Origin of the sequence: Curtobacterium sp. Leaf261, assembly GCF_001422205.1 — a bacterium.
Taxonomy (GTDB): domain Bacteria; phylum Actinomycetota; class Actinomycetes; order Actinomycetales; family Microbacteriaceae; genus Curtobacterium.
Genome location: NZ_LMMJ01000004.1, coordinates 1 through 57,671, shown reverse-complemented (window position 1 = coordinate 57,671; position 57,671 = coordinate 1). Strand labels below are relative to the sequence as shown.

Below are 57,671 nucleotides of genomic sequence, written 5' to 3'. Positions count from 1 at the left end.
GATCACGAAGCAGGAGCATGCGGATATCCGCGCGATCATGCAGAAGCACGGCCAGACCGGTCCCGCATCGGCGCTGGTCGGCCTGCAGGGGCAGCCGGACAAGACGCGGGGGAGCGTCTACGCCACCGCGCAGCGGATGGCGTCCGCGATCGCCAACGACACGCTGCTGGCGTGGACGAGTGCGCCGGGGGTGCGGAAGTTCAACGCGGAAGCGTTCGTCCGCAGCACCGACACCGCGGTGCTGATCTCCCGGAACGGTCCCGGATCGGGCGGCGCGTTCGTCGCGGCGTTGGTGCGGTCGATTTCCCGCGCCGGAGAGCGGGCGGCGGCCGCAGACGGTGGCCGCATCACGACACCGGTGGTGTTCGAGCTCGACGAGGTCGCGAACATCGTCCGGTGGCCTGAGCTGCCCGACGTGGTCTCGTTCTACGGCTCGATGGGCCTTATCCTCGGCATGTACTTCCAGTCGTGGGGGCAGATCGTCCGGGTGTTCGGCAACGAGGGTGCCGACACCCTGTGGAGCGCATCGTCGATCCGTGTCTACGGAGGCGGGGAATCGACGCAGTCACCGTTCCTCAAGCGGTTCTCCGAGAGCATCGGCAACTACGACGAGTGGACCACCAACACCTCCTCAGGCCGCAACGGTTCGACTCGGTCACGGGTGTCGAAGTCGAAGCCGATCCTGCCGCCCGACGTGCTGGCGCACCTGCCGAAATGGCGGGCAGTGTTCGACGGGAGCGACGTCGGACCGGTGCTGATCCGTACCCGGCCGTGGTTCCTGGACACCGTGCTCACGGCCATGATCGAGGGCCGAGAAGTGCAGAACGGGAAGATCGTCAAGAAGAAGACGGCCGGAGAACGGCCGTTGACGACGGAGGGAACCGGCCGTGTCGAGCCCGTTTGATCCTGACCGCTGGCCCACCGGCTACGGCCCCGGGTCCAGTAGCGCCGGCGGAGCCGGCGGCGGAGGAGGGGACGAGCTCCCGCCGTTCGAGGACGAGGACGCTCCGCCGCCCGTCGACGACGAGGGCGCGCCGTCGGCGGATCCCAGCACCGGTGAGGTCCTTCCGTCGGGACCGGCGGCCGCACCGCGACGGAAGCCGAAGCAGGATCCCCGCGAGGCGTTCCTGCAGTGGGTGAGCGAGCAGATCGGGCAGGTCGAGGCGTACCAGCAGCCGATCCACCAGAAGCCGGCGTGGTGCCCGGAGTGGTGGAACCACCCGGAAGTCGTGCAGCGGCTCTACGTCGCATGGAAGGCATACCAACAGGCGGTCGAGCGGATGTCCGAAGACAAGGGTGCGAAGTCAGCGTGGTGGGTGCAGCACTGGGACCACCACGCCCGAATCCTCTTCGACAAACAGCACGGGCCGTTCCGCGCCTGCAACCAGGCCGGACACCTCGCCGACAACGACCGCAGGCCGCTGCCGATCGTGATGGAGCTACCTCCCGACGACGCGTGGCTGATCTGATCGCAGAACCTGCAAGGTGTTAACCGAACCGACAGCAGTCCCCGTCCTGTGACAGCGAAACGGTATGGCCGGCTGGGGCTGCGGCTGCGGCTGGGCGTGCCAACGATCGCGTGGTCTGCTCTCACCAGAATGTGTTCGACTGTGGCGGCCAGCGGGGTACCCGTCGCCGCCGTTCGACGGCCAGCTCGGTTGCTCGGGAGGGCCGGCCGCTCTACGCTCATCGTGAGATGAGGAGTGCAGACGCCGGGGACGAGCGAACGGCCGAAGAACCGCGTTTCCCTCGCAAGGCCCAGGAGCAGCTCGAGCAACTCGTCAGCCTCCGGACGCTCCCCGCCGAGTGGAGAAAGCGGGGCATGCGCGATCCGGCCACAATCCGTGCGCTTGTCCAACAGCGACTTGAGCAAAGCGACGCCTTGGAAGCAGAGGTTCGCTACGCAGACTTTCTGTGCGATCCCGAGTACGGGTGGTCCTGAGTGACTGCATCGTCTGACTCGGCGTTTGCGTCCTGGTGCGCGTCGTGTGGGTGCGAGGGTGCCGGGCGTGGATGGCCCGCCCGACACCCTCTATCGAAAGCTCGACCCGAACGAGCCCTCCGCACCACAGTGGCAGTCAAAATGCAGCGACGTAAGTCCGCTCTTCGACGGACCCAGGGACAGCGCCCGCCAACCTGCAGGGCGGGCGCTGCGCGGTGACGATCCGGATCAGGATCTACGTCACCACTTGAGCGGGAACCACCCCGCCCCGCACCCATTCTCCCGCAGATCTGATGGATACCCTCCCCGGCGTTGGTTCCGGCCCATGAAGGACCTACCCTAAGCCGCAGCTGCCCAGACCTTGGTCGCGGACGTGTCCTTATCTGAAACGACAGTTGAGGAGCAGCACCATTCAAGTACCTTAATCCTTCATCAGCGTGTCGTCCCTGGGCACCGACACGCCACCTCGGGATGCAAGCGAGCTGCTGACCACCCGCGCTGGGTGGCTCATTCGCTCCCGGCGCTGCTGATCGCGGCGAAGCACGTGTGGGAAGACTGACGTGAATGCCATTTTTCGGTCGGCCGTGAGTCGACCGTCCGCTGCGGCGGAACGTTGGTTTCGGACCCACACCCCGATCCGGACACCATCGTCGGAGACGTCCCGCGCTTTCGGAATGGCTCCGCCACGCGCAACAGACCATGCCTGTGCTTGCCTTAGCCGTTGCTGCCATCGGTCATCATCACGGCGATCGGCGATCATCCACCCTGGGGTCATTTGGTCTAATTCCGCCTTCCGCCGGGGAAGGAGTTTCCCGTTGCGCCACGCGGCCCGTTGATGGTTCACCCACGTCGCGAGGACACCGACTGTTGGGAAAGTGCCATCATGGGTCTCAAGCCATCGAATGATGTCGTCTCGATTTCGCACCCATTGCGTATCATCAGACCTGTCAATTGCATTCCACCCAGGAATCTGCTCATCGAGCATGTACCGCCGTAGGTTGGGTAGTTCGTTTCGCACTGCACGGCTGCGCTGTGTCGCGATCCATCGCCCGAGGGCACGTTCGCGGTCGGCGACGGCGTTTGTTGCCGGCCACTGTCCGTTATGCTGACGCCAGACCACGACGTCTTCGAGCCGCTGCGCCCACCGAACTTGAAGCGACTGATGCGGAGTCCGCTGATTACCATTGCTCACGGGTCTGATCTTCGCACTAGATGGCCTCGCCCCCACTGGGCGTCGTACGGACACGTTCCCCGCGCCTGAGACATCCATATGCAAGGTGATTGTGCGTTGCGGACGGCACAGAGTGGGCTGCGAGAGAACCGGGGCCATGTCTGGGTATGGGATGGTGTGCCGCAAATCGACCGTCTTGTCTGCATCTAAGCCAGAGCTGCGGTTGTTTCACGGGCACGAAGGCGACGACCGTGACAGTCGTATCGGCTTCGGGATGTCCGGTACGGCTGCCGATTCGGCTGGGTAGCACGGCTTCGCGACCGCGCCAGTCTGCGGCGCAGTGCTGGCGGTACGACGTTTCGCTCGCGTCGGCCGGGGACCGGTTTCGGGTTTCCCCTAGAACACTTTCGAGAAACAAACCGATGTCGGCCGAGTCTCGTAGTGGCCCCATGGAGCGATTCGACGGTATCCGTTCCGAAGAAAAAAGCCCACGGTGTCCGGCAGTAGCGAGGTAGTTTCAACGACTATAGCGCTGCCATCTCGCTGGATGGCAGCCTGTTCAAGCGCGCCAAGCAGGACACCGCCTGCGCCAATTCCGCGGGCGTCGAACCGGACATAAAAGCGATGAAGTTCGAATATTCCATCGTCAATGGCCACGAGCGCACCACAACCCACGGCAGTACCGTGGGTTCGAGCGATCACATGTGTGATCAAATCATCTGGAATGATTTGCGGATCGATTGGAATTCGTTCTGTCCCGAGTTGCGCGCGTTCCAGCCGGGCAAGTGCCCTCAGACGGACGGCGGCCTCGTCGTCAAAGTTTTCTTCCCGAACCGATAGAGGCCCGGTCAAACGAGTCGACATTTTCGGAGTCCAATCTTGAATTTTGACGTTCACGACACTCTCGTTCTCTACCGGATTTTGGTCGCGTCCATCTGACTGCAACCACCGAGGAGCTAGGTGTTCTAGCGAAGTCTTCGCCGATGTGGCGCCGTCGGTATTTTGGGGGACAGGCGCGGGGATCCTTGACCCCAGTCCGGGGGCACCACCTACGGCACGTTGCAACGAGTTCCTTGTTCGGTTTCGCAGCCCGCAGCTGTGATGCTGATACGTCGTTCGACACGCGCCGATGGCAGGCATACCCGCGTTCGATGTCTCTCCGCGACGGCGCGCGACGGACGTCGAGGGGGCGCCACAAGTGAGTGGCACCGTGCGACGGGTAGGTACCGTCACCTCCGACGAGCTGTTTGACCCCAGTTCTGGACCTGGACGCTGCGTTCGCAGTCCGATGAGCTATACAGCGTGACAACAACCCACCCTGCAGCTTCACATGAGGACACCGTCTTCCGGCGCACCACAATCGTCAAGGCCGCGATCGACATGTTCCGCGCATACGCCTTCCACGAGGCGTCCTACGCCCTGCTCGCAGCAACAGCCAACTTGTCCCTCAGCGACATCCAGCGGCATTTCCCCTCATGGGAAGGTCTGGTACTGGCGACGATCGACCGGTGGAACGAGCAGCGCATGGCGCCGATCGTTCCGGTCGCCGCCACCCACGGCACCGTGCGGTTCCTGCGTGGCATCGTCACCGCTAACATCGCTGACCCCGCCCTCATGCGCATGCTGGCCGCAACCGTCAACATCGCCGCGACACCCGGCCATCCGATGGCGCCGCATCTCCACGAACGGTGGCATCGCTTCCATCTCATGGTGCAGAACAGTCTCGAGCATGATGTCGAGACTGGCCGTGAGCCGGCCACGATGAATCCACCGCGTGGCGCCGAGCAGCTCATCGCCCTATATGAAGGGCTGCAGTTGCAGTCGATGGTCCGGCCGGACATGGATCTACTCGACGCCTACGACCGTGCGATCACCCGACTCCGCGAGGGGTGGAAGCAGGCCTACATCAAGCCCGTGTGGGAGATCGACATCGTCAACTGACCAAGCACATCGGGGCCGTGGGCCGCGGCACCACTCCGCGCGTGGCGACCTGGGGGAGGAAGTTCAACTCGCACGCCGCTGCGCCGGTTCTTCCTGTGGCGGCGGTCCTATCCCGGCAGTGGATGTGGGGGCGAGGGAAGTCGTACTGGTGGCACGACCATGCCGCCCTGGAACCGGTTGGCATTGCGAAGCTGACCGACCAGCTACCCAGAGTCTGCGAGGCCCCGGAGCAGTGACACCCGAATTTGGGAGGAAAAAAGGCGGGTCGCGCCAGTGCAGCGCCGTTGTCGACGTGCACCGAACGCGACCCTGGGTGTGATCAGACACCCGATGGGCGGAGTCGGGGAGAGTGATTCCGCCTGAGACCAGCGTATTGGCCGACAGCGGGTTCTGCCATATGACCGGGGCCTGAGGTGAGCGCCCTCCCGATTCGGGTTCGAGGAGGGCGCTCGTGTTCAGCTACACGAGATCGTGCTCGCTGCCGACAGCGGGGCGCCGGCCGGATTGGGTGGTCCGGAACGAGCGTGACGGTACGCGTTAAGCCTGCACGCGTCCACATTTCGGATGGGGCGAAGGACTCGAGTACTGCGAGTGGGATGGGCGCCGGGGGTACCCATACACCCGACACCCATCCCTGCATGCGGCCTGACCCGAACAGGCGACCATGACCCTCCCATCACCGTGACACCCGGCAGTCAGCGCGTCACCGGACCAGTCGGGGTACGCACAACGCTCGGAGTGGAGCCGAGCGCCTCGCTGATGAAACCGCAGCCCTGACCTCGTGGTGTGGCCCGAAGTGGGGCACGCTCCTAAGCGCTTTCTGCGAGAAGGTCGATCCATCAGGAGGTCTCCATGCTTTCACTCGTCTACGTCAGCAACGCATCGCATCCGTTCAACGACGACGAACTGGCTGTGCTGCTGCTCGGCAGTCGTGCCAATAACGCCCGCAGCGGCCTGTCGGGGCTCCTCCTACATAGCGACGGAAGGTTCCTGCAGGTGCTCGAAGGTCCGGACGGCACAGTGCGATCCAAATTCGCCGTGATCGCGAAAGATCCGCGCCATCGTGACGTGCAGATCCTCGCCAGTGAGCACATCCCCGCCGCTCGGTTTGCGCGCTGGACAATGAGTTACCAGCCCACCACTGACGACCTGGCTAGCGAACTCCCCGGATTCGACGACTTCCTCGCCCGAAGTGGAGTTGCGGGCGAGAGCGATCACACGTCGACCGTCGCGGTCCTTCTCGCATGGTTCCGCGAACAGGTGCGCGCTCGGCCCCGGCAACCTAGCCACCGTCTCGGGTCCGCGTAGATTGGATCACGACCGGGGTAGGACGTTGAGGAACCCGCCCCGGGCCCGACTTTCCGAACAAAGTTGCATTGATCTGCTGAGTGCATCCTTGCTGCAATTGAGGATGACAAACACCGGCCGCTCGGCGTGGAGAGACGCCAGGGCGAGGTTGATCCCGGTGTGGAGAGCCGCTGCGCGAACAGGGTTGACCTCGGCCAGCTCGGTGCAGCTGGAGGCGATGAGGGACAGGCGCAAGAGCCAGGGCGCTGCTCCTGACGGCAGCGGGTCAAGGAGCGCGAACGGTTCGATCAGGAGGAGGCCGACTTAGCTGAAGACGGGCACCCACAGGCCGGTCTCGACCGTTCGTTGGCGTCGGAGCAGCGCAACCGGTAGGCCAGCGACCAACACGCCCACCAGGACCAGAGGCAGAACGATGAGCGGAGGAGAATCTGACCGGTGGTCTGCCGGGAACTCCGGCCAGGTCAAGAGCGCGAACAGGACTGCTACGAGGGCGAGAGTCGCGGTCATGCCGCGCTCAACCCCGTACCGAAGTGAAGCCAGAGCAGTTTGCGCAGGAAAGTTCAGACTTGAGTGGTCCATCCCGGGTTCCGTCGGTGCTGGCGACGACTGACCCACTGGGTCGACAAGTCTTTCCGAAACGTCTTCACGGTAGATCGGGCTGAGCACGAAGCGACACCCCAGAATGAGCCGCGGTCCCTGCCAAAAGGGTAGCGCAGCACGATCAGCGTTGACGTGTTTCGAACGCGAGAGACGCGACCCGCTTCCGGAAGCGTCTCCGACAGATAACTCGACTTCCACTGGGAGTCGGTGGGTCAGTAACTCATGCGCCGAGCTCGAGGCGTTTCGCAAAACTCTACGTTTGCGAGACACCGGCGGGGGGCTACTGCTGCGGTGCGCAACGCTCGGAGTTTCGGGTTTGGTCGATGTTTTGGAAAGTTGTCTCTCGACGTAGGTCTTGTCTCGGACCGCGTTTAAATGGGTTGCTGAGACACTAGACGGGTGAGGTTTTTTGGATACACCCGGATCAGGACGTGCAGCCCCAAATTGACGCGCTCGTCGACGTCGGCGTTGATCGGCGGGATATTTGCGGCGATGTGACGTCGGGGCGGAAGGAAGTAGCGTCTCGTCCGGGAATGGGGAGCTTGCTCGGGTATGCGGAGGCGGGAGACACGGTGGTGGCGTGGCGGGTGGATCGGCTCGGCCGGCCGCTGATGGATGTGTTGACGACGGTGGCGATGCTGGGGGGAGCGGGGTATCGGAGTCCGGTCCACGTCAAACGGTATTGATCTGGCGACAACGACGGGATGGCTGATGGCGACCCTGGCGGTCCACGAGCGTGAGCTCATCGTGGAACGCGTGAATGCCGGCATGGCCGTATCGACACCAGGCGGCCGCTGAAGCCGCGGCTGGGAGCAGCTAGCCGAATGACGTGTGGATAGATCGGCGCGGCGGTGACGGCGAGTTTGGGTGGATGGCGGGCCGGCTCGCTCGCGACCGCAAACGCGGCGAGACCGGCTCCGCCGTCGCGGCACCCGAAGCCGCGTGTGTGGTGATCTAAGCCACGATGAACAGCCAAACACAGACGTCGCCGTGGCGCACCCGGCAACGGGACGCTCGNGCCGGCTCGCTCGCGACCGCAAACGCGGCGAGACCGGCTCCGCCGTCGCGGCACCCGAAGCCGCGTGTGTGGTGATCTAAGCCACGATGAACAGCCAAGCACATACGTCGCCGTGTAGAAGGCCCCAGAGGGTGGGCAGAATCGTGGTTCTCTTTGACGGCGATCGTCACCGCGGAAGGTGGCTGCCGTGTGGTGGGGTTGTGTCGTCGAGGTGGTCGTGGTGCGCTAACGCCATGAGCTGAATTTGCTCACGACCCTCCTACGTCGACGTCTCGCGAAGACCGCTGGTCGAGGTGGAACTTGGGCCGTGCCGCACGTTGCGCACTTCGTCGGCAAACATGTGCGGCCGTCGAGTTGCCCGCGGACGACAGAGCGACGGAACGGGCATACTCAGATCCGACATGAGACGGCGCGAAGATGACCACCGTTGTGAGGTCCGAACGTCGAGTGTCCCCACTGCTACGACATCGACGCGACGGCACCGGCTGAGTGTGCCGCTGATCGGACTCGTCGTGGCCGCCGTCATCGTGGGTGCTGCCGTCGTGGTCCCTGGACTCACCGGGTGGCGTGTCCATGTGATCGCCTTCGCGCCGCTGCACGCTCGGTGGGATCCGCGGATCGGGCCGGGAACACTCCCCGCGATCCTGCTGGCTGTCGTCGTGTTCTCGTTCGCACCCCACGCGGTCACGAGGCTTCCGTGGCGATCGTTGGTCATCGTCGCGTTCGTGACGACTGTGGCCTGGTTCGCGGCGTTGGCCCTCGTGGACGGTGCGGCGGGGATCGGGCACATCCTCGACACCGGCTACGAGTACCTGCGGACGGCCCGCGCAGTTGCTGATCGCCCCTTCGCTGCGACCCTCGACGGGTACATCCCGCGGATCGTCGGTGGTCCGGGCAAATGGCCGGTGCACATCGCTGGTCACCCGCCAGGGGCGCTGCTGTTCTACGTCACGCTCGTACGCCTCGGTTTCACCACCGGTCTCGCTGCGGGCTGGGTCACGCTGATCGTCGCGGCCACGGCACCCGTGGCGGTGATGCTGAGCATGCAGACACTCGGTGCCGAGTCCGCAGCACGACGGGCAGCACCGTTCCTGGTCGCCGGTCCTGCCGCGATCTGGTCAGCGGTCTCGGCCGACGCGGTCTTCGCTGCCTTCGGTGCCTGGGCGGTGTTCGTGCTGTCCGTCGCGGTGACGAGACGCACCCGGCGGGGGACCGCCGCGTTCGGTGTCGTGTCCGGAGTGCTGTTCGGCTGGTGTGTGATGCTCTCCTACGGGCTTCCGTTGCTCGCCGTGGTCGCGGTGGCGGTGATCTGTTCCCGTGGGTCCTGGCGGGTGATCTGGTGGGTGGCTGCCGGCGCGATGATCGTCGTCGTCGGGTTCGCCCTGTGGGGGTTCTCGTGGTGGGACGCCTACCCGGTGCTCCGTGAGCGGTACCGGAACGGCGTCGCGCACAAACGTCCCATCGCCTACTGGGCGTGGGGCAACCTGGCCGCGTTCTGCTGCAGCGCCGGACTGATCGTCGGTGCAGTCATCGCGCAGGTCATCGCCAGGGTCGTCGGTGCCGGATCGCGCGCCGGTGAGTCGCTTCGTGAGTTGTTCCGGTCACCGGAACGGTCGGTACCGCTGCTCTTCGGCGCAGCGGGCATCACGATGATCCTCCTCGCCGACCTGTCAGGAATGAGCAAAGCCGAGGTCGAGCGCATCTGGCTCCCGTTCGCGCCGTGGGTGCTGGTCGGCACCGCACTCCTGCCCGACCGTTGGCGCCGCGTGGGGATCGGTGTCCAACTCGTGTGGGCGCTTCTTGTCCAGCATCTGCTCGCCACGGGCTGGTGAGGTGACCGTGTGTGGCGCGGGGCGGCGATCCGAGGAAGGTCGAGATGTGATGGGATCCACGGTGCCGCCGGAGTACACCTTCGTGCAGGTCTGGCGAGACGGTGCTTCCAGTTGGCTCCGGCTGGACGGGGACGAGCTCCGGGGCGGGACGACTGACCCGACCGGCGGTGAGCAGGCGTTCCGACTGGACCGCAGCACGCGTTGGTCGCTTCGGCGATTCTGCGACGGGGCCGCGGTCCTCAGTTTCTGCCTGCCTGCTGACCACTTCGAGATCCAGCTCCCGACCCAGCATGTCCACGGAGCCCTCGCGCTGGTCGAACAGTTCCTCGGTGCACCCGCGGATGACGATGGGGAGGGGCCGGGTCCTGCCTGATCGTGGGTGTTTCACCGGCTTTCCGCCACGGCCATGATCCGCTGTCTCGGTCGTGCCCGCGTCGCCCGACCCTCCGTGGTGGAGGCCGTGCACCGAACGCCACTCATGCGGCCGGCGGCCACCCCTCACGTTGCTGCGTGCGGTCGCCGTCGGTGTCCTCGGTCTGGTTGTGCAGGAGGACCTGCTGCGTCGGGAACGGGAGGTCGAACCCCGAGTCCGTGAGGGTGTTCTTGATGGCCTCGAGGACCTGGTCCTGCGTCTCGACCGCTTCGCGGCGTGCCGGGGCTCATCAGGAGCGCACGGTACCATCGCGACGCGACGCGACGGTGACGAGGTCCGGAGCGGACGCGTTGGATGCAGTGGTGCGTCCTGGATCGATCACCCTCTCGATGGGTCAGTTCCCAGCCTGGTTCACCGTCCTGGCATGGGTGTCGATCGGGGTGGGTGTGGTGTGTGCGCTCTGGGTGGCGCGAGACGTGGGCCGGCGGCCGCAGCCGATGGCGGTGATGAACGTCGTCTGGCCGGTCACGATGCTCTTCGGCGGCGTCGTGTGGCTCGGGTTCTATCGACGCTTCAGCAGAGCCGCACCGCATGGACGCCGGAGCAGCGCGGCTGGCGACACGCCGATGCTGGTCGCCGTCGCCACCGGGACGAGTCACTGTGGCGCTGGATGTGCGATCGGCGACCTCGTCGCGGAGTTCGCGCTCGTCGCGTTCCCCGTCCTCGGGGTCCTCGTCGGGCGCGGCACGCTCTACCAGGATGAGATCTTCGCGGGGTGGATCCTGGACTTCGTGCTCGCGTTCGGCCTGGGGATCGTGTTCCAGTACTTCTCCATCGCACCGATGCGCGGACTCGGCGTCCGAGCGGGTCTGATCGCGGCCCTCAAAGCGGACACCCTCTCGATCTCGTCGTGGCAGGTGGGCATGTACGGGATGATGGCGCTGGCCCAGTTCCTGGTTCTTCCTGCACTCTTCGGTGGCCGCGCAGACGTGCTGTCTCCCGAGTTCTGGTTCGTGATGCAGATCGCGATGCTCGCCGGGTTCGCCACCGCCTATCCGGTGAACTGGGCACTCGTCCGGTCCGGGCTCAAAGAGAAGATGTGATTCGAGCTCCGGGCGATTCTGACGGTTGGGAGTGCTCGGAAGACCGTGCACCCCATGCAGCTGACCACGCTGCACTCCGCGTCCGCCGACGAGCCTCACGGTGGCCACGATGGCGGCCCAATCGGCGTGCACTACAAGTCCGTCGCGCGGGGCGCAGTCTCGCACGGGTGCGTCCGGATGGGCGGCGACGCGGTCGACGCGATCAACACGCTGCCGCTCGGCACGATGGTGGAGATCGTCGCCTGGCAGCTGAATCGGTATCCAGCTGTCGACACTGAGCATGTCCCCAGATCCCTCGCTGGATACGCGGCGCTTCGGTACGCCTACGAATGGCCCTCGGGTAGAGGCAGGCAACCTCACACTCCGCGATCGCAAGAACGACATGATCGTCACCGGCGGCGAGAACGTCCACTCCATCGAGGTCGAGAACGCCCTCGCGGAACACCCCGGCGTCGCCCAAGTCGTGGTGGTCGGTGTCCCCGACGACACCTGGGGGGAGCGGATCACGGCTGCGGTGGTGCGCCGGCCCGGGAATGAACTGGACGAGGCCGCACTCGTGCTCCACGCTCGAGATCGGATCGCCCGATACAAGGTGCCGAAGCAGATCGTGTTCATGGACGCGTTACCGACGACAGCGAGCGGGAAGGTCCGGAAGGACCTGATCCGGCGCGATCTGGCCCTTGAGGCGACTCGATGATCGCCGAAAGCGTCCTCTACGACAAGGTCGGACCCGTCGCGTGGATCACGTTGAACCGGCCGGAGGTGAAGAACGCAGTCGACGAGCAAATGCACGAACGGCTCGTCGAGGTTTTCACCGACTTCCACGGTGACGACACGCTACGAGTCGCAGTCCTGACGGGGGCCGGCGCGGACTTCACGTCCGGCGCGGACCTCCGGACACATGCTCCCCAGTGGCAGGAGGAAGGACCGATGGCGGGCCGCAACCGACTCGACGCCGGAGTCTCCGGAATCACACGCGGACCACTTGCCGACATCCGGAAACCGATCCTCGCGATGATCGACGGATGGTGCCTCGGCCACGGTGTCGAGCTCGCGATGGCGTGCGACATCCGGATCGCATCGGACCGATCCCGGTTCGGGACCTTTGAGGTACGTCGGGGCATGCACTCCGCCGACGGCGGCATCGTACGGCTACTGAACGCCACGGGGGTATGGTTCACCACCGAGATGCTCCTGACCGGCGAACCAGTCGACGCGCAACGGGCGCTGACGGCGAACATGGTGAACAGGGTGGTGCCCTCCGCAGAGCTCCGGGCTGAGACCGAGCGGGTCATCGCGTCCATCCTGCGGAACGATCAAGCGGCCATCGAGTCCGCGAAGGAAACCATCAAGGAAGTCATCGGCCGGACGCTCCACGATCAGCTCCGCGTCGAGGCAATGTGGGGCTACGCGCTCTGCGCCGGCAATCCGAGTGTCGCCGCTCGGAGCGCTGCGTTCTTCGACCAGAAGCGGCCGTGACGCCCGCCGGATAGTGCACGCAAGGGGGAGTGCTGGCATGCAGCGCTCGCTCTGAATTTCCGCGCCAACCGCGAGACTAGCGCAGTACAAGCTCCGCCTGAGCGCCCTCGGCGTCGAGCAGTAGCCGGAGCGCAAGCAGCCCGTCGCGAACGCGAGTCTTCGCGGTCGCAGCCTTAATGCCGAGCAATTGAGCGGTCTCAACGCCGCCAAGGTCACTGAGGTACCGCAGCATGACGGCTTCGCGTTGCAGCGGCGTCAGTTGCGCGAGTGCGCGCTGCAGGGCTGCGCGATCGTCGAGTGACTCGAACCACTCCTCGGTGGTGTTGTCCGTGCCCTGGTACTCGGAGATCCCGATCCGACGGTCGCGGTCGCTGGCAGCTTGCGCGGAACGGATCCGGTCGATGGCGCGTCCATGAGCGACGCGGTGCATCCACGTCGACACTCTGGCTCGTGCTGGGTCGAACTGCGCCGCGTTCTGCCAGACGTGGAGGAACACCTCCTGCAGCACCTCCTCGGCCTGAGCGTGGTCGACGAGGCGGCGCTGGACGTAGCCGAGGAGCTGATGTGACATCCGGCGGTAGAGCTCCCCGAATGCTGCGCGATCACCGTCTCGGATTGCGGCGAGCAGCGCTTCGTCAGACGCTGCTTCCCACGTTGGTCGTCGTGTTCGAAATGCAGTCATGTGGGCTCCAGGAACACGCATTGTCGGCGCGATCAGGCTGCGCCAGGTGGGGGGACACCACTGTAAGCAGCCGGTACGGGGACATGGTTGCCCCAGAAGTAGGCACATGGTCGTGAATCTCGATGACCGAGGCATAGGCTGGCCGCGTTCCGGACGGGGGTCCGGCCGGCCGCCCCCGGCGGCCGGCGACACGCATCTGATCGTGTGGTCGGACACGAGCGCCCTCAATGGACCCGAACCCGAGAGGGCGCTCGCCTCCGCGTCACGACCGCTGCAATCGGCCAGGCCCGTCCGAGCGTGTTCTGGCGATGCGATGACCTGTGCGCATCGGACACAGGACAACTGTTGCGGGGCAGGTAGGTTCCCGCTCACGTGGCGACGGAGATCATGATCCGGATCGTCGCCGCGGAGCCCTGGCACCCTGGCTCGCGCTGGTTTCGACGCGGATGGGCAGCAACTTGCCGGGGTCGGGGAGTCGGTATCATCTGCGTCGTGACTTTTTCAGGATGTGATGGTGAGCTGTTCGGCGTGCACTGCCAGTTGCCCGTCGGACATGCCGGGATGCACGAGTACCAGGATGACCGACAGTCCTCGTCCTGGACGTCGCCGAGCCCGACCGCAGATCGCCCATTTCACCCCTGCCGGGCAAGGGCCCGCGGTCAGTTTGCGTCGCTGAGAAAGTCCGCATAACGGACTTCCGGTTCGCCGCTGGTGCCGTAGTCAGACCTCAAGCGGTCTTCCACCAGCGCTCGGATCGCGCCCGGATCCAACATGCCCCGTCTCCGCCACTCAACCGGTAAGGACCGGAGGTGGTCGAGCTGCTTGCGTTGCTCCTGAGCGCGGAGATGGCGACGCACCTCGTCGGGTGTCAGCTCGTTCGGGTCATCCGTTCTCCACATTTCCAGACGAGGGTAGAGCGAACCGTTCTCGAGGAGCAAACCTGCTCGATCCCGTTCGCTTTCCGGCGATGGGCGGGTTCCCGCCAGATGCTCGTCAGCGCGATCCGCGGTCGACCGTGGCGCGCAACGCAGCTCCCACGCTCGTGAATGCACTTGTCAGACCATCAAAGCTCGCCGGCGATGCTGCGCCGTCGGTCGCCGCGGTGAACGCTGCCGCGTAGATCGCGGTGATCTCTTCCAGTACCGCTCGCCCACCGGGCCGCAATTCCAGGTACGAGCTCCGACGATCATGCGGATTCGGCACACGATGAGCCCAGTCAGCGCTCTCGAGACGGTCAACAAGGGTCGTGGTGGCGCCGCTGCTGAGCCCGAGCTCACGCCCGATGGAACCAGGGGTGGTGTCACCGCCGCCGGCGATGAACACCAGGGCTCGCATGTCAGTCACACCGCAGCCGTACTGTTGCGCCAGCTGTACCGTCACCAGAGCATTCGCGCGATGCATCAGCACGAACGCCCCAAGCGCTTCGCTCATCGGGTCATGCTCGGCCGCGGGCGCAGTGTCCCCGTCGTCAGCGGAGGTCGATCTCACCATGGGGACGCTCCTGTCTCGAGTGCGCCGTCCGTGGCGCTCATGGGGTGGTTCGACAGTAGCTGAGTTTCTCGAACGTCGAAGTACCCCATTGTGGGTCGGCAGAGAAGCCGCAGCCCCGCTCGAGGGTCACGAAGCGCCTCAACAGCTGGATGGCACACGGGTCCGAGTGTGGACTTGACAGCAGCGCTGAGCGGCGACCGACCGCCCGCGCCCCGGCCGAGTTCTTCGACGCGAGAGTCACCCTGCTAGACGCTCTAGAAGACAGGCTCGACGCTGGACGCCACGACGTCTTCACCCGCGCAGGACTCGGACCCACGGCACGCCGGGTCTACGAAACTCTGACCACCGACGAGCACGCACTTGAGGCAGTGGCGGATCGAGCAGGACTCCCTCGCGGCCGCGTACGGGCAGCCCTCGCACGCATGCGCCGTTGGACCCTCGCGGTCGCCACACCCGCTGGCTGGCGTAGGCGCCTCCAGGATTTCCGGGCACACGTGGCCAAGCAGCTTGGCGTCGACGGGATTCTCCAACGTCGGGAACAGCAGTACGTCGACGAGCGCGACCTCGGGGCCTGGTGGCAGAACCACCTCGTCCGGAAGGCTGGTCGAGCACACGCCTCGCACTGGACGTGCAGGATCTGATCGACGCCGCAGTTGACGGCGGCGAGGGGACGATTCGCAACGTCGTGGAAGAGGCCATCCGCGAGAAGTGTGGCCAGCAGTACGGAACGAAGCCTGGCGACCGGCAGCGCTCTCGTCGCGCCGGATAAGCTATTGGACCGGCAGGAAACGAGAACGGACGAGACAACCGATAATGATCCGCTTACATTATACATATCGTCTGCGTACATAATAAGACGCCGAGCGGGGGCTATTCAGGCGGCTCAGCCTCATCGGCTTTGGGTGCATCGCCGTCGCGGGACCGGCGGCTTAGGGCTAACCGGTAGAACTTGGTCAGCTCGCGCGGCGCAGCAGTCCCGGACGCTTGCTGAACCTGCCAGCAAGCCTGAGCTTTTGTACCAGACCGGTCGAGTTACGTCTAGCTCTGGTCGGTGCCGCTCGTCGCGACAAGCATGACTTATTGCGGGGGGCGCGGATCAGGGCCTCTCGGCACGGTGTGGGGCCGCTTCGGGTGCGGTCTCACACCGCTGCGTTCCGGGGGCTTAGGATGCAGCTCTGAGGAGAGCCCCAGCGGCCGCGCCACGGTGTGCGGTGATGGAACCACAAGTCTGTGGCGCGATGAGGGGCAACGGCATGGTGCGTGGGTGTTCCCGCACAACGTTCAGCCCAGACCTCGCTGACACAGCTGGGCTCTCACTGAGAGCAGAATCCGCATGGGATACATCGTTTACGATGGCGACGTCCTCGAGTTCAAGGTCGAAGACCGCCTCCTCGCGCACCTGCAGATCGTCATCATCAACAAGTTCCGGCGAAACGAATCGATGATGTTTTCCTGGCGGGAACCCGCCGAAACGGGTGACGGCCGCTCTACCGTGTGGCTCGCCCCATCGATCGGGTTACGGTTCAAGTTCGCCGGCGGGAGACCGCCAGCAATCAACCCGACTTGGCTGGCTGCCCTATACGAGCTCGCCGATTCGGGACGGGGCCTGCACGCTGTCGAAGAGCCCGTTCAGGACCGTACTACCCGCCTCCCCGGCACAAGCGGAGACGCAGTCGACTGGCCAAAGGATCGAGTCCCGTCCCGCCAGCAGCGCACCCCTCGTCCGTTGGCCGGGGAGCGGAAACAACCCTCGGAGGACTCTCTGTGACCGGGCGTGAGGATGCCTCGGCGGAAAACGGATCAGGCGATTCTCGTCAAGGCATCGCCGTTTCCGAAAAACCGGCGCAGTTGAAGTTACCTGGCCCGCACCGCTGAAGCTAGAGCCACAGTGACGATTCGTACCCAATTGCCCCGAGAAAGTACAGCGCCCGGGCGCACGATCTCTTCGTGAGCTTTCGTGAAGTCAATGCCGAGCCGGTCATCCGTTCGGAGCATGCACTGATCAGCGGTGTGAAGAGTATGAAAAAGCTGAAGGCGTCGAGCGTCTGGCTCCCCGCGATTGCGCCGACGAGAGCGCCGGTAGCCGGCGGGGACTGATGGTCGTCCTCCGGTGTGACCGGTCGCGCTCGAGCGCTCGCGGCTTCCCAGCCGGCCAGATTCGAGATGATGTTCGCCCTTCGTCAGCAGGAACGTAGGGCACTGGCGACGAGTCCGGTGCCCCCGATGCGCACCACAACCCTTGCCTTCACGATCAGCGCCAGCGGTGCGAGCATCGGATGACCGTACGTCCACCGCAGACCGAGCGCGCGGCCGGTGCCGAGCTGCAGCAGCGCGTGACGGCCATGCACAAGTCCGCGGCCCTCATCAACGAGCCGCCAGCTGAGCTGTCGACGCGGGCAGCAGAATCGGAACGCACATCGACGGTTGCCGAGCGGTTGCGGGAACAGAACCGTATGAACGCGGCACGAACCGCCGAACAGCTCCGTCATGGCGGGGTTCCGGGCCCAACACTGCAACCGCTGGACCGCGATCGAGATCAGATGCGACGCGAGGCCCGCCCGAGCCGCCAATCAGGGGAACGAATCCGGGATGATGATGCCCGTGAACGCAGACAACACGGGATCCTCGTGACCGCGGCTTACACCCCGACAACGGCACAGGTGCGAGAGGCGTACGTGCGTCAACTCCGCAACGCATTCGTTGCCAGCACCGCCGAACATCAGGCCGAGTGCGACCGCTGGCTCGCATCAATCACGGCACCCACCGTGCAAGTCGCCCTCCCGGACCGCGACGTCCTGGCAGACGTCATCGCTGATGCCTTCCGCACCAGCGGCGACCTGGGGATGAGCCCGGCAGCAGATGCGGTCCTGCATGGTTTGCGCAGCACCCAAGGCGCCCACTCAGCACTCAGACTGACATAATGACGATTATCGGCTCACATCCACAGTGGTGCCTCGAGCCCTCGGACCCATCGATGCCGCGCGGCAGCCGCACCAACACGCGTGGGCTCGAGAGTGTCCGCGCCTCGCTGCTGCGAATGGCCAGGAAGCTGCCCCCGTGTCTGGATCAGCAAGACCGGCCGCCGACACCCTCCGCGGCCGGACGTCGTACCGGATGATCCGGCATTGCGGTCAGGGTGGTCACGCCGCCTTGTTCAGCGGTCGGAGCTGATAGAGGTGCCGGAAGCGTCGTCGATGTCTTCGTGATGCCGCTCGACGTAGCCAGCCATCCCCGGCACGGTGAACGCAACTTGGCCGTGTTCTGGTGCGTACACGAGGCCCTTGCTGATGAGGGCGGCGCGATACGGTCCGACGCTGCTGGGCTGGATCTCCATTCGCTGCGCTACAACTGCAGTGGAGGATGGACCCTCACCGTCGGCTGCCATTGCGCGCAGCATGCGCCGCTCGGACCGAGTCGCGCGCTGCCACCGTGACCGGAAGAACCCGCCGTCAAGCTGCTCAGTACCGTGGCGCACCGCTGCGACCGCGTCCGAAGGTTCGATGAACGCTTCAGGTGAGAGGTTCCATACTGCCTGCCCGTACTCCTGGATGAAGTATGGGTAGCCGTCGGCGGCATCCAACAGCACGTCGAGCGCGTCGGGAGCGAACTTTGCGCCCAGCCGCTCGGCTGGGTCACGGAGCGCGCGCGCTGCCTCCTCGCGGCTGAACTTCCCGATCTGCCGATAGTTGAAGAGCCGCTCGGCGTACGACCGTGTCTCGGTGAGCACTCGTGGGAGATTGGGGAGCCCGGCGGCGATGATGTAGAAGGGCCAGTCCTGCTGATTCGCGAGATGCTGGGCCGCGATCAGTGCCCCCATCGTCTCGGAATCGAGGTCTTGCATCTCGTCGATGAACACCCCGAACGCCCGCCGGCGCTCCCCCAGCGCAAGCGAGACGTCCTCGACGAGCTCGAGCAGATCTACCTCGGCATCCCCCGAGTCCGCGCGCCCCTGACTGAGTTCAACGCCGAGTTCAATGCCGGTCGCCCCAACCTTCGCGTTGAACGACGAGATCGTGCCCAACGCCCCACGCATCCGTGACGACAACGTGGTTCGAGCGAGCTTCCGAGATGACGCCATCAGCCCGCGTGCCAGTGCACGCCGTACCGCGTGGACTCCGGCCTCATCCCGACGCGCTTCGATCCGGACGGTCAACCACTCAAACGACTCAGCCATCCGGTACATCTCGTTCAGCAGAACCGTCTTCCCCACGCCACGGAGCCCGGTGAGCACCACACCACGATCACCGCGGCCGCTGGCTACCCGAGCACGCAGCGTGTCGAACGCCTCGAGCTCGCCGGTCCGGCCAACCAGCTCAGGAGGTCGCCGTCCTGATCCCGGACTGTAGGGGTTCTGTTCCGCCAACATATAGTGAACGATAGCCCACGATTACGAAAACCTAATGGTGGGCTATCGATTGCTATCGTCTGGTCGATGTCGTCCCAGCGAAGGGTGATCCCACCGCTCCCGCGAGTACAACGCCCCAGAAGTCGAAGCAGGACCCTCGTGTTGTGCAGCACCGGCCCACCCGGGAAACTTGGCCTGACAGGCCGGAGACCCGCGGGCTTACCGCTCGAGGCCGTCGTCGCCACGAGACAGGTCCGGCGCCGGGGCCGGGGGGGGGGGCTGAGGTGAGGAGATGTCAGTCAGGCTTGCCCCTGACTCAAACCGACATACGATACATTATCGGCGCGATAGACCGTGTCATGCTTGACCCGACGCGCAAGCGGCGAGAGCCGAGCACCTGGGTGGGGTGCGGACCGGACTGGAGGTGCGCCTCCAGTCCGACACGTCGGCGCACCCCGACAGGAGCACCGAACCGTACGCCGGCCTGCTCACCGGTCGTCGGCGGTCGACACCTGCATCGAGACGACGGAGACGGAGTCCATGACGGTGCCTGCGGGGATGCTGCCGTTCCGCTCGAGCTGCAGCATCCGCTCGCCGAGGTAGTCGCCGGATGAGCGGTCGATGATGACCTGCCGCTGCTCACTGCCCGACGGGTCCGCGAGTCCGATCGCGGTGCCGGTCCGACCGTCGAGCGATGCCTGGCGTTCAGTGACGGTGATGCCGGGCAGGGTCGCGAGCGCGTCGTACATGCCGACGCGGAGGTCGGCCGGCACGAGACCGGTCCTGAGCATCTCCGCGACAGTGTCGAAAACGTGCTCGGTGTCGGTGTCGCCCACCGACTTGGGCGCGGCCTCGATGCGACGGACGAGCGCGCCGGGGTCTCGCGGCAGTCCGGGGATGTCGGCCGGCGTCAGCGTGCCCGCGGGGGTCCCACCGAGCTCGCCGTTGGTGAAGTCGCCCCCGGCGGCGCGTTCGTGATTCGGGGTGTCGCGGTGGGCTTCCGTGGCATAGTCCCGCCTGGCCGCATCGTGGGCTGCCGCGCCGCCGTAGAACGTGGACGCCGGCTCGGACCACGACACACGCGTCCACGTCCTGGAGATCGAGCGCGGGACCCAGGTGATGCTGACGTCGTCGGCGACGTAGGCCTCGTCGTAGTGCTCGCCGTCGGACGTCGCGTACCCGAGTGCTCGCTCCCGTGTCGTGACCTTCGTGAAGGCGTTCGCGGGTTCCGCGCTCGACATCGATGCCCGCGCCGCGTCGTGCAGGGTTGCGGCAGCGGCGGACTCCGGCGACGTCAGATGGGTGAGGCCGAGTCCCGTCGCCACGAGCGCGGCGGCAGCGGCTGCGGACGCGATGCCGAGCACGACGGGGCGCAGTCGGCGTCGGGGTGCTGGAGCCCGAGGCGGTTCGACCGGCGCGTCGAGGCGCTGTCGCACCCGGGCGAGGGTGGCGTCGATCACCTCGGGAGGGAGTGCGTCGACCTCCGAACGGAGTCGGCGGACGGTGGCGAGGTCGTCAGGCATTGGAAGCTCCGTTCAGGAGGGTCGTGGCGTCGGGCACGGCGCGGAGGGCTGTTCGTGCCCGGTTCAGGCGGGAGCGGACGGTGCCGATCGGGACGCCGGTGGCGGCTGCGATCTGTTCGTAGGTCAGCTCGGCCAAGGCGTGGAGGAGGACGGTGTCGCGGACTTCCGGACGCATCCGGTCGAGCTGCCGCGTGACGGCCCGGACCGCGCGGTCGAGGTCGATCCGCTCTCCGACGTCGTCCTCGATTGCGTCGTGGACGGCGACACGCGACGCGGCTCGTCGCGCTCGACGTTCGGAACGCCAGTGCCGCCGCAGCAGGTTCGTGGCGATGCCGAACAGCCACGGCAGCGGTTCCTGGCGGGACGGGTCGAAGCTCGACCAGTGCGCGAGCGCGGTGACAAACGTCTCGCCGAGGAGGTCCTCGGCGGTCTGGAGGTCGGTCCGCTTGACGAGGTAGAGGAGGATCCGACGCCCGTGCAGGTCGAACTGCCGGCCGAGCTCGTCGGCCGGTGAGGGCGGTGGGTGATCACTGTGCACGATGGGTATTGCCCGATCATGCCCGAGGAGTTCCACATCCGCCGACGGTGCGACGGAGCGACGGGCGAGAGCGATCAGCCAACGCTCATCGCCCTAGACACCCGTGGCACAATCACACCTGAGGACGCTGCCCTCCAGCAGGCGTTCACCACGCTCGGGCTGCACTGGCCCCACAACGTGCAACCTCGAGCCAATCGCCCTGCCAAGACCGATACTGACATAATCTATATTATCGGCTGGCCGGTCCTGAGGATTATCGCCAATATCTGGAGGCTTGTGGCACGGCGACGTCGGCCGTGGCGAAGGTGATGCCATAGATCGTCACGGTCGTGCCGCCTCGAACGAAGCCATCACCTGTCACGGTGACCGGCGCGCCGCCCGTCACCGGGCCCGAGCCCGGCGTGGAGCCGGTCACGGCCGGCACCGGCAGGTACTCGTACGCGTCGGCAGCGACTATCGTCCCACCCGGACCGGTAACAGCGACGTCCGCATTCGCGACGGAGCCGGCTGGTGTGGTGGCGGTGGCGGTGACGGTGACGGTGACGCGAGTGTCGGTCGGCGTGCCGACGACGGTAGCGGGAGCGCCGCCGATGGTGACGCCGGTGGTGCCGGCGAGACCGGTGCCGCTGATCACGACCGTCTGCCCGCCCGCCGTGGGACCCGCTGCCGGGCTGCGCGTCGGTGATGCGCGTCAGGCTGTGCGGAGGCGCGTGATGCGGTCTCGGATGCGGGTGTCGAGATCGTCAAACTCGTCGAGCACGTCCATCGCCGCGTATGCGCGGTCGCGCTTTCTCTCGGTGACGGCTTCGACGATGCGGGCCTGTTCGAGCGCCTGCACACCGCGGTAGACGCTCCGCTCGGGGACGTCGCCGAGCTTGTCGACGAGCTGCTCGACGGTGAATACCGGCAGGGTCAGCAGAACCGGCAGGATCCGCTCGGTAGCGCTGCCAGCCCGCGGTGCAGCTTGCTCTCGCCAAGCGTCGACGTAGCCGGCGAAGCCGCGAGCAGTGCCGCGGGCTTCGCGGGCGGCCGTCTCGACGCAGAGCGCCAGGTCGGTGACGATCGGCTCGATGTCGCCGGTGCGGTACGCGGTCAGCAGCGAGAAGTAGTGGCTCGTGTTGGCGGCGAGAGCGCTGGCCACCGGGAGCACAGTGTGCGGAGTGACCCCACGCCGGCGCAGAATCGCGCCGATCAGCGCCCGGCCGATGCGTCCGTTGCCGTCGGTGAACGGGTGGATGCTCTCAAACTGGGCGTGCGCGATCGCAGCTTGAGTGACTGGTTCGAGGTCGTCACGGTTCGCGAACACGAGCAGATCGTCGAGAAGCGCCGGGATCTCTTCCGGCGGCGGCGGAACGTAGAGCGCACCGCGGGGCGAGTGTTGCGAGCCGCCAATCCAGTTCTGCACGTCACGGACCCGGCCTGCGTACGGACGCTCGGACAGATCCGGGTCATCCTCCATGAGCGCTCTGTGCGCGGCGAGGATCTCCTCGAGCGTGATCACCTTGCTCGAGGCATTGATCAGCGTTGTGATCGCGGCACCGGCAGCAACCATCGACATGGCGGAGGTGTTCTCCTTCAGCCCGCCGATGGCTCGAGCGAACGCGACCGGGGACGCCTCGACGTGCTCGATACGACTGGACGCGACCGACTCCATCCGGATGAGAAAGCCCGCGAGAGGGCTCAGGACGCCGTCTGCCACGCGCTCGAGGTCTGCGGCCTCGTAGCGGGCCCTGGCGAGGTCGCGCTCCGCGATGACGGGAGCGTCGGCATCAGCGATCCTCGGCGGGATGGACACCGTGACCTGGGAAAAGGTCCGGTCGTCACGGGTACCGCGACGGCTCGTGCTCGTCCACGGGCCGACGCGCGAGGCATGTGCAGGCCAGTTCGTCATGTCGGCTCCTTCCCGGCGACAACTCCGTCGATGATGTCACTTATTCTGCACAAGTGGCAGCAGTGGCTCAGGTGTCGCCGCGGCAGGGCCGGAAGCTCGACGCGTGAAGCAGGCGGGCGGTAAGCGCCGCTCGACCGTGGCCGCAGCGTCGGCTATGTCACCCTGACTGTCGAGAGCGGCGACCTGCTTGGCCAGCCGGCCTCGATGCCGGAGGTGTCGAGGTGCCGCCTGTAGACGCGGATGCGTGCTGGCACGGACGTGGTGTTCGACCACGTTTCGCAACCAGCCATCCGAGACAGTCAGTGCTGCCCTCCGACCGCGGACGGTCCCCTCCTCGAGCCAGCCGAGGATGACCGTGCTGCCTCCCCCGGGCAGTTCTGCGACAGCCTGTTGCAGAACCATTCCATCCGCCCTCGCGGCTGCCGACGCCCGCAGGTAGGCAACGTTCACGGCCGCGAGAGCTAGTCAGCTCCGGCACCGCAGAACCGACGCTGCGCCGTCAATCGCGAATCACTTACCTGTTGCTGCAAGTCGGCAAGCGCGGCGGCATACCGGGTGGAATCCGCGCACGGCGAGACGTCGAGGACCATCGAGAACCGACAACGTGCGCCATTCCTCGATCAGCACGCACGACACCAACGTGCGCGGACTATGTCACAGTTGTCACGCACCTCCTCACTACGAAAGGCAGCAACACCATGGCGCAGAAAGTCACCACACACCTCGTCGACGACTTGACCGGCGACAACATCGAAGATGGCAAGGGCCGCACTGTGACCTTCGGCTTCGACGGCGCCAACTACGAGATCGACCTCACCGACGACAACACCGACCAGCTTCGCGAAGCGTTCTCCGATTACGTCGCCGCCGCCCGCAAAACCAGTGGTCGTTCCGGGCGCTCGTCCTCCGGTGTCACCCCCAAGCGAGGCAACGCCGAGGAGCTGGGCAAGATTCGCGAGTGGGCCGCCGCGAACGGCCACGAAGTGTCCTCCCGCGGGCGCATCAGCCAGGCCGTCCGCGACGCATACGACGCCGCACACTGACACCGCTACCTCAACGCCACAACGGCCGATCACCCACAGGGCGGTCGGCTGTTGCTGTACGCGCCGGTAAGGCCTCTTATGTCAGTCCAGACCCATGCACCTCATTGTTCAGTCGACGAACTGCACTGATGCGAACGCGAGGATCTACCGGAAGTTCTCGGAATCCATGTTTGGCACGCGGGCATGCCTGGCGCCAAGGAATCGGTAGGTGCCGTCGCTGAACTCATTCAGCCAGCCCAGCGTTGTCGAGTTGTCGGCGCGCACCATCCATTGCCGAGGTCAGTGTTCAGCACCGCGAACGATCTACCTTGCCATCGGTACCGCGCCGACCCGTAGTCGCTGGGTAGCCGATCGGGAAGACGTTCTACGCTCATCATCACCTGGCGCCGCTCAGAGCATGTCTGACGCGTCGCCCTGGATCCTGCCCGTGCCGCCGCAGTTCGGACACTCCAGAAGTTCAGTCAGCCCCTCGTCGTCGCCTGGGACGTTGACCTTGCCGGTGCCGCCGCAGTCAGGACACTCAAACCGGTACTCATCGGGGTCGTCGCCGGGCCCGTCAAAGTTGACACGTCGGAACACTGCATACTCCTGTCGTTGCTTTCCGCGGATCGTATCCGTATCCGTATCCGTGAGCAGAGGATCACCATCTACGGCGCCGGGGAACGCAAGACTGTGACCGGCCGCGCTGGAAGGCGCACATCTGGCGTCAGTTGATGGCCTTCGGGTCCGGCCTCGGTCACGCCTCGGTAATGGACCGCCGCTTTGCGTCGTAGACGTAATCGACGATGTCACCGGATGCGATGAGGTCGATGGCTTCGTCGATCACTGGGAGCGGGACGACGAACCACTCGCTTACGGCGTATTGGCGGCCGTCGTGGCCGACCTGGTTCACGTTCAGGCGGGAGTCGGCGAATACGCGATGTAGGAGGTGTTCAAGGGCCGATGTCTTCATGTTGTAGGTCCGGTAGGTCCGGACAATTTCAACAGGAGCCATAAGGTAGGTCGGCTCCCGTTCGGCGCCGGCGATGCGTTTCTCCACCGGGCCACGAGAGAACCCGATCTTATAGAGCTCCTGCGTTCCTGCGATCTGCGGGTCATCGCTGAGGGAGCGCAGCACGTAAATGTACCCGGTCGCGACGTCGTCGGCGAGGATCTCTTCGAACCCAGTGGAGACGACGGCGAGTCCGTCGTTCTCGTACAGTTGCCCGGCGAGTGAGCGGCGGTAGAGATTCGACTCCGTACCGTTCTCGAAGATCGTCCGGGTGCGCGGCTTGTACCGGGTTCGGACCCCCGGTGCCGCCTGCGGTTCGGTAATCTCCGCAACGAACAGCATCACACCCGATAGCACAAAGAAGCTGCCTTCTTTGATTTTTTGTTGTCCCCCCGCAGCTTCGAAGCTCACCAGCTTCGAGGTACCAGCGCGAAGCTCTTCATGTTTCTGGCGGAACAAGGGCTCGAAGGCATCGAAGTCCAAGCTCTTGACGCGCTGAGCTACGTCGTCCGGGTCTACGCGCCGTGCCCGTACGGGTAATTCGCTTGTGTCGAGTATTCCGGAATCGTCATCGAGAAGTCCGAGCTCATCGCCGTCGAGCAGATCTTCGATCGAGGCCGGTGGTTCTGGTTCGGCGAGGAGTCCAAGTTCGTCGAGGTGTCGTAGCGCGGCGATCTTGCTCTCTTCGGCGAGGATGCCGTCGAGCCTGGCGCCAAGTTTACGCTCGGCAATCTCCCGCGTTGCCGAGCTGGGGGCTCGGTCGTGCTCACGGTAGAACTCGACGATCTCCAGGAACGAGCGCTCGAGTCGATCGACGGAGGTGACCGCCGCAGGCTTCTCCGGAGTGTCGAGCAGTCCGTCTTGGTCTGAGTCGAAGATGCTCTGGTAGTCGGCGTCTGTCATGACTGCTCCAGACGTCGCTGGGCTTCGAGTTCGCGCTTCTTTCGACGAAGGAACAGCAGCGCTTCCGCGTACCGACGCTCGGTTCCGTCCTCGGCGCGAGTATCGGGCTGTCGGCGATGCACCTTCGTGAACTGCTGCACCTTAGGCCAGAGCAGGAGCGCTTCCTCTTCCGTCATCTCGATCCGTGTCGCGGTGATGGTGTCCTGGATGATGCGGAGCACTTGCGGGGTGACGGACTTCGAGAGCACCTCGAAGGCCCGTTGGAACGGGTTGACCTTATCGATCAGGTTGATGTCGATGTCGTCGATGTTCACGAACTTGTCGGACATCTTGATGAAGCGCTTGTCGCCGACTTCGCGAACTTCACCGTTCTTGATGACCGAGTCCACGACGACCTGCTGCCGCAGCTCCTCGACCTGCGGCTCGGTCAGGTCTGGGTAGCGTTCGCGGATGATCTTGGGGATCAGTACCTTGTTCGTGACCTCGGCGTCGAGGTTTCCAGCTGCGGCTTTGACGAACGTGTCATCCTGCAGAATCGTGGCTTTCAGATCGTTGAGGTCGGTCGTAACAATCTGCTTCACCCGGTCGCTGGACGGTTCCTTGAATCCCTTGATCCGGAGTTCACCCGGCTGCGGTGCATCATCGTTGCCGGTCTTGGTTCTGAATGTGAAGTTTGGTGCGAGGACCTGCTCCATCAGCAGGGACGCGGTGATCGCTTTCAGCATGTTGTTCACCGACAGCTTCACCTCGTCGGTTGTCGCGTCGGGCTGAGCAAGAAGGTTGGTGAACTGCGCGTGCGTCTTGCCCGGGCTGTCTCGCGTGACACGTCCGATGATTTGGATCACCTCGGTCAGTGACGCCCGGTAGCCAACGGTGAGGGCGTGCTCGGCGAAGGGCCAGTCGAATCCTTCTTTCGCCATGCCGAGGGCGATGATTACGTCGACTGCGTCGCGTTGCTTGGACGCGACGCTCGTGAGGTAGTGCAGCGTCTCGGCTCGTGCGTTCTGGTCGGTGTCGTCGACGAGGTCAGCGACCCGCACTATCCCCCCGGTGTCGCGGCGGCGGACGCTGAGGATACCGGTCGCGTCTTGCTCGATCTCGTCGCCGATGACGGAAAGGATCGAGTTCAGCTCCTCGATTTTGTCTCTGGTGGACTCCCCGCTGTTCACGTTGGGGATGTGGATGAGGGTCTTCTTGTCGAGGTCGAGGACCTCGTCGATGGCGCTGGTGTATCGGCCTTGGTAGAAGTGGTGTCCGATGCCGAGCGACTTGAGATGTTCGTAGCCGTTGAGTTGGTCGTAGTAGTTGAAGGTGACTGGGGTGAACTTCGTCTCATCCTCTGGCGAGAGCACCGGTACGGAGTCCCCGCGGAAGTAGGACCCCGTCATCGCGACGATGTGTGCGTCGGACTCGGTCATCACCCCGCGGAGGAGGTCGCCGAGCCTGCTGCTGCCAATGTCGGCTGAGACGTGGTGGAACTCGTCGATCGCGAGGACCGAACCGTCGAATGCAGAAGCCGGAAGCTTCTCGTATGCGAACCGCAGCGTCGCGTGGGTGCAGACCAGGGTCGCGTCGGGTCCGCTGAGGAATTCGACGAACTGCTGCACCTTGCTCGTCGACGCGCCAGGTGTGCAGAGGTTGTGCTCCGGCTGGATTTCCCAGTCGGCGAAGAACCCGTGCCGAGTCAGCTCGGTGCTGGCGAACGAGCCGCCGATGGAGCGCTCGGGCACCGCGACGATGACCTTCTTGCGGCCCTGGTTGTACAGCTTGTCCAGGGCGACGAACATCAGCGCCCTGGACTTCCCCGACGCCGGCGGCGCTTTCACCAGAAGGTACTGGGCGTCGCGTTCGGCGAACACACGCTGCTGCATCTCGCGCATGCCGAGCGCATCGGTGTGCACGGATGCGCCCGTGCGCGCGTACTGCACGTCCACGATGTTCACGGGCTGCTTCGGGCTGATCATGCGCGGTTCTCCTCAGCGGTCATCTGCTCGTACAAGCCGAACAGGTGCGACAGACGTTCCTCGTCGGTGTCAAAGGGGCGACGTCGGTAAATGGCGTCCACCACTGCGTCGAGCTCGCTGTGGGCCGCTCGCAGGTCGTCGGGCATCGCCTCGGGATCGTAGAGGTCCGCCAGAGTCAGCTCCGAGTGGTACTCGCGCACGTCCAACACCCGCAGCGCGGCAGCTGCGAGCCGCTCCTTCGCGGCGTCGCCCAACGCCGGCACCGGGAAGTTGTTGTACACGATCGTCGCGGAGTAACGCAGATCGGTCTTCAGTCGTCCCGCCACCGCTCGAGTCCACACCATGTGCATACGCGAGGTAAGAACACCAAATAGCCATAACGAGGCATCGCAAACCATGAGGGCTGAATCACCGACAATAACTTCCGGGCCGACGTATCCCATCGGAATGTACTTGCGATTCTCCGAAGAGTGCCGCGGTATAACGATGGCCTCTGATCCCTTGTGACGAACCTCTCCGAATCGCCATGGAGTATCGGCGAGTTTTTTAGTAGATGCCCTCTTGCTTTTTTCACGCAAATCTCGCACTTCATCGAAGCGAGCCGCTATTTCGGGTATTGATGAAGCATCTTGCTCGGTACCTTCTTCGACCCACACGGCATAGCGGTCCTTGCCCCTAATCAACTCGGCAGCGCCGACAAAACGCTTCACAAACCGCCCGAGGGTACGGTCGTCACGTAATAGTTCGTCTCGCGCTCGTTGATCGAACGTTAGGTGGCCGCCGTCGTTTGGCATGTTGCCGAGCAGCACCTCAGGAATCGCGCGCGACGGTCGGGTCCGTTTCGTAACCGCTAAATCCGGCCCGTCGACAAGGTATCCGTTGATGTTTCTCGCTTCAATGCGAAGGCCACCCGCAAAAATGTATTTTGGCCCGGTGCGGACGGGTCGCAAACTGATGACCGCCACAGTAACTCCGGCATTTCCCCTTGCGTTGTTATCCCATTTGAACGACGTGTGGGTAAATCCGATCTCCACGTTCAGACCGAGAATTACTGGAAAGAGCAAACCGACTTGTTCACCCTGCCCGATCGAGTTTGTCGTCACAAATGCAAGCTCTGCCCTTGTGCCTGCAACGTACTCGGCTCCTTTCAGGAACCAGATGGCAATGTAATCGAGGTTTTTCGAGTACGCACTACTCGAAAATGCAATGGCGAAGTCGGCCTTCATCTCCGGCGTCAACTCTCGCGCTCCCTTGTAGGGCGGGTTGCCGATGAGATAAATCTCATCATTGCCGCCATTGGGGCATACCTTCCCCCAGTCGATCCTGGCAGCGTTACCGTGGGTGACGCGACCGGTCTCCTTGAGGGGGATAAGCGGAAGGTCTATGTTGAATTTCTCGAGGAATTCCTGGTTCATTTGGTGCTTCGCGATCCAGAGAGAGAGGATCGCGACCTCGGCGGCGAAGTCGTCGAGCTCGATGCCGGAGAAGTTCTCAACGTTGATTTGAGATTCAGCGAAGAGTGTTTGGTGCCGGGAGTCTAGCTGCGCGAGGCGTTCGAGGATGGCGTGTTCCAGGCGGCGGAGTTCCTTGTAGGCTATGACAAGAAAGTTCCCAGAGCCGCATGCTGGGTCGAACACCTTTATTTGCGAAACGCGTCGAAGTAGCGCTTCGAGTGCAGCGGGGCTGTCGAAAGCCAAGTCGAGCTCTTCACGGAGAGCGTTGAGGAACAGCGGTTCGATTGTTTTGAGGATATTGGGGACGGACGTGTAGTGCTGACCGAGGTCGGCTCGCTGGTCAGGGCTGACCACAGCCTGGAACATAGATCCGAAGATGTCAGGGTTGATCTCGTTCCACAGCAACCGTCCACTCTCGAGCAGGAGGTCCCGGGCTCGCTTGTCGAATGTGGGTACTAGATGGTGGTCCTGGACGGTGAAGAGGCGCCCGTTGACGTATGGGAAACGAGCCAGGTGTGATGGCTTGTCTGCCGGGCCAGGCGTGTCGAGGGCTCGGAACAGATCGTTGAGGAGTTCGGCGAGGTCGGATCCGTCGGGTTGCGTGAGGGCGGCGACTGCGTCAGTGAAGAGGCCTGCCGGTTCGAATATGCCGGTGTCTTCAGCAAAGAAGCAGAAAAGCAGCCGGCTGAAGAAGACGTTGAGGGCGTGTCTGCCGAGCTCTATCGTCTCGAGGTCAGGGTTCACGACGAGGAGCTGGTCGAAGAGCTTTGCCATGCGCTCGGCCGCTTTGACGTCCGCGTGCGCCTCAGCAACGTACTGCGCCTTCTCCATGCCAGCCCAGGGCAGGAAGAAGGTGAATTGCTTGTCAATGTCCTGGAGCGGGATGGCGAGGGTCTCGCCTGTCCTGGTATCGACGGCGAGGAGGTCGACGTAGTCGGTGACGAGGACGAAACGCGTGCCGTACCGGACGACGGTAGGCGCGGTGCGGAGGTCGTCGATGACTGCGTAGAGGTCGTCGGTCGTGGGCTTGAAGTAGACGACGCCCTTCTGCGCAACCTCGGTGTCCGGGTCGTCGGCGACGTTCAGTGCGCCACTGCGCAGGCGGGTGATGCTGGCCGGCGATCGTCCATACGCCGCGAGCAAGTCGAAGATGAACTCCCGTTCGTAGTGGTCGCGACCGCCGAGCGGTCCGACTCGGCCTTCGATCGTCTTCAAGTTCAGGCGCGGCACCTCGTCAGTATGACGGGTATCGACCGGCGGCTGCTTGAGAGGCCATTCGATCGATGTGCTGCGGTGAGCAGGTCGTTTGATGCCGTCCTTCTCGCCTCGTTTCGCGCCGGTCGCTTCTCATCCCACGCTTGCTGTGTTGCATTGGGGCATACCCCAGCGCCTCGCGTTGCGAAGGGGTGGATTCGCGTAGCGGTAGGGTCACGTTCGCGGCTTCCGCCACCGATGCGTGCAAGGGTCTAGGCCCGGTGCTGCACTCGGAGTGGCTCGGCGGGCACTAAAGATGTGTGCACGTCAGTTGTCCCAGAGCGAGGTCGCTTCGTCGGCAGCACGGACTAGGTCGGTGGCTGAGACGGTGAGTCGTGTCTCGGCGATGTCGAGCGCAAGCCATTGCAGCACCAGCGTCAGCTGCCCCGGCGATGGCAGCGGGTGCAGCCACAGCTCGTCGGTGTGCCGATACCGCCACGCACCGCCACCACCACTTCCCCCGCGGCGGACAAGCACGGACCGGGTTGCACCCCTTTCAGCGCCGGGACGGTGACTGTCGTTGATTTCTTCCCCATCGGACAGCACTGCCCCGACCCGGAGACGGCGGCCACGATCGTCACTGCTGCCGAACCGCTCTTCGTGCGTGAGCTGCTGGAACTCACGCATGGTCAAGTCCCCCCGACGCAGGTACCGACCGATTTTGAACAGCACCCCATCGGAGAACACCCGAGCGGACTCCAACACGACCACCGCATGCGCGCTGACCGCCCATCGCATCCCCAGCGACACGATCGCCGGTAACTCATCCTCAGCGGGCCCGTGCCGAGGATCCCGCTCCGGCTCCTCGGCGACATTATCCACCGGGTCTGCATCGTTGGTGAAGAAACTCATGGCGCAAGCGCACCACGACTTCTTCGACGACACAACCCATCACACGCACCCCCCGTCGCAGTAACGATCGCCGTCAGAGAGAACCGCGATTCTGCCCACGCTTCGGGGCCTTCCCCACGGCGACGTCTGTGTTTGGCTGTTCATCGTGGCTTAGATCACCACACACGCGGCTTCGGGTGCCGCGACGGCGGAGCCGGTCTCGCCGCGTTTGCGGTCGCGAGCGAGCCGGCCGTGGCTTAGATCACCACACACGCGGCTTCGGGTGCCGCGACGGCGGAGCCGGTCTCGCCGCGTTTGCGGTCGCGAGCGAGCCGGCCCGCCATCCACCCGAACTCGCCGTCACCGCCGCGCCGATCTATCCACACGTCACCCGGCTAGCTACTCCCAGCCGCGGCTTCAGCGGCCGCCTGGTGTCGATACAACGTCGCCCGCGACCACCCCACCAGATCCGCCGCATCCGCCGCGGTATGCCCGGCGGCCCGGGCCTCAGCAACGATCGCGAGCTTCCGCGCGATCACGTCCGGCTTCACTGGCGGCCGCCCGAACCGGGTCCCCGCAGCCCGGGCGACGGCGATGCCGGCGTTGACGCGCTCGACGATGAGCTCGCGCTCGTACTCCGCGAGCGTCGCCATCAGGTTCAACATCAGCCGGCCCGTCGACGTCGCTGGATCAATCCCGTCTGACACGGACCGGACGCCGATGCCCCGCTCCCCCAGCATCGTCACCGTCGTCAACACATCGACCAGCGATCGGCCGAGCCGATCCACCCGCCACACCACCACCGTGTCGCCGGCATCCGCGTACTCGAGCAGCCGTGCCATCCCAGGCCGGGACGCAGCTTCCTTTCGCCCCGAGGTGACGTCGGCGTAGATGTCCCGCCGGTCGACGCCGACGTCAACAAGCGCGTCGATTTGCAGCTGCGCGTCTTGCGCTCCGGTACTGATCCGGGTGTATCCGAGAAGCCTCACCCACCCAGTGTCTCAGTAACCCAGTCAAACGCGGTCTGACACAGGACGCACGTCGAGATGACTTTCCGAGACACCGGCTAACCCCGGAACTCCGGGAGTTGCGCACCGCAACAGCAGCCCCCTGGCGGTGTCTCGGAAACGTATAGGTTGACGAGGCGTAGGAACGGCCAGCAGTCTGGTCGCTGATCAGAGTTCGTCGCGGATGCCCACCCCGCTCCTCGTTCCAGGAGGGCTACCGCTCGAGGCCGTCGTCGCCGCGAGACAGGTCGGGGGCCGATGACGGGTCCAGCGTGAGCGAGCTGTCGGTGCCGGTAGACGTCGACACCTCGTCGGGGTCGATGCCGGCCTGGCGAAGCATCTCGCGGTCACGGAGCTCGAACTCGTCGTACTGCGCCTCGTTGACGTTCCCGGTCGCGGCGATCGCATCGGCGTCGGTCTGCCCCTCGCCGGCGATCGACGCCGTCTCGGCCGCTGTCTCGTCGCGGCCGTCGGACGTGATCGCGGCGGCGTCGGTGTCGGTCTGGCTCTCGATGGCCGCGGCCGCCGCCGCGCCGAGCGCGGCGCCCTCGGCAAGCGCGGCTGCGTCGCCGTCGCGCTGCTCGGGGTTCGGGTACCGCGACGCCAGACGCTCGTTCCGCTCCTGCTCGCGCGCCGCCTCCCGCTGCGCATCGCGTTCGGCCTGCTCGCGCTGCCGGTCGGTCTTGCGCTGGGCCTCGCGGACGGCGAAGTCGCGCTCGCGTTCGGCGTTCCGCTGGGTCTCCTGCAGCTGCCGGCGACGCTCGTCCGCCGCGCGCTGCGCCTGGCGGGCGATCTCCGAGGTGATGGTCTGCCCTGCCCGGCCTGCCTGGCGGCCAACGTGCTCGAGTGTCTCGTCGAGGGGATCGCTCATGATGGTTCCTTCCTGTGCGGTGGGGGACGACGCCGCAGCCACCGGAGTGGTCTCGGTGCCGGCCGTGGTCGCGGGTGCGGCCTCGGTGGTGGTCTCGGTGACGACGTCGGTGGCCGTGGCTACCGCCGTCGACGTCGCCTGCTGCACGGCCTGGGCGGCTGAGACGAGGGCGGTCCGTGCCGCGGCCGACTGCTCGGCGGCGTGCGCGGCGTAGTGCTCTCGGGTTGACTCGGCCACCTCGGGTGCAGTCGACAGCGCGGCCGCCTTGTGGAGCGCGGTCACGCGTTCCTGTAGCCGGTCCGCGACGGGGTTGCCACGGAGCTTGTCTGGGATCGCCTGCGGCTCGGAAGGGTCGATGCGGTACTTCGTGCGGAGCACGTCGACCTCGGCCGTGGTGCGGTGCCAGTCGAACATGCGCCACGGCTCGGACGGGAGGCGTCCGAGATCCTGCGTCCACGCCGGCTGCTCGAGGGCGAGGTTTGCGCCTCGCTCGCGGAGTCGGATGCCGATGTAGTGGTGCCGTTCCGCGAGGTGGTCGCACCACTCAGCGGGAAGGAGTTCGTCCTGGTGTCGGCGGCCGTCGGCGATCCACGCCGGGACGCCGTCGACGGGCTCCCGGTCCACGAGGAGGACAGTCGGCTGGCCGATCCCTTCGAGGGCCTGCTCGATGCGCCAGTGCAGCACCGCGGGGACGTCGTCAGCGGTGCCGAGCTCACGCTGCTTGTAGGCGTCCTGCAACGTGGCGATCAGGTCGTGTCCGTAGTCCTCCGCGTGCCGGAGCGAGGCCGCGAGGGCACCCCACGATTCCTGCCCCTCGAGCGACGTGGCAACGTCTGCGCCGAGGGCGCGTTCCACAATCGCGCCGGCGCGCAGCTCGTCGGCGCGGGTGGCGACGTCGGCGTACTGGTCGATGAGCGTGACGAGGTCCTCGACGCGGTCCTGCTCGAGGCGGATCGTCTCGTGGGCGGACAGCATCCGCTCCGAGCGGGCGGCAATCTGCTCGAGGGCGTCGGGGACCGTCGCGGCGTCGTCGAGGGCGAGGTAGAGGCGGTTGCTCTCCTTGCCGCGAGACAGGGCCGTGTAGGCGTCCTCGCGGCTCATGGTGGCGTCGCCGAGGACATGGGTGTTGTCGGTGGTGAGGCCCTGGGAGCGGCTGATAGTGCGGGCGTAGCCAACCTCGACGTGGCGGCTGACGTACCCGGCGGGAAGCTGAATCACGGCGCCGTGCTCAGCGTGGGCCACATCGAGAGCGCCGTCGTCGCGGATCCCGGTGACGGTCCACAGGTCGCCGTTCTTGACCCGGTCGCGGCCGCCATGGATGCGGAGGTCGGAGTCGTTGCGGCGGGTGACGATGGTGTCCCCGACGTGCGCGGCGAGACCGTCACGCAAGGGCACCGACCGGGAGGTGTCGAGGTCGCCGGTGGAGATCCGGTACGCCTGTGCGCGGGCGTTGAGGTCCGCCACGGCTGTTGCGGTCGGGGCGAGCATCAGGGATCGCACGCCGTCGTTGGTGTCGTGTTGCCAGCCCTCGAAGACCGCGGCGGTCATCCGCTCGCTGTCGCCGCCGACGACGCGGCCGTTGTCCTGGTACCAGGAGAACGGATCTCCCGGGCGCATGGGGTCGCGCAGTCTGAGGGACGCTTCGGCTTCGTCGGCGTCGCGGAACCGGTGCACGTGCTCGAGCTGCACGGAGCCGACCTCGCGGTCGATGAGGCGCAGCACGCCGCCGGCCTCGACGGCGGAGAGCTGGCGGTCGTCGCCGATACCGCGGACCACGGCGCCGTACTCGGAGGCGATCGCGCGGACGTCGTCGAGGCGGAACGTGCCGGCCATGCCAGCTTCGTCGACCACGATCACATCGCCCGGCTTGAGGGCGTACTTCGCCGGCACATCAGACCCGCCGACTTCGTTTCGCTGGTGGGCGACGATGAAGCCGTGGATGGTGGTCGCGTCGATCCCGACTGCGTCGGACAGGACGGATGCGGCAGGGGCGGACGGGGCGAGGCCGATCATGCGGACACCGCCGGCCTGCAGGGCGGCGCCCGCGAGCTTGAGGGCGGTGGTCTTGCCGGCGCCTGCGGGCCCGATCCCCATGAGGAGCTGTCGATCAGAGGTCGCGAACGCCTTGGCGAGGTCCCGCTGCCCCTGATCGAGGGGGCCGTCGTAGGCGGCCGCGACGCGCTCGAACACGTCGATCGACACCGGGCCGACGGTCCGGGTGCGGGCGGCGTCGAGGAGACGGTCCTCGGCGGCGAGGATCGCACCGGAGGTGTAGACGGTCTTGCCCTTGTGCTCGAAGACCGACTCACCGTCCGAGCGCGTCAGCGGCTTGAACGCACCGTGCGGGGACGGCGGGGTGAGCGAGATCGAGGAGTGCAGGGCGGACTTCGCGACCTGCTGCACGAGGGGCTCGGCGACGTCCTGGTCCGGAATGATGGCGGCGAGCTGGCGGCGGGCTTCGGCCTCGATGACGCCGGCGCCCCACACTGAGTACCGCTCCTCGACGGCGGTGAGGACGAGGGCGGCGCGCTCGTCGACGTCGACCGTCGGCGTGCCAAACCCGTCGCGGGCCCGGACCTCGGCGATACGGCGGGCGTTCGGGAGGACCTGGTCGGCGCGTTCCTGCCCGACCCGTGAGACGGCTTCGTCGTGGGTGGCTTGCGGGGAGCGTCCGTGCTCCTTCTGCGGGCGGGTCTCCAACGTCGCCTGCTGCGCGATCTTGATCTGCGCCTTGGTGTCAGGGGCGCGGCCGTGGTCCCGCTGGTACTCCGCGGTGAGGCGTTCGACCTGCTCGCGGATCGAGGCCGACCGCGACGAGAACGTGTCGATCAAGTCGGTGTCGACGCCAGCGATCTCCATCACGGGGCGCTTGCCGGCAGACACCGTGCGAGCCTCGGTGGTGACGTCGAGTGCCTTCGTGACCTCAGACATGATGGCGGCGTTGTAGAACTCCGAGATGGGCACGTTCATGCGGTGGAGCAGCTTCGAGTCGATGGTGCGCCACTTGCCGTCGGAGCCCTGGACCTTGTTCGCGACCACGAGGTGGTCGTGCAGCTGCGGGTCACCGTTTCGGGACTCGAAGTGCCGGAACGCGGTTACCGCGACGCCGCCCTCGACCTCGATCTGCTCGACACCGTTCGTGCCAGCGCGGGTCGCTAGCGCCTCCCGCTCGAGGTACGCGATCGTCGACGCTACGGCGCGGTCCTGCGCCTGCTCGATCGCCTTCCGGGTGTCGTTATCCCCGAGCGCCCAGAGCACGGAGACGCTCTTGGCGGGAGAGCACACGAGGTCGAACCCGGCAACGGCCTGCTGGTCAGGACGGGTCGCTGCGGTGATGTAACGGCCCAGCTCTTCCTTGTCAGCGGGCTCGCGGCCCTTTGCGTCACGGAACGCCTGGACACCCTCGCGGGAGCGGATGAGACGACGCTCCTCGGTGTTGGGCTCGTGGCCCTGCACCCGCTGGAACGCCTGGTAGCCGGCCTGGATACGCCCCTGCAGCGTGTTCTCGTCGGCCTTGTACACGTAGTAAGACCGACCCAGTTTCGCGGCCTCCTGCGCCTGCTTACCGGTCATCCCGGACGCAAGAGCATCGGCGATGATGCGGTCCGCGTCGGGGTGCAGCCCTTCACCGAAGAGGGCCTTCATCTGGTCCTCGGTGACCGTTCCGGAGACGCCGAGGAGGGCCGCGCCGCCGCCCATCCATCGGCCGGGAGGGTTGCCGTCGGCGGTGTAGTAATCGCCGAGCTCTCGGTCGTGGTCGCGGCGGGCATCGCCGGTCGCGACCTCCGACGTGTAGTACGTGTACCCGTCACCGGCGGAGAGCACATGCATGGTCATCATGCGCCGTCACCGCCCGTCACGGGAGTGATCGAGACGCGTCGGACCCAGCCGTGGTGCGGGCTGGTGACGGTACGCATAGGGCGAGCTTAGCCTCATTCATTCATAATGCCTGAGGTGTGACGCGTTGATGACCGGAAGTCGGAGCGAGGAACGAGCGCAGACTGTAGGGAGAGATGCGGGGCCGGGAGGATCGGAGTCGGTGGAGCGAAGCGGAATCGGCGGAGAGACGAGCGCGGTAGACAGGTGGAGACCGGGAGCGGCGGCCAGCGACGAGGAACGAGGAGCGTCGGGACGTCCGCATCCGGGTCGAGAACTGTCACCGGCCGCGCCGTAGGCGCGAGTTACACTGGGCGACAAGAGGAGCGCCGCTGGGCACCGCCGCTAGTCAGGTGCCGCCCGATTCAGGTGGGTGGTGGCCGTTAGGGATTGGGGAACGACATGGCTCAGGTTCGAACGTCGGGGAAGCAGGCCGCTGCGCGTAAGGTTGCACGTGAGCGGGCCGTGGAGCGGGCGGCGGACTTCCGCCGTCGGCAGGAGCAGCTCGAAGAGCTCGCCGTCGAATACTTCGTCGCAGCCGACGCCGTCGACGGGATCAACGAGGACGCGGAAGCGCGCATCCAGAAGATTCGCGACGAGCAGGCCGCCGCGATCGCTGAGGCGGAAGCCGAAGCGCAGGCGATCATCGGGCGCATGCTCGACACCAAGGTCACCCGCGACGAGGTGGCGGAACGACTCGGCATCCCGGTGCGCGAGGTGAAGCGGTCCAAGGCGAAGGCCGAGCCCGACGCAGAGAGCGGTGACGCCGAGACCGCGACGACGCCCACAGACGCGGACGAGAGCGGCGAGCAAGTCGACGCACACGAGTCGTACGCGGCGTAGGAAAAGCGCCTCCGCATCGGACGCGGTACCGTCCCGACACGTGACACGGCCCGCGACCACTTGAGTGTGGTCGGGGGCCGTGGTGTGTGCTGTGACCGTTAGGCAAGGTTGACGTGCATCGACCAAATGCAGATGGCGATGAAGCCGCCCCAGAACGTCAGCCCGGACCAGCCGAAGACGATGCCGACGACTGCTCGGCCTGGGAGATCCGTGCCGCGGCCGAGGCCGACGATGCCGAAGGCAATCGCGAGGATCGGAATTGGCAGCAGGGCGCCGAGGAGGACGGACTGGATGCCGAGGAACACGCTCCACCGTGACAGCTTGGTGCCCCTGCGAGGACCGGGCAGCATCGGTGCCGGCGATACAGGCGCCCACTGGGGCGGTGCGTAGTTCGTCATGTTCCTGTCCCCTCGTCAGTTGTGCGCGACGGTAGCGCCGGCGTCCGACACGCTCGCCATCACCAGAGCGTCGGAGTGTTCGCCGCGATCCCTGTCCGGCACGTTCTCACGGCATCGGCGTCCCACCCGTGATCGCGGAACGCTTCGCGGAGCTCGCGGGAGAGCTGCACGCGCTCCGAGCGGGGGAAGCTGATCGTGCGGAGCGCGGTCGCACCGTTGCGGTGTCGGCCGCGCTGTGTCCGCTCGAGCATGTTCCCGCGGTGTGTTCCCGGCGCCAGGTGCGATCGTGTCGGGTCGACGTCGACGTGCACGCAGAGCGGCACATCGCACCCGTGCAGGAGCAACGTCGACGGACGCAAGGCTGTGCCGGTGAGATGCTCGTGGAACCACCGCTGCGGGCGCATGGCACGCTGACCACCGTCAGGCTGCGGCACCCAGAACCGGCCGTACCCGTCATCGCCGACGGCGCCCGTCCAGATCCAACAATCCGTCGTGGCCGGTCCCTTCACCACGTGCGACCAGAACCGTTCTTCGGCGCTGACCGGTACGGGTCCGCTCATCGTTCAAGGTCGCCGCGGTCGCGGGACTGTTCTGGCAGCGACGGCCACGGGTCCATGCGTTCCGACCGCGTTCCGCTGGACGGGGCGTCGGGGTCGATCCCAGCGCCGCGCATCATCTCGCGGTCTTCACGCTCGAACTCACCGAGCTCTCGCTCGTCGTGATGGCCGTCGCGATTCGCCGCGACCAGGTGGGTACGCAGGTAGTCCGCAAGAGGACGGTCGTTGCCGGCGACGGCGTAGAGCCGTGCGGTGCGCAGCTCGTCGACGTCGACGCGTTCCCAGTCGATCGGGTGCCCGGCGCGCCCGGCGATCGCGGACACGTAGGTGCTTTGGGATCTGGTGTTGCCATCGCGGTAGGGGTGGATGGCCGACAGCTCTCCCCATCGGTCTGCGAGCCGATCGGCGAACGTGTCAGCGTCGAGGCCGGTGAGGTAGTCCTCCCGCTCGAGCTTGCCGAACAATGTCGCCAGGTTCGCGTCGATGTACTCGGGGCGGCAGTACGGGATGCCCGTGCCAGTTGCCTGCACGTCGACGTCGCGGATGCGTGCAGCGATGCCGGGCACCAGGTCACCGAACATGCGCTCGTGGATGCTCTGGAGGTACCCGTAGCCGGGGCGGTCGGGCACCGGCTCGGCGCGGACCTCGGCCATCGTGATCGACGCGACGTCGTTCATCGCCTCGTCAAGCTGTCGCTGATCGCGAATCCCCGCAGCGTTCACCAGGACCCCACCACTACCCGGGTAGGTGTACTTGTCGTCGACGCTCATCCGCTCCCCCGCAGGACGCCGGCGCTCAGCGCTGGCGGAGAGGAAACCCGTGCTTCGCAGCGACCTCCGCGCGCGCATCCTCCGGCGACAGCGTCCCCTCGAGGATGCGACGGGCCCGGCCGAGCGCTTCCGCGTCGGGGAAGTGGCCGGCGAGCTGCTGGCCCTTCTCGACCAGCGCCATCTCCTGCTCGACGTCGATCGTTCGGGCGGTGTCGTGCTCGGTCTTGATGCTCATGGGGACTCCCCTGCTCGGACTCGATTCTACCAACCGCGTCGCTCGCGGAAGGGGTGGATCTTGTGGTGACGGCGAGGACCGCTCAGGCGCGGGTGCCGGCGTACTGGGGGAACATGCGGTCGATCGTCGCTTCGTGACGGTCAGCGCGTTCGTCGTCGCCGCGGATCCGCGAGAGCTCCGCGAAGGACTGCCCGTCCGGGCTGGGTGCTGCGGGACGGCGGCACATCTCGGCGTAGTACCGGTCCGCGTCGCGTTCCGCCTGAGCGAGGAGCTGCTCGAGGCGGTGCACCTGGGCGATGAGTTGGGGCTGAGCGGCGGAGAACCCGACCATGTAGCCGGCCTCCCACACGTGCCGGCCCTCGGCGTCGAGTTCCCACTCGCGGACGTCCTCGGATGGGTCGTGGGTGGCCCGGTCGATCGCGATGAGGGCGTGGCCCGGGTCGGTCAGGAAGAGCTCGTCGACGGCAGCGCGAGTCTCGGGCTGGATCGCGTCGCGGTAGGCGGTGGTCGGTCGTTCGAGCGTCATCGTCATCACGCGGCCTTGACCGTCGAGGTGGCGGTCTTGAGCTGGTCGATCTTGTCGGGGCGGAAGCCGCTCCAGGAACCGGTCTCGGTGTCGGTGATGACGATGGGTGCGTTCATGCCGAGGGTGGTCTTCCACTCCTCGATCTGCGCCTGGTCGACGTCTTCGAGGTGAACCTCGTTGAACTCGACGCCGGCGGAGACGAGAGCGCGCTCGGTGGCCATGCACATGCCGCAGAAACCAGACTTGCTGTAAACCGTGATGCTCATCGAAATCACCTTCCGAAAGATTGTGATGCAGTGGAGGCCCCTCCCCCGCTGCATGCTTCTATTCTACGTCGGAATAGCCGGGTTGACCAGCATTTTTTCTGCATTCTTCGACCCTTTTTTAGCCGGGCGGCACACCTCTAGGCAGGCCGATCCACTGCATTCCCTGGCACCAACGCGGGGCGTTTGGGAAGGCGGCTTCGGGGAGTGAACGGCTGCGGAAGGGCTGGAAATCCCCTGGTGCATTAGCCCCGTTCTGTCATTCACGGAACCGAATAGGAATGCCTGGCTACGCCCCTCCCGTCGCCGCTGCCCCTGCCTGCCGCGGAGCGGCCTCTCCGCTCGCGACCACAACCGCCGCGGTCACCCGATCGCTGAGGGCGCGCGCATCGGCGAGGCCGCGCTGTCGTGCTTCGATCCACTCGACGTCGGGGCCTTCGTCCTCGTCCCACTCGTAGGCGTCGTCGAGGCTCTGCGACGTTGCCGGCACGACGCGTTGCACGAGTCGGACAATGTGCTCCCAGTCCTCGCGGTTCAACGTAACCTGCACTGTGTCATTCATGGTGTTTCCTCTCCCTCTCGTTTTTTTGCCGTGAAGGCGACTTGTCGCCACTAGGACGAGCGCCCGGAATGCAACCGGTCGTGGAATATATGGAGGGGACCCGCTTGCGGGGAGGGGCCGTTTATGCCGCGAAAGCCGGTTGCATTCCGGGGGGACTCGTCCGTATGCTGCCGAAGGCTTCACGGCAAAAGAACGGGCCGCAGGCCCCGCAGACCGGCGCTCCGTCGCCGGTTCTACCAGCACCGCAGGTGCGCCGGGGGTGTGGGGGCGGGCCGCCTCCACGGGCGACCGAAGGTCGGCCACGCCCCAGCCCCCCGCCGGGCCCGTCACCCTGCCGCGGTGTCGAGGTCCCAGAGGCGGTGCAGCTCGGCGGCGATCGCGTCGAACCGGTCGGCTTCTCGCACGTGCTCGCGGTGCTTCCGGCTGCCCTGGACCCAGTGCTCTGCGCCAGCGCGTGCGACCTCGGCGCGGAGTTCGGTCCACGTGATCGTCTGGGCGAGGGTGAACGGCGGCCCCGTGCCGGTGTCGCGGAGCCCGCTCCGCGGTGCGACGGGGGCCGGGCTCGGGTCGTAGAACTCTTCCCGCCAGGCGTAGCCGACGGCGTCGGCGGGGCCGTCGCCGCCGCGGTCGAACGCGGCGCGGTGCTCGTTGTCGGGGTGGTGGGGGCGGCGGGTGCAGAACCACTCTTCGCCCATCTCGGCCGTTTCTGCGCCGCACGTGGCGCCGGTCGAGTCGAGGTCAGCGGCCGGGGCGGCCGGGTCGGTCGTTCGGGGGTCGAGGTGGTCGGGGCGGCGGTAGGTGACGGCGTCCATCGGTGGTGCTCCTTCCGGGAGGCGGGGGCCGCTCAGCGGCCCCCGCGGTGACTACTGGTCGGTGGGGTCCGCGTCGTCGCCGTCTTCGGCGGCACTGTCGGTTTGGGCCGCGTCGGCGGGGGTGAGGATCGCGGCCACCTGGTGCGCTGCGGTGAGGACTCGGGCGGCGGTGGAGCGGATCAGGTCGGCGTCCGCGTCTGACCATCCGGCGACGTAGCCGATCGAGTAGGCGGCGGTGTCGAACCCGACCAGTCCGGCGACGATGTAGGCGACGCTCTCGGCCTCGGTTTCCATGAGGCCGCGGTGCTCGGCGTACTCGGTCAGGTCGTCGGTGTGGCCGAGAAGGATGTGCGCGAGCTCGTGAATGAGCGTCTTCGCGGAGTGCTCCGGGGACAGGTGCGACCCGATCACGACACGGCGGGCGGCGGGGTCGGTGAACCCGTTACGGCCCTCCCCCGGCTCGGTGTGCTCGACGCTCCACCCGTCCGCGACCAGGTGAGCGGTCAGGGTGCCGATGACGCCGTGGTCATCGGTTCCGGTCAGGGGCGCGGTGAGGGTCGACGGGTCGTCGGCGTCCGGGTCGATCGGGTCCGTCTGGGCGATGTCGAACACGGGCAGGATCGGGAACCGGGGGTAACGCTTCTCCTGCGTCTCGCCGTTTTCGTCCTGCTCGGTCACCTTCTTGGTGCTGTAGCCGAAGATGCGGAGCGACTTCTCTCCCTTGCGGACCTGGCGGCCGAGGGCCTGCCACTTCCGGAACCCGGCGACCCGCTCGGCGTCGGGGCGCTGGCTGAGGATCAACAACACGTTGTTGAGGCTGTAGCGGTGGAATGCGCCCGCGAACTGCAGGAACGCGGTCCAGCGGTCCGAGTCGCGCAGCTGCTCGACCTGCGTCGCGATCGACTCGTGCAACGCGGCTGCCTGCTCCTTCCGCTGCTCGGGGGTGACGGACGGGCGGCGTGTGTTTGTGGTGCGCTTCTTGGTGGCGGTGGTGGTGCTCATGGTCTGTACCTCCGGGTTGTGGGTTGGTGAGGACGGGAGGCGGAACGCCGCCCGGGGCGACGGTTCGGTCTGGGAGCGCATGTGTTCGTCCCTTCCTGCTCAGGCGATCTCGTAGCCGCGGGCGGTGCAGGTCTCGCCGGGTGTGTTCGGGGCCTCGCCGAGGGTGTGGCACTCTGTGCAGTCGCACGCTCCGGTGGTGCGGGTGTTGTCCTCGGTCATGTCGATGTCATCCATCGGTTCTCGTCCTCTCCCTCTCGTTGTTTTGCCGTGAAGGCGACTTGTCGCCGCTAGGACGGGAGGGTGGAGGGCAACCTTCGAAGGTCGAGACGCTCCGAGAAGTTGTGGAGGAGCGCAGCGGGGGAAGAAGTTCTCGCGTGTGGATCGCGCCGGAGCAGGTTGCGTGGAGCCCGGACGGACGTACGCTGCCGAAGGCTTCACGGCAAACCAACGGCCCAACGGGCTTGGCAGTGCCGGCGCAGCCGGTTCCACCCGGAGCGCAGCGACTCCCGGCCCCGGGCCGGAAGCTCTGGAAGCGATCGGCTCTATCGACTCCGGCCGGTAACGGCCTCGCACGTCGGTTCTGCGCCGGGCGGCGGCTCGCGTGCTCGCTCGTCGGCGCACGACGACTTCGACGATCGAGGACCCGCCTGATGTGGTGCCGCTGCGCGGTGCCGTCGCGGTGCGAGCTCTGTCGAGCAGCGCCGGGGTTCGGGAGGGGGCGGAGCCCCTTGCCGCCGTGCCGAAGGTGCGGCGCTGGCCGCGAACAGCCAGCGCCTTTATCTCAGAACACTAAACCGATCTAAAGCGCGAAAAGCCAACGGCGATGGGCGTGGGGCTATGGGTGTGGGGGCCGCTGGCTGCGGCCCCCACACCGGTTCGTGTTACTCGGTGGCGGTGTCCTCGCCCTCCGTTGCCTCAGCGTCGACCAGGTCAGTATCGTCCGGGTCGGTGCCGTCGGTGGGCTGGGCGCCTGCGGCCAACTGCTCGACCCGGCTCAGCGGGTACCCCCATCGGGCCAACTGGTCCAGGTAGCCGATGGAGTGGGTGTCTGGGGTGCGCCACCATTCACGGTTCGCGGTGTTCTCGAACCCGGCGATCACCACGGCGAGGGACAGGTGCAGCCCCTTCGTGGGGTGTTCCTCGACCCACGTGGCCAGCGCTTCAACTTCCCACCTGTTCGAGTCGATGCCGAGCAGGCCGCGGGCGGTCACCGGGCCGGATGCGTACCGGGTGGTGGAGTGGCGGGTGAGTGCCAACGCGAGGAACCGTGCTGCGTCCTTTGGCGCGGTCTTCCGCTGCAGCAGTCCCGCCACCCACTCGCGGCGAACCTCGTCGGCGGCGTCCCACGCCTTGTTGTTCGCGACCAGCACGCGGCGGGCGTTCTTCCGCTCCCCAGCCTCGGCGGCGCGGTCCTCATCGGACTTCTCCGCCTCCGGCACGTCCGCGACCGGGCTGGTGGCGCGGTAGCCGAGGTATCGGGGGTGGTGAGCGTCGGGGGCGGTGCACACCTGCACCGGCTCCGGGATCCCCCACTGGGTGACGGTCCACGCGGCACCGGCGCACTCGGTGTGCTGCTCCGCGTCGAGCGGGGTCCGCTCGTCGTAGCCGGTCACGTCATCGTCGGCGTCGGTGAGGCGGTCCAACGATTCGTAGTCGTCGTCCTCCCCCGGGACCCACTTGCCCTCGGCAACCAGGTTCGCCAGGACCGCGGCGCGTGCTTCGTTCCGCTCCCGGTCCTGCCGGAGCCGGGCAGCGGTGTGGGTCAGTTCGTCGTCGTCGTACCCCTCCGCGATGCACTCGGTGAGTTCCGTGACGGCTTCGGCGTCACCGTCGAACTCCGCGACCAGGAGCGCCTGCGTGAACGACGCCTGACCGGAAGTCACCGCGGCGGTCGCGGCGTCCGACTTCGCCACCGTCAGGGTCTGCTTCACCGTGTCCCGCTTCGTGCCGGTCTCCTTGGCAATCGCGGTGACCGACAGGCCCTCGATTTCCAACTGCCGGTACGCGGCAAGCCGGTCACCGTCCGTCAGGGCGGTGCGCCGCTCGTTCGCGACCAACTGCTCCGCGATCCGCTTCGCCATGCTGTCATCCCGTGCGGTGACGAACACCGGCACGTCGCATCCGGCCTCGATGGCTGCCAGGACACGCATCTGCCCATCCCGGACCACGATCCGGCCGGTGGTGTCGCGGTAGCCGATGGTCGGCAGAAGCACGCCGTGGCGCTTGACGGACGCCAGGAACGCGGGGTCAAGGTCCGCCGCAGTGCGGACGTTGTGCTCAATCGACACATGCAGCGCCGGGAGGGTCACCAGTTCCACACCGTCCGCGGCCGATGCGACCTCGGGGGTGGGCTGGTCAGCGGCTGGCTGGTCGGCGGTTGACTGCTCGGCGTCCTTGGGTGCGTCGGTCAGGTGGGTGAAGTGGACGTTGTCTGTGATGCTCATGGTTCTGTACGCTTTCCGGTCGTGACCGGGTGCGGGTCCTGGCAAGTACGAATTGTCGGGAACTCCGCACCCGGTCTTTTCCTATGGGTGGTGCTGCGGGTGGTGCGGGTGGTGGTTAGGCGTTGCTGGCTCTGACGGCGTGCAGCCACGCGGTGGTGACCTCGGCGCGCTGCGCCGGGGTCAGGGGCACCGTGTCGCCGTCGTCGTCCACGGAGACGAACACGCCTGCGCCGTGGAGGCGGTACCCGGTCGGATAGTTCCCGAGGCGGCGCACCGTTTCAGACAGGACGAGGTTGTGTTCGGCCCGGTAGAGCCCTTCGTCGTCAACGAACACGTCGATGCCGTTCGGCAGGCCGACGACGTCGAACAGGTCCGAACCGATCGCAGCGTTCAGGCTCGACACGTGCGTGCCGTCGGGGTCGACGGTGATCCGGACGTCCTCCATCGTCCCGTCGACGTTCAGCCGAAGCCCCATTAGACCGGCGCGGGTGCGCGGTGTTGTGGTGTGCATTTCTTCTCCCTTTCGTTGTTTGCCCGTGAAGGCACGTAGTGCCGATCAGGGAGAAGGGCGCAGTGTCAACCCCTTGGGGCGGTGGAGGAGAGAAGTTCCGGCCGAAGTAAGGGAGCGTGCGACCGCGGCCGGAAGTTCTCGGGGGAACCGGCGGCTTGCCGCTTGCGCTGTGGCCGCCGACCGTACAATCGCCGCAGGCTTCCCGGGCAAACAACGAACCCGAAGGGTTCATACGCAGAGCGCCGGCGTGCCGGCTCAGATCAGTCAATGCAGTCCGCCGTAGGCGGCCCACTGAGACCAGGACAATCCGCCGGCGGCGGTCCGATCAGGATCCCGCTTGAGCAGCTCGCCGGCGCGCGAGGCCGGAGCGCGTGAAGCGGCCCCGGCCTGTTGGGGGAACAGGTCCGGGGCCGACTGCAGCTCGAGCGGATTTGGGGGGCTGCTCGAGCCGCGGCGCCCGGAACTGTCGGGGGAACAGGTCCAGGCGTGGGCCACGGTACGCGCCGCTTCCGGCACCGGCAACGGCGTCCCCTATGAGGTGGCTGGGATCTCCGTGCGGTGCTTCACAGCGGCCCGCCACACCCACGCCGCGGTAGCGGCCTGGCCCCTCCCCCACTCGATCAGCACGGCGTCGGAGCTCGCGGCGATCGCAGAGGCATTGACACGTCGCTCCTGCCCGTCGTGGGTGCGGATCCAGGCACGCACGGGCGCCGGTGGCACGACGTCGGCGACGAGCTCGCCACGAGCCTCTCTGGGAAGCGACACGGCTTCATCGGGCAACCAGCGGTCCCGCCGGCGCCGAGCCATCAGCGGCGCCCCTGCGGCCGCAGAGACCTCTTCCTCAGACGGTCAATGGGAAGCCACACATGGAGTGGGAATCCCATGTGCACGAACTGCACGTAGACGACGTCCCCGTCGGCCTGCTCCACGAGCCCCGGGGACCGCTGCCGGCCCGACCGAGTGAACTCGACCTCCACCCACACCGCCGGGAACCCTGACACCCGGTCCGGCGCCGGCGGCGCATCGATGCCGAGCGGCTGGTCCTCCGGAGGATCCGGATGGATGGGCGGCGCCCACCGGTAATCAGGCATGACCCCGATGATGACCGCCGCCGCCGACAACCGCAGGGGTCGTAGACCCCGAGCCAGGGCACTTCGACACCACGACACGAAGTTCGGCATGCTGTCGAGGTCGGGGCCGCCGATGGCGTACGGCTGAATTTGGCTACATCAGCGGGGGGATGCCTGACCGGTCGTACGCGTCCGCCCGATGCCTGTCAATCCAATTTGCTCGGAGTACGGCGAGCGTCACCGCACCTACAAGCCCCAGACCATAGGCACTCCAGGCCGTCCAATGCCCGAACGTGGTCGTGCCGTTGTCGACCCACGAGTCGTCGACGAGTATCCAGATGTTGAGCCCCACGCCCATGACAATCATCGCGGCGGCGATGGCATACCCACCAATGAGGTGAGGGGCCAGCTCAGCGATGGCAACGCGTTCCGCAAGATGGTTACGAGAGTTCTCGAGCATCGTGCGGGCTCTACCGGTAGTCGTCCCGGTGGCGAGGAGCTTCTCGACTCGTTCCAGGCGGGCTAGCACGGCATGGTCTCGCAACGGCGTAGCGCTGGCTGCGAGCAGAGCCACGGGGATCCCGAGCAACGCCGCTAGTCCTGCAAGATCCATCCGAGTCCTCTCTTAGGCACGATTATAAAGCTGGTCCGAGACGATTCCTGATGACGGTGCCGCTATCGAGACGGCCGGGATCAATCGTCGTCGGCCACGGGTGAGCTTGGATCTGCGCCTGATGTCAGGGCGGCCGTGAGGTCGGCTTCCGAGGGCAGCGCCGCCTGCACAGCGGGTGGGAGCAAGTCGTAGCTGGCAACACCGAGTGGGGTCTGGTGCGCTCCGAGGGAGTACCGGACGACGGCGTCATTCTTGTCGGCAACCAGCAGCAGTCCGACCGTCTCGGCGTGCTGGGTCCGGCGGAGCTTGTCGTCGACGAGCGCGACGTAGAAGCCCAGCTGTCCGAGGTACTCGGGCTTAAACTTCCCGGTCTTCAGCTCAATGACCACGTACCGAAGCTGTTCGACGTGGAAGAACAGCAGATCGACGAAGAAGTCATCCCCGTCGACGTCGAAGTGCACCTGCCGGCCCACGAACGCGAACCCCTCCCCGAGTTCACGGAGGGTGTCGATGATCCGGTCTACCAGCGCCTGCTCGAGGTGGCGTTCCTTCGCGTCACCGTCGAGGGCGAGGAAGTCCAGCACGTACGGGTCCTTCGTGATCTGCTGCGCCAGGTCCGACTCCCCCGCCGGGAGCACCTCCGCGAAGTTCGTCGGCGCCGCCTGCAGGCGTGTGTGCGCTGCGGAACGGATCTGGTGCTCGAGGACGTTCCGCGACCACCCGCTCGCTGCCGCCTGGCCGGCGTACCAGTCCCGGAGCTCGTGGTCGTCGAGTCGGTCGAGGAGGACGGTGATGTGCCCCCAGGGCAGTTGTCCAACAGCTTGTTGGACAACTACTTCGGCCGGCCACTCCCCCGCGAACCGGCGCATGTAGAACAGGTTCGCCCGCGAGAAGCCCTTCATCTCCGGGAACTCAGCGCGCAGATCTGTCGCGAACCGCCCAATGATGTTGGTCCCCCACCCCTCATCGCCCTGCCGCTGCAAGATCGTCGCACCGATTCCCCAATAGAGACGGATGAGCTCCGTGTTCACGCGCCGCTGCGCCGCGAATCGGGCAGCGCGCACCTGCTGCTTCAGCTCAGCAAGAGCAGCGGCATACCCGGATACGGCTGGCGACGAATCAGACATCACCGATCAGTCTGCCTGAACCGGCCGCAGTAAGGAGAACCGACCAAGCGATCAAAGCAGCGAGCTATGCCAGGGTTGATGTGATCCCCGAGCGAAAGGCGACCTCCACCATGGCGCAGAAAGTCACCACGCACCTCATCGACGACCTCACCGGCGATACCATCGAAGACGGCAAGGGCCGCACCATCACGTTCGGCTTCGACGGCGGCCACTACGAAATCGACCTCACCGACGACAACGCAGACGCGCTCCGCGAAGCGTTCTCTGACTACGTCGCTGCCGCGCGAAAGGTCAACGGCCGCGCCGGGCGTACCAGCTCAAGCGGCGCACCGAAGCGTGGGAACTCGGAAGAGCTCGCGAAGATCCGCGAGTGGGCGAACGCGAACGGCCACGAGGTCTCCTCGCGCGGCCGTATCAGCCGAGCCGTCCGCGACGCATACGACGCCACGCACTGACGACGCCACTCCCCCATGCGAAACAGCTGGCCACCCCTCGGGGCGGCCAGCTGTTCTCGTTGACGCCGACACATCGCAGGTCTCTCAAATGTGCTCCCCCCGCAGGCTGCTCCAAGCGCTGTTCCACGCGTCGAGCTGTGCCAACCGGTCAGAAGCGAGCCGACGTTGCCGGTGAAGTCGCCGCTGGCGCAGCAGCCACCGCCCGATCGCAATCCCGTCACTATCGACAATGCGTGCGGCGGGCACCTGTCCCGCGTGCTCCGTCGACCAGGCCTGGACACGGCACAGCATCTGCGTGAAGTACACATCCTCGCGGCGCCGCCTCGCGGGATCATCTGCCAAGAGGCGGAGCCGCCACACCATCCCGAGTCGTTCGAGTTGCTCTACCCGGGCCGTCGGCAGCACGCCCGCTCGGTATTCGACGCGGCGGGAGTCCACCCACCGCCCCAACTGCAATCCATCTGCGGTTGTGAACCAGTGCGGCACCGACAGCTCCCCATGATCACGGCCGTACTGCGTCAACGCTGCAATACCGGCGTCCCAAGCGGCGTCGCGGTTCCGCACCTGCCACACGAACCCAAGATCCACCAACTCCGGCCACAACCGAACCGTGTCCACCGGATCGTTCGCCCATTGCCGACGTCGGGACTGCACCCACGTCCCTAATGGGAACCCGTCCGCGGTCGTGAACGCGTGCGGAACAAGACCATGCCCCTCAGTGTCCTGGAATGCCGCGAACGCCGCGACACCGGTGGTGCGTTCCGTCAACGACCAGCGCATCCCGACTGCCTCGAGTCGCTCTCGCCGATCCGTGGGCAATCTGCCCGATGCCGCCAACGACCGCTGCCGATGAACCCACGCTCCCAACGACGCTCCCGCGCCGGTGCAGAACGACCGCGGGATGTCAGCGTGACCGTACTCGTCGCGGAACGACAGCAGCGCCGCGAACATGCTCTCCCACCGCAGCGCCCGCACGTCCACACCCACCATTGTGCCAACCACGAACGCGAGCGACGATAGCCACATGCTCCAGCCCGCACCCGGTCCACGCTTCCCAAGCAACAGCCCCCATCCGGGATGGCTGATCATCGGCATGCTGATCCTCACCATCGGCGCCGTTGCCGCCGCGGTCGGCCTCCTCCTTCAACACGCCGCCGCGACCCAAGCAGACGCATTTCACCCAGCCACCTCGTCCGCGATCAGCAGCACCAACCGTGCCCTGCTCATCGGCACCATCTGGCTGTGGACCGGCACCATCACCACCACAGCCGGCGTCGTCGCCATCGTCCTCGCACTACGAAAACGGCGCCGATAGGGCGCTCTTATGTCAACGGAGCGCCCAGCGAGCGGCAAATAATATGCGCCACTTCGCTGACGTGATCTAAGGAGCCGTCAAGCGGGCCCCGATCGATTGGTACTGATCGTCGCGCGGAGGTTGCGCACGCATGTCAACCTCATGGAAGATCAGGTTTCGACCCTGCGGGGGGATGTAGGGTCGGGGCCGGCTGCAGCTCGAGAGAATTGGGGGGCTACTCGAACTGTGGGTGCCCGGAACTACTAGGGGGGAATGGTCCGGCCGCAGACCACCACGGTAGGCGCGACCCTCCGACGTGAGCAACCGGGGCCGGCTATGACGTCGCTAAAAGCCCCACGCGGTAATTCACAGCAGCCCGGCACACGCATGCTGCGGCCGCGCCGGAGTTCGCCGGGGCGAACCAGTCCCGCGCGTGTACGGCAGGCTCCCCCACTGCAGCACCACTCCCGGTACCAGGATCGCGAGGCTGAGCAGCACCCACGCCACGACTAGAAGGATTCGCAACCGCGGCTGGGGGGACGTTGGCGGTGAAGAACCTCGCCAGCTGTGCTGCACGCGTGCCCGCCAACGCCGACACGGTTCTATCCGTCCCGTTGGTCACGAAGGAACGCGAATCGGTTCTTCGCCTCGACGATGATCGGGTTCCGCCATGCTTCTAGCCCTTTGCCGAACGACTGGGGGAACCCCCACGTGCGACGTTCCTCGTCCTGGAACACGCCAGCTAGGCGCGAACTCAGCTCTGCAGCCGGCACCCCGACGAGTCCTTCCAGGTCGGCAAGCGATAGCACGATGAATAGCGTCTCTCCTTGTCTGCCGTACTCCACTTGGCCGGAATTCGCCAGGTGAATCGGTTCCGCAGTGACAATCAGCCCGACGACAGGGCGGTCATCGTCAGGCAGGAACGACACTCGCTTATCGCGCTCCCCGACCTTTCGTGCGGTCGCATCAATCTGATCGCGCGCCTTGGCCAGGTACATCGTTGTGGCTCGAGCGATCTCATGAGCGTCTCCGGCAAGTGCCTTCGCATTGAGCCGCGCCGACTTGCACTCCACAAGCACGATCAGGTCCGGCAAGACGAGGAACCAATCGATCGACATCTTGTTTTCTGAGTCAAGCGGCACCTCACCCGTGACGTCGGCCCCGTCGATGAGTCTCAGCTGCCGGCCAACGTACGACTCCAGCCGCTTCCCAAGTTGCTCGTGGAACGCCTTCGAGCCGAAGTAGTCCGGGCCGACGTAGTACAGGTTCTGGATGGAGATCGCACGCCACACAAGTCGTGGTTCCGGTGCGACGATCCCGGTGCCGGGCCCGAAGTCGACGAAGGGGCGGTCGCGCAGCGGGTTGTAGTCGTACTGGCCGGCTGTCTCGACGAGGACTCCTGCTTTCGCCGCCGCGGCACGGTGCTCCTCCGGTGTCCGGGTGAGGAAAGCCAGGGCCTTCTCGACGTGTTCTCGTGGGGCGAGCTCTTCCTGTTTACGGCAAGACACCGAAGTGAGGACCTTCGCGCTCGGTCTTGCCCGGAAGAGCACGGGTACTGAATCAGCTCGTCGTCGATCTCCGGGCCTATTGGTCGATCGAGCGGCACGGCGTCCTCCGCCGCGTGCGCCTTGGTGACCGTGTAGGCGCTGCCGATCGTGGCCCAGATGAACGCGTGGCGCTGGGCCGCCGTGCTCGCGAAGTTTGGACGCGACGTCGTCTTCGCGCTCGAGCACGCGGGAAATCCAAGGCAGGACGTCGACCGCGTCGTCCCAGGAGGCCCAGCCCTTGGTGCGGATGACGACGGTGCCGTATTCGCCGGCGATTGCCCCCATGAAGCTCACGCCGAGGTGGGCGATGGTGTCGAGGGTGTCCGCATGCTCCCGGCCGGCAGCCCAGGTGTCCGCGGGGACCACGCCCTCGAGGAACAGGTCGGGTGGGAGTGTGCGGAGCAGCGCTGGTGCGCGCCGGTGGACGCGCTTGAGGCTGGCGGTGTGGCGGAGCGAGATGTACCAGCTTGGGCCCTCGGCGCCGAGGGTGATCGTCTCGCCCTGGCGTTCGAGTGCGTCGCTGAGCTTGTTGTAGGCGACGTCTTGGTCGCTCACGACTTCAGGCGGTGCGGTGGTGCCGTCGGCGAGCTGGATCAGTCCGTCGGGCTGTCGCGGCGCGGTGCCATCGTCGAAACGTTCTACCTGCGCGTCGAGGTGTTCGGCGACGATGCGGCCGGAAAGGCGCTCGAGGAGCCCTTCGTCTGGACGTGGGGCGCTCAGTCTGGACGTGGGGCGCTCATGCGGGCTCCGATCGCTGCAGCTCGGGTGAGGAGGCGGCCCCCGCCGGTACTCCGGCGGGGGCCTGGTTCCGCGCCGACTCGGTGGTTGGCAACGGGACGGCTCAAACGTTACGCCTGCTGCTGTTGGCTGCCATGCTCCCCCGGCTGGTACGCCGGCTCGGGAGGGACTAGGCCCTCTGGTACCCACGAGCACGCCTCTGCATAGGTCGGTGCCCGCCATGTCATGGTGAAGACATTGCTCGACTGCAGCTGAACGGCGGTGTCGGCCGATGGCGTCGTGGCTGCTGGGTAGTGTCCTGACGTGGCCCAGTACTCTTCCGAAGATCTCCGCCGACTCGATGTCCTCGGTCGGATAATCGTCGCGGCCGCCGCGCAGGAGACGAACTCGCAGGATCTGCTTGGCACGCAGCCGAACCGCGCGGAGGCCGACTACGTGCGTGAGCGTGTCCGCGAGCTTGAGAGCGCCGAGCTGTTAAACGTCGACTGGCGGTTCAACGGCGGTTGGAGCGCTCGGCCGACAGCGCGTGGGCGAGATGCGTGGTCTGCGTTCAAGGCTGCGCGGAACGACGTGCGCGCCCGCCGACGGAGAATGCGCGACGAGTACATCGTGTGGGTCGTCGACCAGGACGACGCCGGCAGCTCGCCGACAGTGGATGACTTTACGCCGACGGGCGCGAACTACCTCGGGATGCCGTACACGCAGGAGGACCTCGAGCAGACAGGAAAGTGGCTCTCGGAGTCCCGCTACATCAAGGGACCTGGGGCGTGGGGGCGGGCGGACCCGATCCGTCCCGAAACAACGGCGAAGGGCCTATGGACGGTCGAAGGGGGGAAGTCCGTGGACGAACCAACGAACGACGAGGCGCCCGCTGCGGCGACCTTCACCAACTACTTTCACGCGCCGGCGAACGTGGCGCAGAACAGTCAGCACGTGCAGCAGACGATCAACATCAGCTGGCAGGACCAGGCACGCGAGCTCGTCGACGAGATCGCCGGCCGGCTCGAGAACGTTGAGGACGACCATGCGCGCGCTGAGCTCGCCGCCGCCGCCGAGTTGCGCAGAAATCGACGGGCAGGCCCGTCCGAGCGCCGTCCGTGGCATCGTGACGAAGCTCGGTCTTGCGATCACGACGGCGATGGCCGGTGAGCTCGGCACCGAGCTCACGCAGCACGCGCGACGCCGTGCTGGCCGAGTGTGCGCTGCTGCATGGTGGTGTCCTTTCGTGGACGTCGAACGGGACGGATCACCGCTAGGAGGCGGTGCGGGTGTTTTCGTCCTGCGGCGGATGGAAGCGAAGGGTGGCGCGGAGGCCGCCTTCTGGTGGGGTGTCGAGCTGGAGGTGGGTGTGATGGACTGTTGCGATCCACTCCACGATCGCAAGCCCGGTCCCGGTGCCCTCGCTGGAGCCGTACCCGGCTTGCCGGACGAGGCGTCGCTGCGCGGTGGGTATCCCCGGTCCGTGATCCGTGACGGTAAGCGTTGCATCGCGGACCTGGACCGACGGGGTGTCGCCGCTGTACTTCAGGGCGTTGTCGACGAGGTTCCGGAGCGCTTGGGTGAGAAGTTCACCGTTGCCGAGGACGACGGTCGGGGTTGTCTCGAGGGGGATGTGATGGTCGGGGTAGTCGTCGAGTACGACGTCGACGAGCTGATCGAGACGGATACGGGTCAGTGGCACGGGGTCGTGGCCGGCGTCGGCGCGAGCGCGCATCAGGAGCCCGTCGATGAGGGTCGCCATGCTCGTGAGGCGTGACTCGGCACGCTGTAACGTTGCCGACGCGGTGCCGGGTTCAGCGCGAGCCTGCTGGATGGTGAGGGTGAGTGCGGCGACCGGGGTGCGGAGTTCGTGCGCGGCTTCCCGGAGGAACTGCTCCTGTTGCGTGAGCGCTCGAAGCGCTGGCTTCATCCCCCGGCCAGAGAGGAGGTGCCCACCGAGCGCTGCGAAGAACGTCAAACCGATAACCGCCGCGATCAGGAGCCGCACGAAGTCGTCGTGGGCCTTCGTGTCGGACAACGACGCTCCGACGATCACGGCTGGACCATCCGGAGTCGACGACATCGGCGTCGCAACCCACCGGTACGGAACGCCGGAGGGCCCTGACGCGGTGGTGAACACCGATCCTCGGTACCGGTGTGCCGCGGATGTGAGCCGGGTGACGACTGCAACGTTGGGCATTGCCTTTTGGTCCGGGAACGCCACCTCGACGCCGTCACCGTCCACGAACCCGACGGGCTGGTTCGGCGCATCGAGGGTGGTTGGGCCGAACGTCCCGAGGTCGAAGGACCCTGCCCCGTAGTACACGATCTTCGAGTAGCGGACCGCCGCCGCCGCGAGATGGGCATCGGATTCACGCAGCCGGCTTCGGGCATCAGCATCGATCGCGACACCAGCTAGCACCACCAAGCAGACGGCCGTCGCCAACGTGAAGAACACGGTCGTGATCCACCTGGCACGACGGAGACGCACCACCGCCGGCGGGATCATCGGGGCCCTGGTCACGACGGTTCGGCATCCAGCCGGTACCCGACACCCCGAACCGTGCTGATCGGATCGGGCTCGCCGAGGTGCTGTCGAAGATGTGTGATCGTGGCGTCGACGACGTTCGACATCGGGTCGAGGAACTCATCCCAACAGGTCTCAATGAGGGTAGACCTGGACACGACGTGACCGGGGTCGCGAGCGAGGACCTCGAGGACAGCGAATTCCTTCCTGCGGAGGACGAGTTCGACACCGTCTCTCGTCACCCGGTGGCGGGGGACATCGATGGTGAGATCCCCCGCCTGGAGGATCACAGGCCGGACAGTGGGACCGCGGCGGGCCAACGAACGAACCCGTGCGACGAGCTCGGGGAACGCGAACGGTTTCACAAGGTAGTCATCGGCACCAGCCTCGAAGCCGTCGACGCGATCGCCGACGGTGTCGCGAGCGGTCAGGAGGAGAATCGGCGTCTGACTTCCTCCCTGTCGAAGCGTCTCGAGCAGCACGAGGCTGTCTCCATCGGGGACGGTGCGGTCAAGGATCAGGACGTCGTAGGGGGTGATCGTGATGGCTTCCGCAGCCGCTGCCATCGTCTCAACGCTGTCGACGCTGATCCCCTCCCGCCGAAAGCCGACACTGATGTCCGTGTTGAGATCGGCATCGTCTTCGAGGAGCAGCGTTTTCACTCCTCCACCTTCCTCTTCGGTTTACTCCCCGGGATGCAGCGCGAACACCGTCATGATCTTGTGCTGCGCCGACGAGCACGCTTGCGTCTTGTGCGCGATGAACAGCGAGTGCGTCTCCCCGGGCGGGTACACCCGGAACCCGTCAGCGTCCGTCGGATTGCACTCCGACGCAGGAATGCTCGAGGGGAACTTGATGATGAGCTGAGCATTTGCCGCGTGTCCGGGCTGCAACGTCACGGTCGGGTGAGCGTCGTTCTTCTCCTGGTACCCAGCCGCTCCGAGCTGCTTCCCGCTCCCCTGGCCCACGAACGACACACCCGGCCAGCCCTGGAGTGTGCAAGGGCCGGTAGACGTGTTGGTCAGGATCAGGATCGGCTCGATCGTCTGCTGCCCCGACAGGTGCTGATCAACCGTCCCCTTCAGCTGACTCGTCGCGCACCGCGCCGTAGGACCGGTTGCCGAGGACGCCTTCGGCGCGGTGGCAGCGCTGCTGGTCGTGGTCGCGGGAGAGGTGGTGCCATTCGCCACGGGCGGCGCTGACGCAGTGGGCGTCGCCGACACGGTGACGGGAGTCGGCCCAGCCGGTGTGGCGCCGACAGCAGGAGTGACCGAATCAGAGGATTGTCCTGCACAGCCGGTTAGCAGGACCAGACCGAGTACCAGCGGGGCACCGAGCTTCAATGGGAGGTTCGAAATCATGTACTCACCCTCCCGCAAGAAACATGACAAGAACATTACGTCCCGAAGTAGCAACAGCAGCTGATAGCACCCCCTTCGACACTTAGCCCTGATGCGTGACGCACGCCACCAAGGGAACGATCGGCTACCGGACGTTCCATCGGCCCCAGCCACCGTGGACGCGCCACAGATCCTTGCCAACCGGGCCATTGACTCACGGCCGCTCGCACAGCGGCTGACAGCACGAAGTTCCACACGGCAATGAGCCCCCGGCCACAACGGCGCCGATACCCGTAAGCAGAGCCACCGCAGCGAGGATTCGAGGCATCGTCTTCGTCCGCTCCGGCACAGAAACGACCGACCCAGGTGAATCGGCCACGATGCGCTCAAGTCGTTCCCCCGGCGGCTCATCAGAGTCCGCCCGTTGATCAATCCCCACGACCGTCACCCTTGCCCTCGACCCAAGGACGTGTCAAGAAGAAGCTCGTGGACACCCGCGAGTAGCGCTCCTTGATGTCCGATAGCCGATCTTGGGTTCAGCTGGTCGTTGCAACACCACCGTGATTTGGAGTGTTGCAGATGGGATCGAGGCTGGAGCAGCGTGCCCGGGAGGCGCGATTCTGGGAG

Annotated in this window: 52 protein-coding genes and 2 pseudogenes (1 of these 54 running past the window's edge); 18 read left to right on the top strand and 36 right to left on the bottom strand. The window is 66.1% G+C overall.

Annotated features, from left to right (window positions below; all coding sequences use genetic code 11):
• Positions 1-904: the 3' portion of a type IV secretory system conjugative DNA transfer family protein gene (locus ASF23_RS04650; protein WP_082473845.1), read on the top strand. 719 nt of this gene lie to the left of the window's left edge; 904 of the gene's 1,623 nt are visible here — the last part of the coding sequence; the start codon falls outside the window, past its left edge; the stop codon is at positions 902-904.
• Positions 888-1,469, top strand: coding sequence for a DUF4913 domain-containing protein (locus ASF23_RS04645; protein ID WP_055949816.1), 582 nt, complete (start codon positions 888-890; stop codon positions 1,467-1,469). The genes ASF23_RS04650 and ASF23_RS04645 overlap by 17 nt, the downstream gene beginning before the upstream one ends.
• Before the next feature lie 894 nt (positions 1,470-2,363).
• Here ASF23_RS04645 and ASF23_RS19060 read toward each other — a convergent pair.
• Positions 2,364-2,702, bottom strand: coding sequence for a helicase associated domain-containing protein (locus ASF23_RS19060; protein ID WP_442855011.1), 339 nt, complete (start codon positions 2,700-2,702; stop codon positions 2,364-2,366).
• Between the two features lie 807 nt (positions 2,703-3,509).
• Positions 3,510-4,010, bottom strand: a complete 501-nt coding sequence (locus ASF23_RS17700; RefSeq protein WP_162236696.1) for a GNAT family N-acetyltransferase — start codon at positions 4,008-4,010, stop codon at positions 3,510-3,512.
• A gap of 405 nt (positions 4,011-4,415) precedes the next feature.
• Between ASF23_RS17700 and ASF23_RS04635 the strand changes: the two genes are divergently transcribed.
• The 8 genes and pseudogenes from ASF23_RS04635 (at position 4,416) to ASF23_RS04600 (ending at position 12,767) form a co-directional block, all read left to right on the top strand.
• Positions 4,416-5,054, top strand: a complete 639-nt coding sequence (locus ASF23_RS04635; protein ID WP_156364205.1) for a TetR/AcrR family transcriptional regulator — start codon at positions 4,416-4,418, stop codon at positions 5,052-5,054.
• An 852-nt stretch (positions 5,055-5,906) separates the two neighbouring features.
• Complete coding sequence (locus tag ASF23_RS04630; protein WP_055949806.1) at positions 5,907-6,362, top strand: BLUF domain-containing protein; 456 nt, start codon at positions 5,907-5,909, stop codon at positions 6,360-6,362.
• Between the two features lie 1,031 nt (positions 6,363-7,393).
• On the top strand, positions 7,394-7,648 hold the full coding sequence (locus tag ASF23_RS17695) for a recombinase family protein (RefSeq protein WP_326998992.1): 255 nt from the start codon (positions 7,394-7,396) through the stop codon (positions 7,646-7,648).
• Positions 7,649-8,471: 823 nt separating this feature from the next.
• Positions 8,472-9,812 carry a hypothetical protein gene (locus ASF23_RS04620; protein WP_200919299.1) on the top strand — a complete coding sequence of 447 codons (1,341 nt, stop codon included), beginning with the start codon at positions 8,472-8,474 and terminating at the stop codon, positions 9,810-9,812.
• A gap of 762 nt (positions 9,813-10,574) precedes the next feature.
• Positions 10,575-11,288 (top strand): DUF4396 domain-containing protein, encoded by a 714-nt coding sequence (locus tag ASF23_RS04610; RefSeq protein ID WP_055949796.1) that lies wholly within the window; start codon positions 10,575-10,577, stop codon positions 11,286-11,288.
• A gap of 54 nt (positions 11,289-11,342) precedes the next feature.
• Positions 11,343-11,513 (top strand): annotated as a pseudogene (locus ASF23_RS18990) (L,D-transpeptidase); the annotation flags it as partial.
• Positions 11,514-11,568: 55 nt separating this feature from the next.
• Positions 11,569-11,985, top strand: coding sequence for an AMP-binding enzyme (locus ASF23_RS04605; RefSeq protein WP_082473825.1), 417 nt, complete (start codon positions 11,569-11,571; stop codon positions 11,983-11,985).
• Positions 11,982-12,767: an enoyl-CoA hydratase/isomerase family protein gene (locus ASF23_RS04600; RefSeq protein ID WP_055949788.1), complete on the top strand. Its 786-nt coding sequence runs from the start codon at positions 11,982-11,984 to the stop codon at positions 12,765-12,767. Before ASF23_RS04605 ends, ASF23_RS04600 begins: the two co-directional genes overlap by 4 nt.
• A gap of 76 nt (positions 12,768-12,843) precedes the next feature.
• Here ASF23_RS04600 and ASF23_RS04595 read toward each other — a convergent pair whose 3' ends face one another.
• The 3 genes from ASF23_RS04595 to ASF23_RS04580 form a co-directional block, all read right to left on the bottom strand.
• Positions 12,844-13,470, bottom strand: a complete 627-nt coding sequence (locus tag ASF23_RS04595; RefSeq protein ID WP_235510785.1) for a sigma-70 family RNA polymerase sigma factor — start codon at positions 13,468-13,470, stop codon at positions 12,844-12,846.
• 972 nt (positions 13,471-14,442) lie between these two features.
• Positions 14,443-14,880, bottom strand: coding sequence for a MarR family winged helix-turn-helix transcriptional regulator (locus tag ASF23_RS04585; protein ID WP_156364203.1), 438 nt, complete (start codon positions 14,878-14,880; stop codon positions 14,443-14,445).
• A gap of 314 nt (positions 14,881-15,194) precedes the next feature.
• Positions 15,195-15,554, bottom strand: a complete 360-nt coding sequence (locus ASF23_RS04580) for a hypothetical protein (RefSeq protein ID WP_055949765.1) — start codon at positions 15,552-15,554, stop codon at positions 15,195-15,197.
• Positions 15,555-16,273: 719 nt separating this feature from the next.
• Here ASF23_RS04580 and ASF23_RS04575 point away from each other — a divergent pair.
• The 3 genes from ASF23_RS04575 (at position 16,274) to ASF23_RS18155 (ending at position 17,861) form a co-directional block, all read left to right on the top strand.
• Complete coding sequence (locus ASF23_RS04575) at positions 16,274-16,708, top strand: DUF7882 family protein (RefSeq protein ID WP_326998991.1); 435 nt, start codon at positions 16,274-16,276, stop codon at positions 16,706-16,708.
• Between the two features lie 179 nt (positions 16,709-16,887).
• The gene (locus ASF23_RS18160) at positions 16,888-17,037 is read left to right on the top strand and encodes a hypothetical protein (RefSeq protein WP_156364201.1); all 150 of its coding nucleotides are present in this window, start codon (positions 16,888-16,890) and stop codon (positions 17,035-17,037) included.
• 179 nt (positions 17,038-17,216) lie between these two features.
• The gene (locus ASF23_RS18155; RefSeq protein WP_156364199.1) at positions 17,217-17,861 is read left to right on the top strand and encodes a hypothetical protein; all 645 of its coding nucleotides are present in this window, start codon (positions 17,217-17,219) and stop codon (positions 17,859-17,861) included.
• Positions 17,862-18,094: 233 nt separating this feature from the next.
• Here the strand turns inward: ASF23_RS18155 and ASF23_RS04570 are convergent, their stop codons facing one another.
• The 5 genes and pseudogenes from ASF23_RS04570 to ASF23_RS04550 all read right to left on the bottom strand — a co-directional run bounded on the left by ASF23_RS04570 (position 18,095) and on the right by ASF23_RS04550 (position 23,141).
• Complete coding sequence (locus ASF23_RS04570; protein ID WP_055949762.1) at positions 18,095-19,306, bottom strand: ATP-binding protein; 1,212 nt, start codon at positions 19,304-19,306, stop codon at positions 18,095-18,097.
• 467 nt (positions 19,307-19,773) lie between these two features.
• Positions 19,774-20,808: a CU044_5270 family protein gene (locus ASF23_RS04565; protein ID WP_055949759.1), complete on the bottom strand. Its 1,035-nt coding sequence runs from the start codon at positions 20,806-20,808 to the stop codon at positions 19,774-19,776.
• The gene (locus ASF23_RS04560; protein WP_055949756.1) at positions 20,801-21,346 is read right to left on the bottom strand and encodes an RNA polymerase sigma factor; all 546 of its coding nucleotides are present in this window, start codon (positions 21,344-21,346) and stop codon (positions 20,801-20,803) included. The genes ASF23_RS04565 and ASF23_RS04560 overlap by 8 nt, the downstream gene beginning before the upstream one ends.
• A gap of 253 nt (positions 21,347-21,599) precedes the next feature.
• Positions 21,600-22,007, bottom strand: a pseudogene (locus ASF23_RS04555) (IPT/TIG domain-containing protein); the annotation flags it as partial.
• A 30-nt stretch (positions 22,008-22,037) separates the two neighbouring features.
• Complete coding sequence (locus ASF23_RS04550) at positions 22,038-23,141, bottom strand: Fic family protein (protein WP_235510784.1); 1,104 nt, start codon at positions 23,139-23,141, stop codon at positions 22,038-22,040.
• Between the two features lie 794 nt (positions 23,142-23,935).
• Here ASF23_RS04550 and ASF23_RS04545 point away from each other — a divergent pair.
• Entirely contained in the window at positions 23,936-24,280 is a 345-nt protein-coding gene (locus ASF23_RS04545; RefSeq protein WP_055949736.1) for a histone-like nucleoid-structuring protein Lsr2, read from the top strand.
• A gap of 390 nt (positions 24,281-24,670) precedes the next feature.
• Here ASF23_RS04545 and ASF23_RS04540 read toward each other — a convergent pair whose 3' ends face one another.
• From ASF23_RS04540 to mobF, 7 genes are all read right to left on the bottom strand, one after another.
• On the bottom strand, positions 24,671-24,859 hold the full coding sequence (locus ASF23_RS04540) for a hypothetical protein (protein ID WP_055949734.1): 189 nt from the start codon (positions 24,857-24,859) through the stop codon (positions 24,671-24,673).
• Positions 24,860-25,016: 157 nt separating this feature from the next.
• Complete coding sequence (locus ASF23_RS04535; protein ID WP_055949731.1) at positions 25,017-26,174, bottom strand: GIY-YIG nuclease family protein; 1,158 nt, start codon at positions 26,172-26,174, stop codon at positions 25,017-25,019.
• The gene (locus ASF23_RS04530; protein WP_055949729.1) at positions 26,171-28,138 is read right to left on the bottom strand and encodes a DEAD/DEAH box helicase; all 1,968 of its coding nucleotides are present in this window, start codon (positions 28,136-28,138) and stop codon (positions 26,171-26,173) included. Before ASF23_RS04530 ends, ASF23_RS04535 begins: the two co-directional genes overlap by 4 nt.
• Positions 28,135-30,822 carry a DNA methyltransferase gene (locus ASF23_RS04525; RefSeq protein WP_055949726.1) on the bottom strand — a complete coding sequence of 896 codons (2,688 nt, stop codon included), beginning with the start codon at positions 30,820-30,822 and terminating at the stop codon, positions 28,135-28,137. The genes ASF23_RS04530 and ASF23_RS04525 overlap by 4 nt, the downstream gene beginning before the upstream one ends.
• A gap of 291 nt (positions 30,823-31,113) precedes the next feature.
• Positions 31,114-31,698, bottom strand: coding sequence for a hypothetical protein (locus tag ASF23_RS04520; protein ID WP_055949723.1), 585 nt, complete (start codon positions 31,696-31,698; stop codon positions 31,114-31,116).
• Positions 31,699-32,072: 374 nt separating this feature from the next.
• On the bottom strand, positions 32,073-32,666 hold the full coding sequence (locus ASF23_RS04515) for a recombinase family protein (RefSeq protein ID WP_055949721.1): 594 nt from the start codon (positions 32,664-32,666) through the stop codon (positions 32,073-32,075).
• A 232-nt stretch (positions 32,667-32,898) separates the two neighbouring features.
• Positions 32,899-37,395 (bottom strand): MobF family relaxase, encoded by a 4,497-nt coding sequence (gene mobF / locus ASF23_RS04510; RefSeq protein WP_055949718.1) that lies wholly within the window; start codon positions 37,393-37,395, stop codon positions 32,899-32,901.
• Between the two features lie 438 nt (positions 37,396-37,833).
• Between mobF and ASF23_RS04505 the strand changes: the two genes are divergently transcribed.
• Positions 37,834-38,274: a hypothetical protein gene (locus tag ASF23_RS04505; RefSeq protein ID WP_156364197.1), complete on the top strand. Its 441-nt coding sequence runs from the start codon at positions 37,834-37,836 to the stop codon at positions 38,272-38,274.
• A gap of 98 nt (positions 38,275-38,372) precedes the next feature.
• Here the strand turns inward: ASF23_RS04505 and ASF23_RS04500 are convergent, their stop codons facing one another.
• From ASF23_RS04500 to ASF23_RS04430, 14 genes are all read right to left on the bottom strand, one after another.
• Positions 38,373-38,579, bottom strand: a complete 207-nt coding sequence (locus ASF23_RS04500; protein ID WP_055949712.1) for a hypothetical protein — start codon at positions 38,577-38,579, stop codon at positions 38,373-38,375.
• Positions 38,580-38,731: 152 nt separating this feature from the next.
• On the bottom strand, positions 38,732-39,232 hold the full coding sequence (locus ASF23_RS04495; RefSeq protein WP_055949709.1) for a hypothetical protein: 501 nt from the start codon (positions 39,230-39,232) through the stop codon (positions 38,732-38,734).
• Positions 39,229-39,999 carry a Fic/DOC family protein gene (locus ASF23_RS04490; protein WP_082473822.1) on the bottom strand — a complete coding sequence of 257 codons (771 nt, stop codon included), beginning with the start codon at positions 39,997-39,999 and terminating at the stop codon, positions 39,229-39,231. The genes ASF23_RS04495 and ASF23_RS04490 overlap by 4 nt, the downstream gene beginning before the upstream one ends.
• Positions 40,000-40,024: 25 nt before the next feature.
• Entirely contained in the window at positions 40,025-40,234 is a 210-nt protein-coding gene (locus ASF23_RS04485) for a hypothetical protein (RefSeq protein WP_055949702.1), read from the bottom strand.
• Positions 40,235-40,316: 82 nt separating this feature from the next.
• The gene (locus tag ASF23_RS04480; RefSeq protein WP_055949699.1) at positions 40,317-40,766 is read right to left on the bottom strand and encodes a hypothetical protein; all 450 of its coding nucleotides are present in this window, start codon (positions 40,764-40,766) and stop codon (positions 40,317-40,319) included.
• Entirely contained in the window at positions 40,766-41,026 is a 261-nt protein-coding gene (locus ASF23_RS04475) for a glutaredoxin domain-containing protein (RefSeq protein ID WP_055949697.1), read from the bottom strand. Before ASF23_RS04475 ends, ASF23_RS04480 begins: the two co-directional genes overlap by 1 nt.
• A 286-nt stretch (positions 41,027-41,312) precedes the next feature.
• A complete protein-coding gene (locus tag ASF23_RS04470) occupies positions 41,313-41,585 on the bottom strand; it encodes a hypothetical protein (RefSeq protein ID WP_055949694.1) in 273 nt (90 codons plus the stop codon).
• Positions 41,586-41,911: 326 nt separating this feature from the next.
• The gene (locus ASF23_RS04465) at positions 41,912-42,397 is read right to left on the bottom strand and encodes a hypothetical protein (RefSeq protein WP_055949691.1); all 486 of its coding nucleotides are present in this window, start codon (positions 42,395-42,397) and stop codon (positions 41,912-41,914) included.
• A gap of 51 nt (positions 42,398-42,448) precedes the next feature.
• Entirely contained in the window at positions 42,449-43,399 is a 951-nt protein-coding gene (locus tag ASF23_RS04460) for an ArdC-like ssDNA-binding domain-containing protein (protein WP_055949688.1), read from the bottom strand.
• 99 nt (positions 43,400-43,498) lie between these two features.
• A complete protein-coding gene (locus tag ASF23_RS18935) occupies positions 43,499-43,633 on the bottom strand; it encodes a hypothetical protein (protein WP_268750840.1) in 135 nt (44 codons plus the stop codon).
• Between the two features lie 647 nt (positions 43,634-44,280).
• Positions 44,281-45,843, bottom strand: coding sequence for a ParB/RepB/Spo0J family partition protein (locus ASF23_RS04455; RefSeq protein ID WP_055949686.1), 1,563 nt, complete (start codon positions 45,841-45,843; stop codon positions 44,281-44,283).
• A 115-nt stretch (positions 45,844-45,958) separates the two neighbouring features.
• On the bottom strand, positions 45,959-46,354 hold the full coding sequence (locus tag ASF23_RS04450; protein WP_156364195.1) for a DUF3846 domain-containing protein: 396 nt from the start codon (positions 46,352-46,354) through the stop codon (positions 45,959-45,961).
• A gap of 1,224 nt (positions 46,355-47,578) precedes the next feature.
• The gene (locus tag ASF23_RS04435; protein WP_156364193.1) at positions 47,579-47,884 is read right to left on the bottom strand and encodes a hypothetical protein; all 306 of its coding nucleotides are present in this window, start codon (positions 47,882-47,884) and stop codon (positions 47,579-47,581) included.
• A 233-nt stretch (positions 47,885-48,117) separates the two neighbouring features.
• The gene (locus ASF23_RS04430; RefSeq protein ID WP_055949673.1) at positions 48,118-49,164 is read right to left on the bottom strand and encodes a PDDEXK nuclease domain-containing protein; all 1,047 of its coding nucleotides are present in this window, start codon (positions 49,162-49,164) and stop codon (positions 48,118-48,120) included.
• 110 nt (positions 49,165-49,274) lie between these two features.
• Here ASF23_RS04430 and ASF23_RS04425 point away from each other — a divergent pair, with 110 nt between their 5' ends.
• Positions 49,275-49,619, top strand: coding sequence for a histone-like nucleoid-structuring protein Lsr2 (locus ASF23_RS04425; RefSeq protein ID WP_055949671.1), 345 nt, complete (start codon positions 49,275-49,277; stop codon positions 49,617-49,619).
• Positions 49,620-49,703: 84 nt separating this feature from the next.
• Here the strand turns inward: ASF23_RS04425 and ASF23_RS04420 are convergent, their stop codons facing one another.
• On the bottom strand, positions 49,704-50,714 hold the full coding sequence (locus ASF23_RS04420; protein WP_162236691.1) for a helicase associated domain-containing protein: 1,011 nt from the start codon (positions 50,712-50,714) through the stop codon (positions 49,704-49,706).
• Between ASF23_RS04420 and ASF23_RS18150 the strand changes: the two genes are divergently transcribed.
• On the top strand, positions 50,713-50,934 hold the full coding sequence (locus ASF23_RS18150; RefSeq protein WP_156364191.1) for a hypothetical protein: 222 nt from the start codon (positions 50,713-50,715) through the stop codon (positions 50,932-50,934). The two genes, ASF23_RS04420 and ASF23_RS18150, sit on opposite strands and share 2 nt — an antisense overlap.
• Positions 50,935-51,515: 581 nt before the next feature.
• On the opposite strand, the gene ASF23_RS04415 is transcribed toward ASF23_RS18150, so the two are convergent.
• Entirely contained in the window at positions 51,516-53,015 is a 1,500-nt protein-coding gene (locus ASF23_RS04415) for a hypothetical protein (RefSeq protein ID WP_055949665.1), read from the bottom strand.
• 486 nt (positions 53,016-53,501) lie between these two features.
• On the opposite strand from ASF23_RS04415, the gene ASF23_RS04410 reads away from it, so the two are divergent.
• Entirely contained in the window at positions 53,502-54,347 is an 846-nt protein-coding gene (locus ASF23_RS04410; protein ID WP_055949664.1) for a hypothetical protein, read from the top strand.
• A 103-nt stretch (positions 54,348-54,450) separates the two neighbouring features.
• Here the strand turns inward: ASF23_RS04410 and ASF23_RS04405 are convergent, their stop codons facing one another.
• Genes ASF23_RS04405 through ASF23_RS18520 form a run of 3 tightly spaced genes read right to left on the bottom strand, consistent with a single transcriptional unit; the run spans position 54,451 to position 57,065 of the window.
• Positions 54,451-55,701, bottom strand: coding sequence for a sensor histidine kinase (locus ASF23_RS04405; RefSeq protein ID WP_055949660.1), 1,251 nt, complete (start codon positions 55,699-55,701; stop codon positions 54,451-54,453).
• Positions 55,698-56,366 (bottom strand): winged helix-turn-helix domain-containing protein, encoded by a 669-nt coding sequence (locus ASF23_RS04400; protein WP_055949657.1) that lies wholly within the window; start codon positions 56,364-56,366, stop codon positions 55,698-55,700. Before ASF23_RS04400 ends, ASF23_RS04405 begins: the two co-directional genes overlap by 4 nt.
• 21 nt (positions 56,367-56,387) lie before the next feature.
• Positions 56,388-57,065 (bottom strand): DUF4232 domain-containing protein, encoded by a 678-nt coding sequence (locus ASF23_RS18520; RefSeq protein ID WP_055950065.1) that lies wholly within the window; start codon positions 57,063-57,065, stop codon positions 56,388-56,390.
• Between the last annotated feature and the right edge of the window lie 606 nt (positions 57,066-57,671).

Excerpts from the sequence above, each read along its gene's own strand:
- ASF23_RS19060 (WP_442855011.1), bottom strand. The coding sequence starts at position 2,702 with ATGATCGCCGATCGCCGTGATGATGACCGATGGCAGCAACGGCTAAGG.
- ASF23_RS18520 (WP_055950065.1), bottom strand. The coding sequence starts at position 57,065 with ATGATTTCGAACCTCCCATTGAAGCTCGGTGCCCCGCTGGTACTCGGT.
- mobF (WP_055949718.1), bottom strand. The coding sequence starts at position 37,395 with ATGATGACCATGCATGTGCTCTCCGCCGGTGACGGGTACACGTACTAC.
- ASF23_RS04490 (WP_082473822.1), bottom strand. The coding sequence starts at position 39,999 with ATGAGCGTCGACGACAAGTACACCTACCCGGGTAGTGGTGGGGTCCTG.
- ASF23_RS04585 (WP_156364203.1), bottom strand. The coding sequence starts at position 14,880 with ATGAGCGAAGCGCTTGGGGCGTTCGTGCTGATGCATCGCGCGAATGCT.
- ASF23_RS04425 (WP_055949671.1), top strand. The coding sequence starts at position 49,275 with ATGGCGCAGAAAGTCACCACGCACCTCATCGACGACCTCACCGGCGAT.
- ASF23_RS04430 (WP_055949673.1), bottom strand. The coding sequence starts at position 49,164 with ATGTCTGATTCGTCGCCAGCCGTATCCGGGTATGCCGCTGCTCTTGCT.
- ASF23_RS18150 (WP_156364191.1), top strand. The coding sequence starts at position 50,713 with ATGCTGATCCTCACCATCGGCGCCGTTGCCGCCGCGGTCGGCCTCCTC.
- ASF23_RS04455 (WP_055949686.1), bottom strand. The coding sequence starts at position 45,843 with ATGAGCATCACAGACAACGTCCACTTCACCCACCTGACCGACGCACCC.
- ASF23_RS04630 (WP_055949806.1), top strand. The coding sequence starts at position 5,907 with ATGCTTTCACTCGTCTACGTCAGCAACGCATCGCATCCGTTCAACGAC.
- ASF23_RS04595 (WP_235510785.1), bottom strand. The coding sequence starts at position 13,470 with ATGCGTGTTCCTGGAGCCCACATGACTGCATTTCGAACACGACGACCA.
- ASF23_RS04460 (WP_055949688.1), bottom strand. The coding sequence starts at position 43,399 with ATGAGCACCACCACCGCCACCAAGAAGCGCACCACAAACACACGCCGC.
- ASF23_RS18935 (WP_268750840.1), bottom strand. The coding sequence starts at position 43,633 with ATGGATGACATCGACATGACCGAGGACAACACCCGCACCACCGGAGCG.
- ASF23_RS04600 (WP_055949788.1), top strand. The coding sequence starts at position 11,982 with ATGATCGCCGAAAGCGTCCTCTACGACAAGGTCGGACCCGTCGCGTGG.
- ASF23_RS04435 (WP_156364193.1), bottom strand. The coding sequence starts at position 47,884 with ATGCTCGAGAACTCTCGTAACCATCTTGCGGAACGCGTTGCCATCGCT.
- ASF23_RS04575 (WP_326998991.1), top strand. The coding sequence starts at position 16,274 with ATGGGATACATCGTTTACGATGGCGACGTCCTCGAGTTCAAGGTCGAA.
- ASF23_RS04530 (WP_055949729.1), bottom strand. The coding sequence starts at position 28,138 with ATGATCAGCCCGAAGCAGCCCGTGAACATCGTGGACGTGCAGTACGCG.
- ASF23_RS04465 (WP_055949691.1), bottom strand. The coding sequence starts at position 42,397 with ATGGACGCCGTCACCTACCGCCGCCCCGACCACCTCGACCCCCGAACG.
- ASF23_RS04470 (WP_055949694.1), bottom strand. The coding sequence starts at position 41,585 with ATGAATGACACAGTGCAGGTTACGTTGAACCGCGAGGACTGGGAGCAC.
- ASF23_RS04520 (WP_055949723.1), bottom strand. The coding sequence starts at position 31,698 with ATGAGTTTCTTCACCAACGATGCAGACCCGGTGGATAATGTCGCCGAG.
- ASF23_RS04565 (WP_055949759.1), bottom strand. The coding sequence starts at position 20,808 with ATGCCTGACGACCTCGCCACCGTCCGCCGACTCCGTTCGGAGGTCGAC.
- ASF23_RS04420 (WP_162236691.1), bottom strand. The coding sequence starts at position 50,714 with ATGCCGATGATCAGCCATCCCGGATGGGGGCTGTTGCTTGGGAAGCGT.
- ASF23_RS04505 (WP_156364197.1), top strand. The coding sequence starts at position 37,834 with ATGGCTCAGGTTCGAACGTCGGGGAAGCAGGCCGCTGCGCGTAAGGTT.
- ASF23_RS04450 (WP_156364195.1), bottom strand. The coding sequence starts at position 46,354 with ATGCACACCACAACACCGCGCACCCGCGCCGGTCTAATGGGGCTTCGG.
- ASF23_RS04570 (WP_055949762.1), bottom strand. The coding sequence starts at position 19,306 with ATGTTGGCGGAACAGAACCCCTACAGTCCGGGATCAGGACGGCGACCT.
- ASF23_RS04480 (WP_055949699.1), bottom strand. The coding sequence starts at position 40,766 with ATGACGATGACGCTCGAACGACCGACCACCGCCTACCGCGACGCGATC.
- ASF23_RS18155 (WP_156364199.1), top strand. The coding sequence starts at position 17,217 with ATGACCGTACGTCCACCGCAGACCGAGCGCGCGGCCGGTGCCGAGCTG.
- ASF23_RS04605 (WP_082473825.1), top strand. The coding sequence starts at position 11,569 with ATGTCCCCAGATCCCTCGCTGGATACGCGGCGCTTCGGTACGCCTACG.
- ASF23_RS04485 (WP_055949702.1), bottom strand. The coding sequence starts at position 40,234 with ATGAGCATCAAGACCGAGCACGACACCGCCCGAACGATCGACGTCGAG.
- ASF23_RS04495 (WP_055949709.1), bottom strand. The coding sequence starts at position 39,232 with ATGAGCGGACCCGTACCGGTCAGCGCCGAAGAACGGTTCTGGTCGCAC.
- ASF23_RS04610 (WP_055949796.1), top strand. The coding sequence starts at position 10,575 with ATGGGTCAGTTCCCAGCCTGGTTCACCGTCCTGGCATGGGTGTCGATC.
- ASF23_RS04475 (WP_055949697.1), bottom strand. The coding sequence starts at position 41,026 with ATGAGCATCACGGTTTACAGCAAGTCTGGTTTCTGCGGCATGTGCATG.
- ASF23_RS04545 (WP_055949736.1), top strand. The coding sequence starts at position 23,936 with ATGGCGCAGAAAGTCACCACACACCTCGTCGACGACTTGACCGGCGAC.
- ASF23_RS04535 (WP_055949731.1), bottom strand. The coding sequence starts at position 26,174 with ATGACAGACGCCGACTACCAGAGCATCTTCGACTCAGACCAAGACGGA.